A 56,614-nucleotide genomic window follows, 5' to 3' on the forward strand; every position below is an offset into this window, starting at 1 on the left:
TAAGGGGATCTGAGAGGCCGTCAACCCTTAATTTCAATAAACCGTAATATTGTTGAAATTAGGGTCAGAATCGCGGGGCGAGCCCGCTTCCACAGAGTGCAGCGGGGTGCGACAGAGAGAGGCAATGCAGTTAAAGCGCCAACAACAAAGCAGGGAGGCCTGCCGGCCTCCCTGCTTATATAGGTATAAAGCGAATCAGAGCACACCAGCCCCACGCAGCTGCTGCACAGCCTGGCCATCCAGCCCTAACACTTCTTCCAGTACAGCCTCGGTATGCTCCCCTAATAGAGGAGGCGCCTGCCGATACTCCACCGGCGTCTCAGACAGCCGAATAGGGCTAGCCACCTGCGGTACGCTACCCGCCAGCGGATGCGCAATGCTAACCGCCAATCCACGAGCCAATACCTGCGGGTCCTGGAACATCTGCGCCAAATCGTTGATTGGCCCGCATGGCACGCCGGCCTGTTCCAATTCACTAACCCACTGGGCTGTGGTCTTGAACACTGTGGCCTGGCGAATCAGCGGGATCAGCTCAGCCCGATTGGCGACCCGCAGCTTATTAGTCGCAAAGCGCGGATCGTCCGCCCATTGCGGCTGCCCAGCGACCTCGGCAAATTTACGGAACTGCCCATCATTCCCCACGGTAAGGATGAAATCACCATCGGCAGTGGGAAAGTCCTGATATGGCACGATATTGGGGTGGGCATTCCCCAACCGACGCGGAGCAGTGCCTGTAGTGAGGTAGTTCATTGCCTGGTTAGCCAGGCAGGCCACCTGCACGTCCAGCAACGCCATATCAATATGCTGCCCCACCCCTGACTGGTCACGGTGGGCGAGTGCAGCCAGGATCGCCACGGTGGAGTACAGCCCGGTAAGGATATCGGTCAGCGCAACGCCAACCTTCACCGGGCCGGCACCTTCTTCACCCTCTGGGCGACCGGTCAGGCTCATCAGCCCGCCCAGCCCTTGGATCATGAAGTCATAGCCGGCACGCTTGGCATACGGCCCAGTCTGACCAAAGCCGGTAATCGAGCAATAGATAAGCTTGGGGTTGACCGCCTTCAGGCTGGCATAGTCCAGCCCATAGGCCGCCAGGCCACCGACTTTGAAGTTCTCGATGACGATATCCGACTTCGCCGCCAGTTCGCGCACCAGACGCTGACCTTCTGGTTGGGTGAAGTCGATGGTCACCGAGCGCTTGTTGCGGTTGGCAGACAGATAGTAGGCCGCCTCGCTGGTGTTCTCCCCATAGGCATCCTTGAGGAAGGGTGGCCCCCAGGAGCGGGTATCGTCACCTGCCCCCGGACGCTCGACCTTGATCACGTCAGCCCCAAGGTCGGCGAGGATCTGCCCAGACCAGGGCCCGGCCAGCACACGCGAAAGGTCCAGCACCCGCAGATGTGATAACGCCCCCATGGCCCAGCTCCTCTATTAATAGAACGCCTGAATGCCGGTCTGCGCGCGACCGAGGATCAGCGCGTGGATGTCATGGGTACCTTCATACGTGTTGACCACTTCAAGGTTAACCAGGTGACGGGCTACGCCGAACTCATCGGAAATACCGTTGCCGCCGAGCATGTCGCGGGCCAGGCGGGCAATATCCAGCGCCTTGCCACAGGAGTTGCGCTTCATGATCGAGGTGATTTCCACCGCAGCGGTGCCCTCATCCTTCATCCGCCCCAGACGCAGGCAGCCCTGCAGCCCCAGCGTGATCTCGGTCTGCATGTCCGCCAGCTTCTTCTGGATCAGTTGATTGGCGGCCAGAGGACGGCCGAACTGCTTGCGATCCAGGGTGTATTGGCGCGCGGTGTGCCAGCAGGCCTCCGCCGCACCCAGGGCACCCCAGGAGATGCCATAGCGGGCCGAGTTCAAGCAGGTGAACGGGCCTTTCAGACCACGCACCTCAGGGAAGATGTTTTCTTCAGGAACGAACACGCCGTCCATGACGATCTCGCCGGTGATCGAAGCACGCAGGCCGACCTTGCCGTGAATCGCCGGGGCGCTCAGGCCTTTCCAGCCTTTCTCCAGAATGAAGCCGCGAATGTCCCCGGCATCGTCCTTGGCCCACACGACAAACACATCGGCAATCGGGCTGTTGGTGATCCACATCTTGCTGCCAGTCAGGCTGTAGCCGCCATCAACCTTGCGCGCCCGGGTGATCATCGCGCCTGGATCGGAGCCGTGGTTGGGCTCGGTCAGGCCGAAGCAACCAATCCACTCGCCGCTGGCAAGCTTGGGCAGGTACTTTTGCTTCTGCTGTTCACTGCCGAATTCGTTGATCGGCACCATCACCAGCGAAGATTGCACGCTCATCATCGAGCGGTAGCCGGAGTCGATGCGCTCCACTTCACGGGCGATCAGGCCGTAGCAGACGTAGTTCAGCCCACTGCCGCCGTACTGCTCTGGGATGGTAGCGCCGAGCAGGCCGACTTCGCCCATCTCACGGAAGATCTTCGGATCGGTCTGCTCATGGCGAAACGCCTCGATCACGCGCGGCGCCAGCTTGTCCTGGGCAAACTGATAAGCGCTGTCACGCACCATGCGCTCTTCTTCAGTCAATTGCTGATCGAGCAGCAGTGGGTCGATCCAGTTGAAGCTTGCTTTGCCGGCCATGAGCGAAATCCTCGGAATAGGGGAGCAGGGTGCGTGGGCACTGTTCTTGTGCATTGATCCTAGGCCTGTTCGGCCGTCGGGACAAACGAGGATTACGCACGGTTTAGTGATATTTTCTCACTTCGAAAATCTGCAACTCAGCATACTCAAAGCCAGACAAGTGAGGTTGACGTACATGCGGCGCAAGATTCCCAGTACTACTGCATTGGTCTGTTTTGAGGCCGCAGCGCGTCACGAGAGCTTCACCAAGGCTGCCCAGGAGCTGGCCTTGACCCAAGGCGCCGTCTGTCGACAAATTGGTGGGCTGGAGGAGTTCCTGAATGTCGAGCTGTTTCGCCGCTCGCGTCGCGGGGTAAAACTCACCGAAGCCGGCCTATCCTACAGCCGACAGGTGGCAGCACAGCTGGACGCGGTCGAGCGCGATACCTTGTCGGTAATGCGCCAGCAGGGCGCCAATGTGATCGAATTGGCGGTGGTGCCGACCTTCGGCACCCAGTGGCTGCTGCCGCGCCTGAAGGACTTCCAGCACTGCCACCCAGAGGTCACCGTCAACCTGACCAACCGCACGCGGCCATTCCTGTTCGCCGATACCGCGTTCGATGCAGCGATCTACTTCGGCGATGCCGACTGGTCGGGCACCCAGTCCCACCGCCTGATGGGTGAGAACCCCATGCCAGTGTGCAGCCCGGCCTTGTTGCTCAGCGGCCAGGGCGAACTCGATGCCAAGCGCATCGCCGAACTGCCGCTGCTGCAGCAGACCACCCGACCCTATGCCTGGCGACAGTGGTTCGACGGCTTGGGGATGAGCGTGGAGGGCGACATGACCGGCCCTCGCTATGAACTGTTCTCAATGCTCGCCCAAGCCGCCATGCACCAGATGGGCATCGCGCTGATTCCACCGTTCTTGATCCAGCGCGAGCTGGAGCAGGGTAGGTTGGTGGTCGCCAACAGGCATGCGCTATCGAGTAACAAGGCCTACTATCTAATGATTCCTGAGCGGAAGGTGGAGTCTGCGTCGCTGCGCGCCTTCCGCGACTGGCTGATAGCACAGGCACGCTTGTACGCCTCCACCCACCCAGCAGATGCGACAACTTGACTCGGTAGTCAATTATTTTAAACACCTACAGATGTATTGAATTGTCGCATTTCAATAAACTGTTGCGTATACCCTGAATTCTTGCTTAACCCTGCATACTGCGCGGGTTTCAGGCCTATTTGCGACATTCGCCCAGCTGTCAGCGAAATTTGTTAAAAATAATCTGATTTCTCCCCTAATCTCCCAATAGCCTATGTTTGACGGGCTGCAGCCATACCCTTGCGACATACGGTCACAGGGTGACTTGTAGTTTTAACTTCGTATCGCTCCAGAACCGGTTGAAGGCCTACGTATTCATCTGCAAAATGCTTCGCCCGCCCGGGATCCGGCGGGTTCGAGCCTTACGGCTACGCTGGCGAAGTGCCGCGAATTCAACCCCGCGCATGCCAGCTCAATAAAGATAAGAAGGTCACCGCAGGAGAAAAGTCGTGCACATTGGTGTTCCTCTCGAGACGCAGACGGGCGAGACGCGGGTCGCTGCGACCCCCGAAACCCTCAAGAAGCTGGTTGGCCAAGGCCATCAGGTCACCGTCCAACGGGGGGCAGGGCTCAACGCCAGCATTCCGGACAGTGCCTATGAAGCCGTTGGCGCCTCCCTCGGTACCGCCGCCGATGCCTTCGGCGCGCAACTGGTACTCAAGGTCGTTGCCCCCAGCGAACAAGAGCTTGCCCTGATCAACAGTGGCAGCCTGCTAATCGGCATGCTCAACCCGTTCAACAACGAACTGATCGCCAAGATGGCGGAACGCGGCGTCACCGCTTTCGCCCTCGAAGCGGCGCCACGCACCTCGCGCGCGCAGAGCCTCGACGTGCTGTCGTCGCAGGCCAACATCGCCGGTTACAAGGCGGTGTTGCTAGCCGCGCATCACTACCCGCGCTTCATGCCGATGCTGATGACTGCCGCCGGAACGGTGAAAGCCGCCCGCGTGCTGATTCTTGGCGCCGGCGTTGCCGGCCTGCAGGCCATCGCCACGGCCAAGCGCCTGGGCGCAGTGATCGAGGCCTCGGATGTGCGCCCGGCGGTGAAGGAGCAGATCGAGTCGCTTGGCGCCAAGTTCCTCGACGTCCCCTACGAGACCGATGAAGAACGCGAATGTGCGCAAGGTGTCGGCGGCTATGCTCGGCCCATGCCCGCCAGCTGGATGCAGCGCCAGGCACAAGCGGTGCACGAGCGCGCCAAGCAGGCCGACATCGTCATCACCACCGCACTGATCCCGGGCCGCAAGGCACCGACCCTGCTCAGCGCCGAGACCGTGGCGCAGATGAAGCCCGGCTCCGTGGTGATCGATCTGGCTGCAGCACAAGGCGGCAACTGCCCGCTGACCGTGGCTGACCAAGTAGTGGTAGAAAATGGCGTGACCATCGTCGGCCCCACCAATTTGCCAGCCCAGGTCGGGGCAGACGCTTCGGCGCTGTACGCCCGCAACCTGCTGGACTTCATGAAGCTGCTGTTCGACAAGGACGGTGCGCTGGTGATCAACCTCGAAGATGACATTGTCGCTGCGTGCCTGATGTGCCGCGACGGCCAAGTCATCCGTAAGAACGGTTAAGGAGCACGGCTATGGAAGACATGCTGATTTCCCACGGCATCTACAACCTGATCATCTTCGTGCTGGCCATCTACGTGGGCTACCACGTGGTATGGAACGTCACCCCGGCTCTGCACACCCCGCTGATGGCGGTGACCAACGCCATTTCGGCGATCGTCATCGTCGGCGCCATGCTTGCTGCTGCGCTGACCGTGACTCCGGCCGGCAAAGTCATGGGCACCCTGGCCGTGGCCTTGGCGGCAGTCAACGTGTTCGGTGGCTTCCTGGTTACCCGGCGCATGCTGGAAATGTTCAAGAAGAAAACCAAGAACGAGGCGCAGAAGTAAGCATGAGCATGAATCTGGTAACGCTTCTCTACCTGGTCGCTTCGGTCTGCTTCATCCAGGCGCTGAAGGGCCTGTCGCATCCGACCACCTCACGCCGCGGCAACCTGTTCGGCATGATCGGCATGGGCATTGCGATGCTCACCACCGTGGGCCTGATCTATAAGCTCGGCGCCGAGCTGGCCACCGCCGGTATCGGCTACGTCCTGCTCGGCCTGTTGATCGGCGGCACTGCCGGCTCGATCATGGCCAAGCGCGTCGAGATGACCAAGATGCCAGAACTGGTCGCCTTCATGCACAGCATGATCGGCCTGGCAGCAGTGTTCATCGCCATCGCCGCAGTGCTCGAGCCGCAATCGATGGGCATCGTCGCATTGATCAGCGATCCGATCCCGACCGGCAACCGGCTGGAGCTGTTCCTCGGTGCTGCGATTGGTGCCATTACCTTCTCCGGTTCGGTAATCGCCTTCGGCAAGCTGTCGGGCAAGTACAAGTTCCGCCTGTTCCAGGGCGCACCAGTACAGTTCGCGGGCCAGCACAAGCTGAACCTGATCCTCGGCCTAACCACCATCGCCCTGGGTTTGCTGTTCACCTTCACCGGCCACTACAGCGCCTTCACCTTGATGCTGGTTCTGGCCTTCATAATGGGCGTGCTGATCATCATCCCAATCGGCGGTGCCGACATGCCGGTGGTGGTGTCGATGCTCAACAGCTATTCGGGCTGGGCAGCGGCCGGCATCGGTTTCTCGCTGAACAACTCGATGCTGATCATCGCCGGCTCCCTGGTCGGTTCGAGCGGTGCGATTCTCTCGTACATCATGTGCAAGGCGATGAACCGCTCGTTCTTCAACGTCATCCTCGGCGGCTTCGGCGGCGAGGCGGACACCGGCGCGGCGGCCGGCTCCAAAGAGCAGCGCCCGGTCAAATCAGGTTCGGCGGACGACGCGACCTTCCTGCTGAGCAACGCTGACACTGTGATCATCGTCCCTGGCTACGGCCTGGCTGTGGCGCGCGCGCAGCATGCCCTCAAGGAGCTGACCGAAAAGCTGATCCACAACGGCGTGACCGTGAAGTACGCCATTCACCCGGTAGCCGGGCGTATGCCTGGGCACATGAACGTGCTCTTGGCTGAAGCCGAGGTGCCCTACGACCAGGTGTTCGAGATGGAGGACATCAACGCCGAGTTCGGCCAGGCTGACGTGGTGCTGGTGCTTGGGGCCAACGACGTGGTCAATCCGGCGGCTAAGAACGATCCGAAGTCGCCGATCGCTGGCATGCCGATCCTTGAGGCGTTCAAGGCCAAGACCATCATCGTCAACAAGCGCTCCATGGCCAGTGGCTATGCCGGGCTGGATAACGAGCTGTTCTACCTGGACAAGACCATGATGGTGTTCGGCGACGCCAAGAAGGTCATCGAAGACATGGTCAAGGCAGTGGAATAAAGTCCTTCTATATAGATAGGCATAAACCCCCGGTGATTTATTCCCGGGGGTTTTTACTTTGCTTGATCCAGATCAACGGCTCTATTGCAGGGCTTCTCATACGACCATGGTCGTGGGACGGCGACGGGCGAAATCTCTAGACTGCGCTGCAGTAGCCTCAGTAGCCCGAGATAACAATCCATGTACCGTGATCGTATCCGCTTGTCCTCCCTGCACAGCAAGGTAATGAGTGCGGCCGACGCCGCTGGCCTGATCCAGGACGGCATGACCGTCGGCATGAGCGGTTTTACCCGCGCCGGCGAAGCCAAAGCCGTACCCCATGCCCTTGCTGAACGCGCCAAAGTGTCGCCGCTGAAAATCAGCCTGATGACCGGCGCCAGCCTTGGCAACGACCTGGACAAGCAACTGACCGAGGCCGGCGTGCTCGCCCGCCGTATGCCGTTCCAAGTCGACAGCACCCTGCGCAAAGCCATCAACGATGGCCAGGTGATGTTCATCGACCAGCATCTGTCGGAAACCGTCGAGCAGCTGCGCAACAAGCAACTGACCCTGCCGGACATCGCCGTCATTGAAGCGGTGGCCATCACCGAGCAAGGCCACATCGTGCCGACCACTTCGGTGGGCAACTCGGCCAGCTTTGCGATCTTCGCCAAGCAAGTGATCGTCGAGATCAACCTGTCGCACAACGCCAACCTCGAAGGCCTGCACGACATCTATATCCCGACCTATCGCCCGACCCGCACGCCAATCCCGCTGATCAAGGTCGACGACCGCATTGGCAGCACCGCGATCCCGATCGACCCGGCCAAAATCGTCGGCATCGTCATCAGCGACCAGCCCGACTCGCCGTCCACGGTACTGCCGCCTGACCATGAGACCCAAGGTATTGCCAACCACCTGATCAACTTCCTCAAGAGTGAAGTCGACGCTGGCCGCATGACCAACAAGCTCGGCCCGCTGCAAGCTGGCATCGGCAGCATCGCCAACGCGGTCATGTGCGGCCTGATCGATTCGCCGTTCGAAGACCTGACCATGTACTCCGAAGTACTCCAGGACTCGACCTTCGACCTGATCGACGCCGGCAAGCTGAGCTTCGCCTCGGGCAGCTCGATAACACTATCGAGCCGGCGCAACGCCGACGTGTTCGGCAACCTGGAGCGTTACAAGGACAAGCTGGTACTGCGTCCGCAGGAAATCTCCAACCACCCAGAAGTGGTGCGTCGCCTGGGCATCATCGGCATCAACACCGCGCTGGAGTTCGACATCTACGGTAACGTCAACTCCACCCACGTCTGCGGAACCCGGATGATGAACGGTATTGGCGGCTCGGGAGACTTCGCCCGCAACGCGCACCTGGCGGTGTTCGTCACCAAGTCGATTGCCAAAGGCGGCGCGATTTCCAGCGTGGTGCCGATGGTCAGCCACGTTGACCACACCGAGCATGACGTGGACATCCTGGTCACCGAGCAAGGCCTGGCTGACCTGCGTGGCCTGGCGCCTCGCGAGCGCGCCCGGGCGATCATCGACAACTGTGTCCACCCGGACTATCGCGCGGCGCTGAACGACTACTTCGAACGCGCTTGCCAGCGGGGCGGCCATACCCCGCACATCCTGCGTGAAGCGCTGAGCTGGCACGAAAACCTGGAAGAAAGCGGGCGCATGCTCGCCAGCTGATCCAGCACAGCTACCCGGTCGATGGTGCGCAAAGGCCATCGACCGGAACAGCTAATTACAGTAAAAGAAAAAACTGTACAACTGTACCGGTAAAATCTCAGTCTTCCGCTGACAAATCGCCTCCCTATCCTCATAAACGCACCATATCTGTGCAGACCAGTACAGTTACGCCAATTTCGGGTGCAACAGTGCGCTTAATCAATTAACTGAACCCGCGCAATACAGATGAACTGTACCTACTGTTATGGACAAGAGAGGAGGATCATTGGCATCAGTTAAATCACTACCTAATGCCGCCACAAGCGGAAGGATGAAACATCATGGAACGCACCCTCAGTTCCGGTCTGGTTTTTGAAAACAACGCTCAGTCCAACGCTTCGCTGCCACTGCGCGCTTTCTCCACGCTTCTGCTGTGGCAACGCCGCATCGCCAGCCGCCGTCAGCTGGCCCGCCTGGATGGTCGCCTTCTGGCTGACGCCGGCATCAGCGAGTCGCAGCGTTACGAAGAGCTGAGCAAGCCTTTCTGGCGCTAAGCACCGGCTAGCCGGTTTCGGCCGGCACCGAGAATTCCAAAAACCCGTTGCAGGGAACTGCGACGGGTTTTTTGTTTCAAAGGTGCGAATTAGAGCGCCTTGCCCCGCGGATAGTACAGTTTCATAGAAACAGAAACATACCAGTACAATTGTATTGCTAACCACCCGCGTCACATCCAGAAACAGCAACGCGTGTTACGCTTACTTGAACGGCTCATTAAATAAAGTACCGTGATGAGCCTAGCGAGCGTCCGATAACCAGAACCATCTCGACCCTATGCAGGAGTCTCCGACCATGTCCCGTAACCACTTGTTTGGCGCCGCCCTGTTGTTGGCCTTGGCCGGCACTGCCAACGCCACTAGCTTCATCGTTACCACCGATGCGGTCGTAGGTGCAGTTGCCGCCTCTACTGATGCCACCTCTGATGTCTCCTCGTCGTTCCGTGACGACAAGATTGTCCAGGCCGCCCGCGACGACGCTGCCAGCTTTGTCGGCAGCCAAGGCGCCATCCGCGGTGCCAAGCTTGAAAGTGCGTTCATTCACATTCGCCAGCAGGCGCCCACCCTGCAAGCCAGCGACGCACAATTGGCGCAAGCCATCCTCGCGCTCTAACCCGCAAGTTTCACGCCCGGATACACTGGCTCCGTCCGGTGTATCCGCGGTAGCCTTCGCCATCCAAGCCTAAGCCTTTAGAAGTCCGATGCGTTATCTGTTGCCTTTGCTGTTTGCCCTCGCCGGTATGGGAAGCGCCCATGCCATGGACGTCTCTACCCAAACCCTGGTTGCCAGCGGCTACGTCACCAGCAAAGTGACCAGCGCGCCCTTCGACCGCAAACTGGTCGTGCAGGCCCGCGACGATGCCGCAGCGTTTGTCGCCACCGATGGCTCGATCCGTGGCGCTCGTCTGCAAGCAGCGCTGGATACACTGCGTCATGACAGCGGCTATCACTCTGTCGGCGACCTTGAACTGGCAGAAGCAATTCTCGTCCAATAACCATATTCGACTCCCTGTATTCCTTCGGAGATGCTCCATGCGCAAGACGCTGATCGCCGCCACCCTCGGCATGTTGGTAATGGCCGACCTGGCACAGGCACAGACCCTGGTGGCCACCAGCAACATCATCGTGCGGGCCTTTGGCCGTTCGATCGATTTCACCTCGGACACCACCACTTCGATTCGCGACTCGAAAATCGTCCAAGATGCCCATGACGACGCCGCCAGCTTCGTCGCCAGCAAAGGCGATATCCGCGGCGCGCAGCTCGAAGCCGCCTTCACCACCATTCGCCATCGCGTGCCTGAGGCGCGCGATGCCAGCGATCAGGTACTGGCCGAAGCCATCCTGGCCCTGTGAAGCACATGCGTGCCTGGCTGCTCGGCTGCGTCCTGACGCTGCTGGGGATGCCTGCGCTAGCCGACCTGCAGCTCGACCTGCAGGTATCTGGGCTTGATCAGCAACAACAGCAAGCCACCCAGGCCTTGCTCGACGAGGCACTGGCCAAACTTCCCCCCCGCTTCAAGCAACAGCTCGACCGCCGCATCCAAGTCAGTTGGAGCGAGCGCATGCCCGCTGATGCTTATGGCCAGGCTTCGCTGGTGTCCACCCTCGAGCTGAACCGCCGGCTATTGCCCAGCCTGGTCGATGGCAGCGCTGCCCGCGAGCGTACCAACCGTCCGCATGGCACTGTGCGGCAAGAACTACTGGCCACAGTCCTTCACGAACTGACCCACATCTACGACCGCGCCCGTCTCTGGCCGACCCAGGAGCGGTTGATGATCGCCCGCTGCAAGCGCCAGCAGGACACCCTCGGCAAGATCGGCCTGCCGCAAGACTGCCGTGGACAAGCCGAGCGCCGCTTCACCATGAGCGATGATCCACGCCTGCTCGACCTGGCTGGCTGGCAGCAGTACGTTGGCCGGCGCGGCGAGCGCGAACAGCACAACGCCCAGGTGGTGCGCAGCCCCGACAGTTATGAGCTGAGCAGCCCCAAGGAATACATTGCGGTCAACATGGAGTACTTCCTGCTTGACCCCAGCTATGGTTGCCGCCGCCCGGCACTGAACCAGTACCTGCAGCAGCACTTCGCCTGGACTCCACCGCAAACCCCGTGCGCCAAAGGCTTGCCATTCATCAATGCCGGCAACGACTTCGCCCGCCAACCTCTTGGCGAGATCGACCCGGAACGGGTTTATGAGGTCGACTACCTGCTCGCCGAGGCCAACCAGAACCTGGTCAGCCGTTGGGGCCACAGCATGCTGCGCCTGGTCATCTGTGCACCCGGTCGGCCGCGGGGTCCGGATTGCCGGCTGGACCTGGACCAGCACCTGGTGCTGTCCTACCGGGCCTTCGTCAATGACGTGCAGCTGTCCAGCTGGGACGGCCTGGTCGGCGCTTATCCGTCACGGCTGTTCGTGCTGCCGCTGGGTCAGGTGATCGACGAATACACCAAGACCGAGCTGCGCAGCCTGGCCTCGGTGCCGCTGCGGCTCAACCGCGACGAGGTCGAGAACCTGGTTCGCCAAGCGGCGGAGATGCACTGGAGCTACGACGGCAATTACTGGTTCCTGTCCAACAACTGCGCAGTGGAAGGCCTCAAGCTGCTGCGCAGCGGAACTGCCAACCCAGCCCTGAACGACCTCGACAGCATCATGCCCAACGGCCTGCTCGCGGTGCTCAAGGGACGCGGCCTGGCCGATACCAGCGTGCTCGATGATCCCCGTGAGGCCCTGCGCCTGGGATACCGCTTCGACTCCTACCGTGATCGCTACCAGGCCATGTTCGATGTGCTTAGAAAGCAGTTACCGGTCAAGCAAGAGAAGGTCGAGGACTGGCTCGCCCTGGAGGCCGACCAGCGCCGGCCATGGTTCGCGCGCGCCGACCTGCGCACCAGTGCCGCGTTGTTGTTGCTGGAGCAGGCTGCGCTGCGCCAGCAATTGCTGTTGGCTCAGGATGAAGTGAAGCAGCGGTACCTGAATGCCACTGCGCTCAAGGATGGCAGCATCGATAAAGCCAATCAGACCCTGCAGCAGATGCTGGCCAATAGCGGCTTCCTCAGCCGACCGGCAGAATTGCTGGGCACCGACGGCTATGGCTTGCCGCAGCCAGAGGAGCGTAAGCAATTGGAAAAAGTCAGCAGTGAGCGGCAGGCGCAGCTGCTACGCCTGAGCACCGACCTGGATAAAGAGGTGAGGGCGCTGCTCGATCCGGCCCGGGCCAAGGCGATTGCGGCGGTCGAGGCGAACGTGAAGCAGATTGGCCAGCACCTGCGGGAGCTGCACAAGGCTGCCGGTGGCTTGCAGTTGCCCTGACGGCCTGAGCTTTTTCAGGTCAGTTCAGGCCTCATCGCGGGGCAAGCCCGCTCCCACGATCGCCCCGCGTTAAGGCCACAGAGCCAAATTAGAGATGCTCCTCAGCCTCCCCAGGCAACTGCTCATCCAGATGCAGCCAAGGCAACCGGCTACTGGTCCAGATGTGCCGGGTGGCCCGTACGTTCTCTGGATGATCCAAGGTCGCCACGGTCACATCGATGGTCTGCGGACTGTGCACAGTGCTCAGCGCCAGATGCGCGCCACAGTCGCCGCAAAAAAACCGGCTGCAACTGGTCGGTGCCACATACATCCGCGGCCTGCCCTTGAGCCATCGAAAACCACTGCGCGGCAGGGTCAACCAGGTCACCACCAACCCGCCGCTGACCCGCCGACAGATCGAGCAGTGGCAATGAGCGATGTCGGTCAGATCCCCTTCCAAGCGATAGCGCAGGGCGCCGCAATGGCAGCCTCCCTCGTAAAATTCGGACATGATTACCTCTCGTCACCTTTGCCGTAGCGAAAGCTGGCTGAAAGCTTGCGCTCATAGGATAGCCCCACTACCGGCACAAGACCGGTCAGCCAGGGTCCCCGGATTGTTCCGCGCCCGGCCCAATCGACAACAACAATGGTGATTCTGATGTATTCCTGTGCCCGCCTTCTCGCAGTCCCCCTCCGGCTATTCCACGCACAGCGCCCCACGCGCTGATTCGCCCGAAGCGTCTTTTCTCTTTCGCCGCGCCACGCCTGGAGTATCGCCATGCTGACCTTCCTCGGCTTTGCCATGGTCATCACCTTCATGTACCTGATCATGACCAAGCGCCTGTCGGCCTTGATCGCCCTGATCCTGGTTCCGATCCTGTTCGCCCTGTTCGGTGGTTTCTCCTCCGATATCGGCCCGATGATGCTGCAAGGCATCAGCAAGCTTGCGCCTACCGGCGTGATGCTGATGTTCGCCATTCTCTACTTTGCCCTGATGATCGACTCCGGCCTGTTCGATCCAGCCGTGCGCCTGATCCTCAAGGCGGTCAAGGGCGACCCACTGAAAGTCTCGGTCGGCACCGCCGTGCTGGCGTTGGTGGTATCGCTCGACGGTGACGGCGCCACCACCTACATGATCTGCTGCGCAGCGATGTTGCCGCTGTACAGCCGCTTAGGCATGAGCCCACGGATCATGGCCGGCTTGATCATCCTGGCCGGCGGGGTGATGAACATGACCCCTTGGGGTGGCCCTACAGCGCGCGCCGCAAGCGCCCTGCATGTCGATCCGTCGGACATCTTCGTGCCGATGATCCCGGCCATGGCCTTCGGCGTCATCGCCATCCTGGCGATCGCCTACATGTACGGCAAACGTGAGCGGGCCCGCCTGGGTGAGCTGCACCTGCCGACCGATGACATCGACCACAGTGGCATCAGCGTTTCGCAGTTCCCAGAAGCACGCCGGCCAAAACTGATCTGGTTCAACGGCGCCCTGACCCTGGTCCTGATGATCGCCCTGATCGCAGGTCTGCTGCCGCTGCCAGTACTGTTCATGGTGGCCTTCAGCATCGCCATGATCGTCAACTACCCATGCCTGCAACAGCAGAAGGACCGCATCGCCGCCCACTCCGGTAGCGTCCTGGCCGTGACCGGGTTGATCTTCGCCGCAGGCATCTTCACCGGCATCCTGTCCGGCACCGGCATGGTCGACGCCATGTCCAAGAGCCTGCTGGCGGTGATTCCGGATGCGCTCGGCCCGTACCTGGCAGTAATCACGGCGATCGTCAGCATGCCGTTCACCTTCTTCATGTCCAACGATGCCTTCTACTACGGCGTACTGCCGGTGCTGGCCGAAGCCGCCAGCCACTACGGCATCACCCCGGTGGAAATGGCCCGTGCGTCGATCGTCGGACAACCGGTACACCTGCTCAGCCCGCTGGTACCCTCAACCTACCTGCTGGTCGCACTGGCCGGGATCGAGTTCGGTGATCATCAGCGCTTCACGCTCAAGTGGGCAGTGCTGGTGTGCATGTGCATAATGCTCGGCGCATTGCTCCTGGGGACTTTCCCACTGTTCAGCAGTCTGTAAATACATACGCCCTACAGCGATGCGCCCTACCGGGTGCATCGCCTTTTAACGTTCGAAGGAATACACATGGAATGGCTGACCAGCCCGGAAATCTGGGTTGCCTTTTTCACCCTGACGGCACTTGAAATCGTTCTCGGTATCGACAACATCATCATGATCTCGATCCTGGTCAGCCGCATGCCCAAGCACATGCAGCCACGCACCCGGATCTTCGGCCTGGCCCTGGCCATGGTCACCCGCATCCTGCTGCTGCTCTCGATTACCTGGGTCATGCGCCTGACTGCCGATTTGTTCGAAGTGTTCGGCCAAGGCATCTCCGGTCGCGACCTGATCCTGTTCTTCGGTGGCCTGTTCCTGCTGTGGAAAAGCTCCCAGGAGATCTACCACGGCCTGGAAGGTGAAGACGAAAACCCGGAAGAGCCAAAGGGCGCGGGTGGCAAGTTCATCTACACCATCATCCAGATCGCCATCATCGACATCGTGTTCTCGCTGGACTCGGTGATCACCGCCGTAGGCATGGTTTCGCACGTACCGGTGATGATCGCCGCGATCGTCGTGGCAGTGCTGGTGATGATGCTCTGCGCCGGTGCCATCAGTAATTTCATCGACAAGCACCCTTCGCTGAAGATGCTTGCACTGTCGTTCCTGATCGTCGTCGGTACGGTGCTGATCGCCGAATCCTTCGACGTGCATGTGCCAAAAGGCTACGTGTACTTCGCCATGGCCTTCTCGCTGGCGGTGGAAGCGATCAACATTCGCATGCGCACGGCGCGGGCACGCAAACGCGGCGAAGAGCACGATGCGGTGAAACTGCGCAAGGACATCCCTGGTCAATAAGCTCAGGCGCGCAATCAAGAAAGGCCCTCCGGGGCCTTTTTTCGTTCCTGCCCCTGGGCAAGCGCAGGGCGCTCGCGTGTTTCAAATATGTTTCAGCCATGCCAAGCTGGCGTCAGCTGGGTAAAACAACTAAAGCTTGAGTGAGCACTGGAAAAAACCGCCCACCCCCGGGCCAGGCTCACGGCTTCACCCATTGGCCCCGCGTTGGGGCAACAGCAACAGGGGGGCCTTCGTACATGCTGACCTTGCTCAATCTGCTTTCCGCCGTGGCATTGCTGGTGTGGGGCACGCATATCGTGCGTACCGGCATCCTGCGGGTCTACGGCTCCAACCTGCGCCGGGTGCTCAGCCAGAACATGAGCAAGCGCCCGCTGGCATTTCTCGCCGGCATCGTGGTGACCGCCATGGTGCAGAGCAGCAACGCCACCGCGATGCTGGTGACCTCCTTCGTCGGCCAGGGCCTGATGGCGATGACCCCGGCTTTGGCCATCATGCTCGGCGCCGACGTAGGTACCGCGCTGATGGCCCGGGTGTTGACCTTCGACCTGTCGTGGCTGTCGCCGCTGCTGCTGTTCGTCGGGGTTATTTTCTTTCTCTCGCGCAAACAGACCCGCCTCGGCCAGATGGGCCGCGTGGCGATCGGCCTCGGCCTGATCATCCTGGCCCTGCAACTGATAGTCCAGGCCGCGACGCCGATCACCCAGGCGCAAGGGGTGAAGGTCCTGTTTGCCTCGTTGACCGGCGATATTCTGCTCGATGCCCTGGTCGGCGCGCTGTTCGCGATGATTTCCTACTCAAGCCTGGCCGCCGTGCTGCTGACCGCCACCTTGGCCGGTGCCGAGCTGATCAGCCTGCCAGTGGCGATTGGCCTGGTGGTAGGGGCCAACATCGGCAGCGGTCTGCTGGCGTTTCTCACCACCAGCATGCAGAACGCCGCTGGGCGGCGAGTCGCGCTGGGCAGCCTGCTGTACAAGCTGATCGGCCTGCTGCTGATCATCCCCGTCCTGCATCCGCTGGTGGAGTGGATGGACAGCCTCAGCTTCAGCCCCCAGGAATTGGTGATCGGCTTTCACCTGCTCTACAACACGCTGCGCTGCCTGATCATGCTGCCGACCACCAAGCCCATGGGCCGCTTGTGCAATGCGCTACTGCCCGAGCGCGAGAATGGCAATGGCCAGATCCGCCCACGCCACCTGGATGCCTCGGCCCTGCAGACCCCCAGCCTGGCTCTGGCCAACGCCGCGCGCGAAACCCTGCGCCTGGGCGATATCGTCGACAGCCTGCTGGAAGCCATGCTCGGCGCCCTGCGCGGCACCCAGACCGCACTCCCGCAACAGGTCCGTGCGCTCGCCGAGGATGCCGAGGCGCTGTACAGCGCAATCAAACTGTACCTGGCGCAAATGTCGCGCGAAGACTTGAGCGAACAGGACAACCGGCGCTGGGCCGAGATCATCGAGCTGGCCATCAACCTCAAGCTGGCCAGCGACCTGATCGAGCGCATGCTGCGCAAGGTGCAGCAACAGAAGACCTCGCAGCGCCGCGAGTTTTCCCAGGTCGGCCTGGAAGAGCTGACCGGCCTGCAAGAACAGCTGCTGGCCAACCTGCGCCTGGGCCTGTCGGTGTTTCTCAGTGCCGACCCTCAGAGCGCCCAGCTGCTGCTGCGCGAAAAGCGCCGTTTTCGCGCCCAGGAACGGCGTTTGGCCCACGCCCATGTCAGCCGATTGCAACGCAAGGTAGTGCAAAGTATCGAGACCAGTTCGCTACACTTGGAGCTGATCGCCGATATGAAGCGTTTGAACTCTTTGTTCTGCAGCAGTGCCTATGTGGTACTAGGCGGCTCGGACACCGGCGGCTTGTTGCTCGACAGCGTACCGGACGAAGCCCGCCAGCCCTGAACCCGCACTACCGGAGACCCAAGCTCGCCTATGCGTAGCCTGATGTTCGTTTGCCTACTGATCTGCAGCCTGCCGTCGCTGGCCCTCGACCGCTCGAAGGTTGAGGGCTACCTGCTGCCCAATGGCCTGCAGGTGATCCTCAAATCCGGCTATGAGCGCGACCATGTAGCGATCCGCCTGGTGGTGGGGGTGGGCCTGGACGACTTCGAGTGTGACCAGCGCGAGCTGCCTCACCTGCTCGAGCACCTGCTGTTCAGCGGCATCGACGAAACCGGCGAGGGTGGCCTGGAAGAACGCATGCAGGCCCTTGGCGGTGAATGGAACGCCTACACCAGCAGCGCCGACACCACCTTCGTCATCGAAGCGCCGGCGCGCAACCAGCGCAAAGTGCTCGACTTGCTGCTGGCAGCGATCCGCGATACCCAGATCGACGCCAAAGCCCTGGCCACGGCAAAGAAGATCATCGAGCGAGAAGATGGCGGCCACTATGGCCACCTGCAACGCTGGCTCGACCGCCAGGACATCGGCCACCGCGCCAGCGACCAGCTGGCAGTGGAACTTGGGCTGAAATGCCCGGCACGCTCTGACCTCGACGACATGACCCTGGAGCAGGTCCAGGCCCTGCGCGAGCATTGGTATGCGGCCAACAACATGAGCCTGATTATCGTTGGCGGTCTTGACCGCCTGCTGCCGGCCTACTTGGAGCGCACCTATGGCGAGCTGCCAGCGATCGAGCCTGGCGAGCGGCGCAATCTGGACAGCATCAGCCAACAGGCCGAGCAACGCCGGGACCTCACCCGTGGCTGGCTGGGCGACAGCGTGAAACTGCACTGGCTGTTCATCGAGCCGACGCTGGATAACGACCACGACCAGACCCTCGACCTGCTTTCGCGCTACCTGGACTGGGCCTTGTACGACCAGCTACGCCTGCGCCATGGCTTGTCCTACGGCCCGTCGGTGCAGCGCGAGAGCTTTGGCGACAGCGGCATGCTCAGCCTCAACGCCGACCTCGAACGCCAGGATGTCGATAAGGCAGTGAAAGTGCTGCAGGAGTTGTTCGACCACCTGCGCAAGAACGGCCTCGACCCCGACACGTTCTCCCGAATCAAAGAACTCGCCATCGCCCGGGAAAGCTGGTCTAGCCAGGGCAACAGCGCGCTGGCCGACTATTACTGGGGCGCACTGAACAATTACACCGACGGGCGCTTTACCGATCCGATCCGGCAACTGCGCAAGGTCAGCCTCAAACAGGCTGACGCGGCGCTGCGTGAGCTGCTCAAGGATCCGGGCTACCTGCGCATCGAGAAGCCGCTGCTTGGCTATGACGAGCTCTATGGGCTGGTGGCGTTGTTGTTGGGGCTGATCCTTGCCGTCGGCTTGCTGCGCTGGCGCCGGCATCCGCCAACTCGGCCCAGCGGCGCTACACGGGATAGCTGATTCGGCGGTATCCTGTAGTGGCCGAAGAATATTGGGTCCGCTGCGCGGCCCTTCGCGGGCAAGCCCGCTCCCACAGGGACAGCGCCACTCAGAACCTGTGCGCTAATACCTGTGGGAGCGGGATTGCCCGCGAAGAGGCCGGTGCGGCCGCCAGTGATCTAGGCTCCATTCGCCCATTTCAGTAGCCACACATGCCCCCCATACCCCAATTCATCCAGCGCGTGATCGAACTGCTCAAGCGCTACCCCGGCATCATCGCGCTTGGCGGTTTCCTTTCGGGGATCGGCAGCTTCATTCTGGTCGACCGCCAGGCCGGCCTGGCCAGTTGGGTCGCTATCCTGATGCTGGTCAGCTGGCTCTGGCTGATGCTGGAGAACACCCTCACCGGGCTGTTCACCCGCGCTTTCAAGCGCGAAATCCCGCAGCCACTGCTGCGCTATGCGACGCAGATGATCCACCAGGAAAGCCTGTTCTTCGTTCTGCCGTTCTTCTTCATCACCACCACTTGGAACAGCGGCCAGCTGATTTTCACCGGCCTGCTCGGCGCCGCCGGGCTGATCTCGATCATCGATCCGCTGTACTACAAATGGCTGGCACCGCGGCGCTGGTTGTTCATGGCGCTGCACACCCTGACCCTGTTCGCCGCACTGCTGACGGCATTGCCGATCATCTTGCACCTGACCACCGCGCAGAGCTTCAAACTGGCCCTGATCGCGGCCATGGCGCTGTCGTTCCCAAGCCTTGCCAGCAGCTTCCCGATCAATAACTGGCGGCGCGCCGTGGCATTGGTGCTGGTTACTCTGTCGGTCGGTGCTGGCGGCTGGCTGTTGCGCTCGTGGGTGCCACCCGCGACCTTGTGGTTGACCGAGGTGGCGGTCAGCACCGAGGTGCTCAATCGTCAGCCAGGCGCGTCGCTGGAAGAGATCCCGGCCAGCCGCATCAAAGGCAGCGGGCTGTATGCCTACACCGCGATCAACGCACCGCGCGGGCTTAACGAGCGTATCTATCACGTGTGGCAGCTGGACGGTAAAGAGGTCGACCGGATCGCCCTGGATATCCATGGCGGACGCAAAGAAGGCTATCGCGCCTGGACCCACAAGCAGAACTTCCCGCCCAATCCGGTCGGCAAGTGGCAGGTGCGAGTGCTGACAGAGGATGGCCAGGTGATCGGCGTATTGCGCTTCAAGGTAGTGAACGACGCAGCGTCGGGCTGATTACAAACCGTATCGCAGCGGCGAGGGAGTGACCTTGCCTGCGCGATAGGGCCAGTGAGCACAGCACCAAGGTGCAATACACTCATGGGCGATGCGCTATGATCTGACCCGTCGCCCCCGCGCCCGTCAGAAGCATGGAGCCCATGACCACACCCAGCGCTACCCTGGACACCAGCAGCAGGCCGGCCTGCCTGCACATTACCGGTGACTGGACCCTGGCCCACTACGCCGAGCTCAAGCGTTCCAGCGAGCGACTGCGTAGCCAGTTCGCCGCCGACGCCATCGCCGACCTGAGCCAACTCGGCCGCCTGGACACCGCCGGCGCCTCGCTACTGGCCGAACTGCTTGGTTCAGAACGGCTGTCGCACTGCACCAACGATCTGCCCGAAGCCAACCGCGCGCTGCTCAAGACGGTTTACTGCTCGGTGCAAGACTACTGCATCCCGGTCAAGCAAGCCGAGCGGCCGATCCTGATTCTGCTGCTCGATCGGATCGGCCGCGCCGTCGACACCCTGTGGCAAGACACCCGACAGTTGCTCGGTTTCATCGGCCTGATCATCGAAACCTTGCTGCGTCGTGTGCTGCAACCGCACCGTTGGCGGGTCACCCCAGTGGTTGCCCATATCGAACAGACCGGCCTGGACGCTGCGCCCATCGTCGCCCTGTTGACCTTTCTGGTGGGCGCGGTGGTCGCCTTCCTCGGCGCCACGGTGTTGGCGGCCTTTGGCGCGACCATCTTTACCGTCGACCTGGTGGCGTTTTCATTCCTGCGCGAATTCGGCGTACTGCTCACCGCCATCCTCATGGCCGGGCGAACCGCCAGCGCCTTCACCGCACAGATCGGCTCGATGAAAGCCAACGAAGAGATCGACGCCATCCGCACGTTGGGCCTGAACCCGATCGAGCTGCTGGTGGTACCGCGGGTACTGGCGCTGTTGATCTCGCTGCCGCTGCTGACGTTCCTGGCGATGATCTGCGGCATCGTCGGCGGCGGGGTGGTCTGCGCGCTGTCGCTGGATATCCCGCCGGCCATGTTCCTCTCGTTGCTGCAAAGCGACATCGGCGTACAGCACTTCCTGGTCGGCTTGGCCAAGGCCCCCTTCTTCGCCTTCCTGATCGCCGCCATTGGCTGCCTGGAGGGCTTCAAGGTCAGTGGCAGCGCCGAGTCGGTGGGCGCCCACACGACCTCAAGCGTGGTCCAGTCGATTTTCGTGGTGATCGTCCTGGACGCCGTGGCCGCGCTGTTCTTCATGGAGATGGGCTGGTGACGGGCGTACGAGAAGCTGTGATCGAGGCGCGCGGCCTGTGCAACCGCTTTGGCCGCCAGAGCGTGCACGAGAACCTCGATATTGACCTGTTCAAGGGCGAGATCCTCGCAGTGGTCGGTGGCTCGGGCAGCGGCAAGTCGGTGCTGCTGCGCAGCATCATCGGCCTGCGCAGGCCCAACGAGGGGTTGGTCAAGGTGTTCGGCCAGAACCTGGCACAACTCAACGATGAGCAACGCTCGTTAGTGGAACGGCGCTTTGGCGTGTTGTTCCAGAAGGGCGCGCTGTTCTCCTCGCTGACCGTCACCGAAAACGTCGCCCTGCCGCTGATCGAGCACGCCGGCCTGTCGCGGGCCGATGCCGAGCACTTGGCCGGGGTCAAACTGGCCCTGGCGGGCCTGCCGATCTCGGCTGCGGACAAATACCCGTCGTCGCTGTCAGGCGGCATGATCAAGCGTGCAGCACTGGCCCGCGCCTTGGCGTTGGACCCGGATATCCTGTTCCTCGACGAACCCACCGCCGGCCTCGACCCGATTGGCGCAGCGGCGTTCGACCAATTGATCCTGACCCTGCGTGACGCGCTGGGCCTGAGCGTGTTCCTGATCACCCATGATCTTGACACGCTCTACACCATTACCGACCGAATCGCCGTGCTTTCGCAGAAGAAAGTCCTGGTCGCCGGCCCTTTGGCCGAGGTCGAGCAAACCAACGATCCCTGGATCCACGACTATTTTCACGGCCCGCGCGGGCGGGCGGCCGAACAGGCCGCCGCCAGTGCCCGGCAGGAGCGCTGAACCATGGAAACCCGAGCTCATCATGTCTTCATCGGCCTGGTCACCGTACTGGTGGTGGCCGGCGCGCTGCTGTTCGGCCTGTGGCTGACCAAATCCAGCGTCGACGACACCTTCAAGGACTACCAAGTGGTGTTCAACGAGGCCGTCTCGGGCCTGTCGCGCGGTAGCGCGGTGCAGTACAACGGGATCAAGGTCGGGGACGTCACCACCCTGCGCCTGGACCCGGAAGATCCGCGCCGGGTCCTGGCGCGCATTCGCCTGAGCGCCGACACCCCGGTCAAGCAGGATACCCAAGCCAAGCTGACCCTGGCCGGCGTCACCGGCAACTCGTTCATCCAGCTCACTGGCGGCACCCCGCAAAGCCCCGAGCTCAAGGGCAAGGACGGCAAACTGCCGGTGATCGTCGCCTCACCTTCGCCAATTTCGCGCCTGCTCAACGACAGCAGCGACCTGGTGACCAACATCAACCTGCTGCTGCACAACGCCAACCAGATGTTCTCCGAAGACAACATCGGCCGCCTGAGCAACACCCTGGCCAATCTGGAGCAAACCACCGGCGCCTTCGCCAGCCAGAAGGGCGGAATCACCCAGGCCATCGAGCAGTTGGGCGAAGTCGGCAAACAAGCCAGCGCCACCCTCGCCGAAACCCAGACGCTGATGCGCAACGCCAACGGTCTGCTGGGCACGCAAGGCAAGCAGGCCTTCGGCAGCGCCGAGCAGGCCATGCAAGCGCTGGCCGAGAGCACCGCGACCATCAACAGCCTGCTCAAGGACAACCGCGAAGCGATCGACGACGGCGCCCAAGGCCTGAACCAGCTGACCCCGGCCATCCGCGAGTTGCGCGAAACCCTCAACGCCCTCAAAGGCATCTCGCGCCAACTGGAGGCGGACCCAAGCGGCTACCTGCTGGGTCGCGACAACAACAAGGAGTTCCAGCCATGAACACTTCGCTGCGTCTTGTCACCCTCGCCGCAGCGCTGAGCCTGGCCACGGCCTGCTCGATCCTGCCCAAGAGCGAGCCGGTGGACATTTATCGCCTGCCAGTGAGCCAGGCCAGCCGCACAGCCACCCCGCTGGACTGGTCGCTGCGCCTGAACAAGCCGCTGGCCAGCGAGGCCCTGGCCGGCGCCCGCATTGCAGTAATCCCGCAAGGCGACATCATCAGCGGCTACAAGGGCGCCCGCTGGAGCGATCCGGTACCATTGCTGGTGCGTAACCGCCTGCTCGATGGCTTTCAACGCGATGGCCGCGTGCAGCGCCTGAGCGCTGACGACAGCAACCTGCAAGCGGACTATGAGCTGGCAGGCGAGCTGCAGGCGTTCCAGAGCGAATATCGGCCGGGGGGCGTGGAGGTGCTGATACGTTATGACGCGCGCCTGGTGCAAGGGCGCAGCCAGCGTATTCTTGCTAGCCGGCGCTTCGAGGTGCGTCAGCCGCTGACCTCCAGCCAAGTGTCAGCAGTGGTCGCCGGCTTCGGTGCGGCCAGCGACCAACTGATGGCGCAACTGCTGGACTGGACTGTGGCCCAGGCAACTCAGGCTCAGGCGAAGAACCAGTAGCAGACGAAGATCGCCGCGATCACCCCGGACAGTTCGGCCAGCAGGGCGCAACCCACCGCGTGACGGACCCGCTGAATACCCACCGCGCCGAAGTACACTGCCAACACGTAGAAGGTGGTTTCGGTACTGCCCTGGATGGTCGCCGCCACCAAGGCTGGGAAGCTATCGACGCCATGGGTCTGCATGGTCTCGATCAGCATCGCCCGCGCCGCGCTGCCAGAGAACGGCTTGACCAGCGCGGTTGGCAGGCCCTCGACGAAGCGAGTGTCCATGCCCATCCACTCCACGGCGTGGCGGATGCCGTCCAAAGCCAGCTCAAGGGCGCCCGAGGCCCGCAGCACACCCACTGCACAAAGCATCGCCACCAGGTAAGGCAGTAGGTTCTTGGCGACGTCGAAGCCTTCCTTGGCGCCTTCGACGAAGGCTTCATACACCTTGACCCGTCGCAGCGCGCCGATCACCAGGAACAGGATGATGATGCCGAACAGGGTCAGGTTGCCAAGGACCGACGACAGGCTGGCCAGCGCCGCCGCCGACAGCGTGCCGAGGAAGGCCATGAAGCAGCCCAGCAGCAGCGCACCGGGGATCAGGTAGGCGAGCACCACGGGGTCCCACAGGCGCAGGCGCTGCATGACCGCCACCGAGAGCAGGCCGACCAGGGTCGAGACGCTGGTAGCGAGCAGAATTGGCAGGAACACCATGGTCGGATCAGGTGCGCCTTGCTGCGCGCGGTACATGAAGATAGTGACCGGCAGCAGGGTCAGCGACGAGGCGTTGAGCACCAGAAACAGGATCTGCGCGTTGCTCGCCGTCGTGCTGCTGGGGTTGAGCTCCTGCAAGGCGCGCATGGCCTTCAGGCCGATCGGCGTAGCGGCGTTGTCCAGGCCCAGGCCATTGGCGGCGAAGTTCATGGTGATCAAGCCCAGGGCAGGGTGCCCAGGTGGCACTTCAGGCATCAGCCGGGCGAACAGCGGCCCGAGCATCTTGGCCAGCCACTCGACGATACCGGCCTGCTCGGCAATCTTCAGGAAACCCAGCCACAAGGTGAGGGTGCCGAACAGCAGCACCATGACTTCCACCGACAGCTTGGCCATGGCGAAGATGCTCTCGACCATCGCGGCGAAGATCCCGGCATTGCCGCCGACCAGCCATTGGGCCAGGGCGGAGATGGCCGCCACCAGGAAAAAGCTGAGCCAAAGGCCATTGAGCATCCGTGTGTTCCCCCGAAAAATGCCTCGAATGATAGCGTACTGATCGACCAGAACGCTGCTTCCACAGTTGCAAGCTAGCGCGGGAAAAGTCCTAAGCCTCAAGCACGCGAGCTGTAAGCGGCTGGCGTGGGAGCGGGCTCGCCCCGCGATTGCGTCTACTTGGCCAAATTGCTTAGCCGCGCTGACGCTATCGCGGGGCAAGCCCGCTCCCACGCTACCGACGCCTTTCTCCCACACGACACCGCCTGCCGATCTCAAGACAACAAAAAGCCCCGACAAGTCGGGGCTTTTTGTTCAACGCTGAAGGCTTACTGCTTGGCAGTCTCGCCCGCAACGGATGCGGCGGCTTTGGTACCGACCATGTGCGGCAGCGAGTTGTAGTACTGCTCGCCTTTGACCGCGTCGTACATGCCTTCCCAGCGTGCGATAACCAGCGCGGCCAGGGCGTTGCCGATCACGTTCAGGGCAGTCCGCGCCATGTCCATGATGCGGTCGACACCGGCGATGAACGCCAGGCCTTCCAGCGGGATACCAACACTGCCCAGGGTCGCCAGCAGCACCACGAAAGAAACGCCCGGCACACCCGCGATACCCTTGGAGGTGACCATCAGGGTCAGGACCAGCAGCAGCTGTTGGCTCCAGGACAAGTCGATGCCGTACAGCTGGGCAATGAAGATCGCCGCAATGCTCTGGTACAGGGTCGAACCGTCGAGGTTGAACGAGTAACCGGTCGGCACCACGAAGCTGCAGATCGACTTCGGCGCACCGTACTTCTCCATCTTCTCGATCACCCGTGGCAGCACGGTCTCGGAGCTGGAGGTGGAGTAGGCGAGGATCATCTCGTCTTTCATGATGCGCATGATCTTGATGATCGAGAAGCCGAACATCCGCGCCACCAGGCCCAGCACCATGAAGGCGAAGAAGGCGATAGCGAAGTACACCAGCACCACCAGCTTGGCCAGCGGCAGCAGGGACGAGAAGCCGAAGTTGGCGACAGTCACCGCGATCAGGGCGAATACACCGATCGGCGCGTAGTTCATGATCATGTGGGTGACCTTGAACATGGTTTCCGATACGCCCTGGAAGGTGCGTACCAGCGGCTCGCGCAGGTCTGCCTGCAGGCTCGACAAGCCCAGGCCGAACAGTACCGAGAAGAAGATAATCGGCAGCATCTCGCCACGCGCCACGGCTGCGAAGATGTTCGATGGAATCAGGTTGAGCAGGGTCTCGATGAACGCGTGCTCATGCTGCACCTCGGCCGCAGTGGCCTGGTACTTGGAGATGTCCACAGTGCCCAGGGTGCTCATGTCGATACCGACACCTGGGTGGAACAGGTTGGCCAGGCCCAGGCCGACGACGATGGCGATGGTGGTCACCACCTCGAAGTAGATGATGGTCTTCAGGCCAATGCTGCCCAGTTTCTTCGCGTCGCCAACCCCGGCGATGCCCACGATCAGCGACGAAATCACGATCGGGACGACGATCATCTTGATCAGGCGAATGAAGATGTCACCGGCTGGCTGCAGAACATTACTGATCCACCATGCCTTTTCTGCACTGAAATGGTTCAGCAGCGCGCCGATTGCAACGCCCAGGACGAGTCCGATGAGGATCTGCCAGGCGAGGCTTAGTTTTGCCTTCTTCATGTCGTTACCTTTTCTTCTAGTGGTCATGGTCGTCGAGCGGAAACGCGCGTTCCAGAGCCTTTAGAAGCATGCTGGGCAGCGAATTTAATCCGTACGACGGCTCCATCGAAGGTCAGCGCAAGCGAGCGTGTCGGCGCTCTGGCTAGCGAAAAAGGCCGCAACTATTGCGACGGAGAGGGAGGCAGTCTAATGCCGGAAACGACTACCCTATACCGATTCGGCATGAGATCAAGGGACAAAAAGTCGCACCCGAAGGGGCTGGATATCGGCCGTTCGGATTTCCGAACAAGACCAAAGCGCCATTTTTCGGCCGATTTGGCAGCACTAAAAGGAGGGATCGGATGCCTTGTTCGACAATCCGAATGGTCTGAATGGTACATCGGGCGGGTAGTGCCAGACCCTAAAATAATTCGATGTACGGTCGAGACAAAATGTGTCTTGAAGGCAAATTCCTACAAGCGACACAAAGCCTTCTATATATAGGTGCTTCGGAAGTCAGGTCCGCTTCGGTGCTTGGCAGCCCCGAGCAACCTGATACTTCCGATGCCACCTTGCCTGACCCGGCCCGTGCTCGGAGGTACTCCCTGTACCCCTAGGCCACTCCGATCCTGCAACAATCAGAACAGCCCGGCCCCTTGGTCATGTGCCGCCCCTCCTCGGGGCTGCGCATCATAGAAGCCAGAACCATAGAAAGGTTCAGCTTCTATAGCGTTACAGTGACGTGAACCTTATGCGTACGCTGACGCCTAGTACCACTTCGGATCACGCTTGAGCTGCTCTTGCAGCATCGCCTTCATGCCGTCGTCCGGCTTGCCCAGCCAACGGTACTGCGCATGGCGGGTGGGCGACTTGTCGGTCGGCAATCCTTCTGGCACCTCTACCAGCATCCCGTAGGCATCGTCCTTGTCCCAGCTGAACGCCACGATCAGACGTTTATAGGTGCAGTTGTCGTCCGATTCACACAGAGGCCCGACCAAGTACTTGTCCCCATCCTCAGTCACTGCCGACATCTGTTCTTGCGAACTGCCGCTGAGGTTGATGACCCACTCGGGTAAACGCTCCTCGTCTTTGAGGGTGTCCTGCCAGGTCTCTCGGTATTCGGGGTCCGTGCCAAGCAACTGGCTGACACGAACCTGGCCGTCATTGGCCGCCATCGCCGCCGCGCTACCGCCCAGAATCAGGGCGGTAGCCAGGGCTTTGCAAAGCATCCGGCTCATGATCTAGCCCCTGCCGCGTCCGAAGAAGAAGGAAGCCACGAACAGCACCAGGAAGACGATGAACAGGATCTTCGCAATCCCCGTGGCAGCACCGGCGATACCACCGAAGCCCAGCACGGCAGCGACAATGGCGATAATCAGGAAAGTGATAGCCCAACTAAGCATGGTGGTTCTCCTTTCTTTTTTGAAATCGATCCGGCAGGTCGCTTAGAACACCCAGCGATCCTGCGGTACTACGTTTTCCAGAGTGGCCGGTGAGCTCGCCTTGGCGGTCGGCAGCGGGTCAGCTGCCCTGACCAAGGTGTTGGCACGGGTCGCCTGAATCTGCGTCAACAATGCCGTGTGCGCCGCCACTTGCTCGGCGAGCCGGGCGGTCTGCCAGCTGTAATAGAACTGGCCGGCGGCCAGGGTTACCAGCAGCGCCAGACCGAGAAGGAGGAACTGGCGCAGCGGCAAAGCGGTGGACTGTAAGCGGTTGACGGATTGGCGGTTCATGCCGGCTCCTCCTGCTGTGTTCTTATTCAAACTCTGAACAAGTAATTGCAGCCTGCATGCCAGCCTTACAAATTAATAAATATCCTTACAAATCAACAACTTACAAATACGAAAGGGTGTCTACAAGGACGTATCCTGCACGATGACCCTTTTGCCGTCGTGCGATTTGCACGACTTCAGCCCTCCACCTTGGTCGCGATCTTCAACAGGTCAGCATCTACGCCACGTACACCGATGATCTGCCGCGCGATCTCCACGGCGATGGTCTTCTGCTCGCTGCTGACCACCTCGCCCGATAGCCGGACCATTCCTTGCTCGCTGGCAACCTTGATGTTCAGCCCATCCAGATTACGGCTGAAGCGGTAGCTGCTTTGGATCTTGTCGAGGATCCAGCTATCACTGGGCTGCGGCCCCGTTGGCGCCCCTACGGGCGTCTCACGAGCCTTTGCCATGGCGGCGGTATCCAGGCTCACCAGGTTGTTGACCAAGTGAATACCATCGGTGGTCCGCGCCAGGACACCGGCAAGCTCCTTGGCTTCGACACTGTCGACCCGTCCGCGTAAAGTCACTACACCCTCGCGACTTTCCACCTCGATAGGGGCTTTTTGCGTGACCCGGCTCCATGCCAGGCGCGAGCGCACGATGGCCGCAAGCGTGGCATCCTCAAGCCGCTGCGCGTAGGCACGCAGCTCCAAGGGGCGCTCGACCAGCTCGGCATTGACCTGCAATTGGTTATCGACCTGCTCGATACCGCGGGTGGCCAGCGCCAGGTGTTCAGCCAATTGGCGCTCCACCTCGCTCTCGACCTCGCCCGTCAAGCGAGCGCGCGCGCCTTCAACATCGACTTCAATACGAAAGGGATTGAGCAAGCGGTTCAGCGACAGGGCGGTTTGCAGCCCTCCTTGTAGACGCGCGTCCTGGATCGGATCGGCCAAGGCCGGCGTGATAACCGACACCAGACTGGCCGCGAAAACGGCCATACGAGGGGAAAAGCGCATGACTGCACCTCCTTTTGTGACAAAGCTAAAGATCTTCGCAACCCGCGTGCCAGCTGATTTTCCTCCTAAAAACCCAATGTTTTCAGTTAGTTAGATAAAGAACCGGCCAATAGCTAGCATGCAAAGGACAGAATCCTTCAGAATTGACCATGCAACTTGCCCGATCTTTCCGACACTAATTGAGATCAATCCTAAAGGAGCGTAGGAAAATGGAATCTGCCCAGGACAACCAAGGCCGCATCCTGCTGGTGGACGACGAGTCCGCCATCCTGCGAACCTTCCGTTATTGCCTTGAAGATGAAGGCTACAGCGTAGCCACGGCCAACAGCGCCGTGCAGGCTGAGGCGCTGTTGCAGCGGCAGGTGTTCGACCTGTGCTTCCTCGATTTGCGCTTGGGTGAGGACAACGGTCTCGACGTACTGGCCCAGATGCGTATCCAGGCGCCGTGGATGCGAGTGGTCATTGTCACCGCCCATTCGGCGGTGGACACCGCGGTCGATGCGATTCAGGCCGGCGCCGCCGATTACCTGGTCAAACCCTGCAGCCCGGACCAATTGCGCCTGGCCACCGCCAAGCAACTCGAAGTGCGCCATCTGTCTGCTCGCCTCGAAGCGCTCGAAGGCGAAGTGCGCAAACCTAAAGACGGGCTCGATTCGCACAGCCCGGCCATGATGGCGGTGCTGGAAACCGCGCGACAGGTAGCCACCACCGACGCCAACATTCTCATCCTCGGCGAATCCGGCACCGGCAAAGGCGAGCTGGCCCGTGCCATCCACGGCTGGAGCAAGCGTGCACGCAAGGCTTGCGTGACCATCAACTGCCCGTCGCTGAACGCCGAACTGATGGAGAGCGAGCTGTTCGGTCACACCCGCGGCGCCTTCACCGGCGCCAGCGAAAGCACCTTGGGCCGAGTCAGCCAAGCCGACGGCGGCACGCTTTTTCTCGACGAGATCGGCGATTTTCCACTGGCTTTGCAGCCAAAGCTGCTGCGCTTCATTCAAGATAAGGAATACGAGCGGGTCGGCGATCCGGTCACCCGCCGCGCAGATGTACGCATCCTCGCCGCGACCAACCTCAACCTCGATGACATGGTCCGCGACGGACGCTTCCGTGAAGACCTGCTGTACCGCCTCAACGTCATTACCTTGCACCTGCCGCCACTGCGCGAACGCAGCGATGACATCCTGACGCTGGCCGAGCGCTTCCTCGCCCGCTTCGTCAAGGAGTACTCGCGACCGGCCCGGGTGTTCAGTGACGAAGCGCGCGCGGCGCTGCTCAACTACCGCTGGCCAGGTAACATCCGGGAGCTACGCAACGTGGTCGAGCGGGCCAGTATCATCTGCCCACAGGAGCGGGTCGAGATCAGCCACCTGGGCATGGCCGAACCCACCACCAACAATGCCCCGCGTATCGGCGCCGCGTTGAGCCTGGATGAGCTGGAACGGGCGCACATCGGTGCAGTGCTGGCTTCCAGTGACACCCTCGATCAAGCAGCGAAGACACTCGGCATCGACGCCTCGACGCTGTACCGCAAGCGCAAGCAATTCAACCTATGAAGTGGCCGATGAAGCTGCGCACGCGGCTTTTCCTGAGCATCTCGGCATTGGTCACGGTGGCTTTGCTTGGGCTGTTGCTGGGGTTGGTCAGCGTATTGCAGATGGCCACGGTGCAGCAGCGCTTGGTGCGCGATACCACCCATACCCTCGAGGTCGGGCTCAAGCTTAGGCAAAACCTGGGTGAGCAGTTGACCCTGATCCTCGATCAGGACACCGCGCCCAATAGCCTGGTGACCTTGCAGGAGCAGTTCCAGAGCTTGCTCAACCAAGGGTTGGAGCAGGGTGGCGAGCGCACCGGTTTCAGTAAGGCCAGCAGTAACTACCAGACCTTCTTGCAGGCCTACCGCGATAGCCCCGCTCCCTCGCGCAGCATGGGTTCCGATCAGCCTTTGGGCGCGGCGTTCAACCAGGTGCGCGTCGACCTGATCGACTCCCACAAACAGGCGTTGGAGCACATCACTCGCAGCGAGGAGCATACCCGTGACCGCGCCCTCTTGGTCAGCGGCCTGCTGGGCCTGATGGGCCTGGCGGTGCTGGTCCTGGGGTTCGTCACCGCACACAACATCGCCCGCCGCTTCGGCCAGCCGATCGAAGCCTTGGCCAAGGCTGCCGATGAGGTCGGCCAAGGTAATTTTGATGTCACCCTGCCGGTTACCCAGGCCACTGAACTCAACCAGTTGACCCGCCGCTTCGGGATGATGGCCGATGCCTTGCGCAAGCACCAGGCCACCAATATCGATGAGGTGCTGGCTGGCCAGCAACGCTTGCAGGCGGTGCTCGACAGTATCGATGACGGCCTGCTGATCATCGATCGCCAAGGCCGCCTGGAGCACCTCAACCCAGTTGCCCAACGGCAGCTGGGCTGGGACAGCAGCCGGCTCGGCACGGGCCTGGCCGAGGCGTTGCAACGTCCAGAACTGGAGCAGCAACTGCGCCAGGTCCTGCGTGGCGGCAGCCTGGATCGCCCGCCGGATGACTTGAGCATCGATATCGAGGAAGAAACCCGCCTGCTGACTTACAGCCTGACCCCGGTCAGCCATCCCCAAGGGCCAATCCTCGGTGCTGTGATGGTGCTGCACGATGTCACCGAACAACGTGCCTTCGAGCGGGTGCGCAGTGAATTCGTCTTGCGTGCCTCGCACGAACTGCGCACCCCGGTCACCGGAATGCACATGGCCTTTGGCCTGCTGCGCGAGCGGGTCAAGTTCCCGCCTGAAGCCCGCGAGAACGACCTGCTCGACACCATCGGCGAAGAAATGCAGCGCCTGACCCAGTTGATCAACGACCTGCTGAATTTCTCTCGCTACCAGAGCGGGCTGCAAAAACTGGAGCTGGCTCACTGTGCCGTCGACGATCTGCTCGAACGCGCCCAAGGACGTATCGCACCACAGGCAGCCGACAAGCAGATCGACTTGCTGATCGAGCTTGAGCAGCCCCTGCCGCGTATCCAGGCCGACACCGCCCAGCTCGATCGAGTGCTGGACAACCTGTTGCACAACGCCGTGCGCCACACGCCCAGCGGGGGGCGCATCCGCCTGCATGCGCGACGTCATGGCGAGCGGGTGATCGTCAGTGTCGAGGATAATGGCGAAGGTATCGCCTATGGCCAACAAGGGCGGATTTTCGAGCCGTTCGTGCAGGTAGGACGCAAGAAAGGTGGCGCTGGGCTGGGCCTGGCGCTATGCAAAGAGATCGTCCAGCTGCATGGTGGCCGCATGGGGGTGTTTTCGCGGCCAGGGCAGGGGACGCAGTTCTATATGGCGTTGCCGGTCTGAGTCGTTGGTTGCTCAAACACTTCTGCTGGCTGTTCCGGCCTCTTCGCGGGCAAGCCCGCTCCCACAGGGATCTCCACTACCCCTGTCGGAGCGGGCTTGCCCGCGAAGAAGCCAGAACAGACACAACACAGGTAGATAATCCCCGCAGAACCTGTAGGAGCGGGCTTGCCCGCGAAGAGGCCGGTGCAGTCAGCGAATCGCTACAAGGCCACCCACAAATCAAGGCTCATCATCAATCCGCCGAGCACTTACCCGCCGCCCACGAGTTATCAACTCGGCAAACTGCCGGGCATTGAGCGGATGGGCAAACAACCACCCCTGCCCATAATTGACCCCCTCACTGTTGAGCAGTACCGCCTGGTCCTCACATTCGATACCTTCGGCAATCACCCGCAAATGCAGGTCATGGGCCATGCGGATAATATGCGGCGCCACGCCGCTGCTCGCCGCATCATGGCCCAGCGCATCGATAAAGGCCTTGTCGATCTTCAAACAATCCACCGGCAAGGTCTGCAGGTAGGCAAGGCTGCAGTAGCCCGTGCCGAAATCGTCAATCAGTACCTGATGGCCGACGGCGCGCAATGCCTGCAAATTGTCTCGTGCCACCACTACATCGATCAGGCCCCGCTCGGTCACCTCGAAAGCGATCTGACTGGCGGGCACCCGGTGGTGAGCCAGCAGCCGGGCTGCCACCCCACCAATGCGCGGCACCATCACATCGCAGGCTGCCAGGTTCACCGAGATATATAAGTTGCGGTTGGCCCGCAGCAGTTGACCCAGTTGCTCCAATACCCGCTGCAGGACGAAGTCGGTGATCTGACGGATCTGCCCGGTATTCTCCGCCAGCGGGATGAACAGATCCGGGCTGGTCAGGGTGCCATCGGGCCTGCGCCAGCGCACCAGAGCCTCGGCGCCGACACAGCGCCGACTGTCCAGCTCGAATATCGGCTGGTAGAGCACCTGCAGCTCGCCTTTGCGCAGCGCATTCTGCAGCTCGGAGCTCATCGAGCGGCGTTGCAGGATCAACTGCAGCACCAGCCAGCCAATGCAGCACGCCACCAGCACGCTGCCTGGGAACAATAGCCAGAGCACGCCGTTCATCTTCAGAGGCAAACTGGCGCGAGGGGCAATCAGCACTAACTGGTAATCAGGGGACTTGGTCGGCATGCGGTAGATCAGCCGGTCACTGAGCTCAGATAAAGCCTTGTCCGAGGGTGGCGGCCAATCGGCGACTGGCGGCCAGGGTTGCGCCGGCCCCAGCACCGGAATGGCGCGACGCCCGTGATCCAATACCACCAGCAGGCTCCCGCCGGGCGGTAGGTCAACCACATCGGTGAGGTGACCACGGGAAGTAGAAACCAAAAAATTACCGCGCCCGAGCATGAGCGCAGCGAGGTTCTCGTCGGGCTCGGCAGTGGTATTGAGCCAGTAGCTGTAAGTCGGACCGCGAATATCCGGGGGGCGAAAAGGCTCGATGTTACTTACCCCACCACGGCTAGAGCAGGCGACATTGCCCTGCACATAGGCCGCTTCGTAAATGAACCGCGAACTCAGGCCTACTTGCTGCAATGCCGCCAAGGTTGTCGAGTCGCACCCACGCAAAGGCAGGGAGTGCAATTGATCGACCCCTTGGCGTAACTGACCGAAGACTTGCTCCAGACGCTCCAGAAAGCGCTCGCCCTGGGCGTTCATCTGCGCGCTCTCGCTTTCCTTCATTTGTTGCAGCGCCACACCCACGCTGCCTGCCAGCAACAGCACGGCGCTAGCCAGGGCAGCTAGCGCTGCCAGCAGCCAGGGGCGGTGGAGAATTTGGCGCAACCCAACGAGGAAGGCTGACATCGGATATATCCAGTTGATTACCAAGAGGTATAGCAACGGAATGGTCAGTCGGCACGGCCGTTGGGCGCGCAGGGTTCAACGCTTTTGGTTGAGCACCTGCAACATCGCCGCGGTTTGCGCATCCGGCATGCCATCGAACCGCTGCGGGCGGAAGCGCATCTGGAAGGCCGCCAGCACATGCCGAGTCGCTACATCCAGCTCGCCGGTCTGTTCGATGGAGTAGCCAAAGCGCAGCAACTGTTGCTGATACCAGGTAATCGATGGCGGATTGACCTCGAAGTACGCCCGCTGCCGCGCGACTGCGTTGGCTTCAGGCCAAATGCCCAAGCCTGCATCTGCCAAGCGTTTCCATGGGAACAGCGGCCCCGGATCGAGCTTGCGCAAGGGCGCGATGTCGCTGTGCCCGATGATGTAGCGCGGCTGGATGTGGTTGCGCTTGACGATATCCTGGAGCAACGCGATGAGCGCCTGGATCTGCGCTTCGCTGTAGGGGTGCCAGACCCGACCATTGGGTGTGTCGGTGAACCCCGGGTTGACGATCTCGATGCCGATGGAGCTTGAATTGAGCCAGGTGCGACCGTCCCATTGGCTATCGCCGGCATGCCAGGCACGTTTGCTCTCGTCGACCAACTGATAAACCGTGGCCGGACCATCGCCGATCAGGTAGTGGCTGCTGACCTCGCCGTGAGTCAATAAGGCCAACGAGCGTTCGAGTGAGGCATTGGTGTAATGCAGGACGACGAATTGGATGCGCTCGTCCTGGTTCGCCGAGACATGGCTGCGGTCGATGCGCAGGCCGCTGCTGCAACCCGCCAGGGCCAAGAGAAGCAAAGCTGTGAAGAGTGTTTTCATTAAAGGGGAGCACGTCATAAGAGAGTCGACATCGTTGCTACAGTATAACGTGCTCCCCCCTAATCGCTTGTAGGAAAGACCATCAGCAAATTGTTACTTAAGCCTGCTCGACCCGATTGCGTCCCAGATCCTTGGCTCTATACAAGGCTTCGTCGGCGCGCTTGAGCACCTGATCGCTACGCTCACCGGTGCGGAAAGCGCTGACCCCGATGGAGGCGGTAATCACCACCCGCTCACCCTTGAAATGGAAGGGGCATGCTTCGATGGCAGCGCGCAGGGTTTCAGCCACCTGCGCGCCTGCAGCCGGTGAAGTTTGCGGCAATAGCAGGACAAACTCTTCACCGCCAAAGCGTGCGATGAAGTCGCGGCCACGCAGGCGCTTGCGTAACTGGTCGGCGACGATCTTCAACACCTTGTCGCCGGCCAGGTGGCCATAGCCGTCATTGATGCGCTTGAAGTGGTCAAGGTCGAGGATGGCCATCAGCAAGTGGCCGCCGTTTTCCTGCCAATCCTGCACTTCGCGCTCGACCTGTTCTGACCACGCGGCGCGGTTGGGCAGCCCGGTTAGGGGATCGATCAGGGCTTTCTGGCGTTGCTCCTCAAGGTGCTCGCGATACCCCAGGGCTTCCTGTTCCATGTTCGCCACCCGCTCGGCCAAGCCATGCAGGCGTCCAGCCAGTTCCTGCTCGCGGCGGTCACGCTGGTGCTGGTGATCGTCGATGGTCACCAGCAAGCCTTCGAGGCGATTGTCCAGAATGTGCTTGAGGCTATCGAGATCAGCGGCACCCTGGACGCTGCTTTGCAGACCATCGACCTGTTCGCGCAACTGGCTGTCCAGCTCACGCGCCGCAGTACTGTTGTCGGCATGCCCGGCACTGGCTTCGTGCAAGTGGCTCTGGAAGGTCTCGAGGCGCTCGTTGAGCTGTTGCAAGTAGGCCTCGAATTCATGCTGGCCGCTGTCGGTGATGGCCAGCATGAGTACCGCCAGATCATCCAGCACCGGAATCAGTTCGTACCAGTTCAGCCCACGCGCCACGCGCTCACGCATTTCCAGCGCCTGTGCCTTGTGCCGCTCCGGCAGGCTCAGGTCATCGAGCAGGCCAATCAAGGTTTGCTCGATATGCGCAGCGACTTGGCTGTAGGGTGGCTCGACAGCGTTAGGCAGGGCATAAGGGCCATCCTCACCGTCGAGCAGTTCGACTTGCTCCGGCGCCGCCTCTGGCTGTGGCTCTATCGCGCTGAGTTCGTCAGGCTCTGCTTGAGCCAGTACCGCTTGCTCTGGCTCATTTGGCTCCTGGCTGGCAATGACGGGAGCAGGCTCGGCATCAGGCCCCTCAACCAGCGCCGGCTGCGACGGCTCCAGCAGCAACGCCTGCACCACTTCTGCCGTGGGCGCCTCTGCGTGCTCCTCAGTGATCACTGGTTTGGCTGCAATCGGATCCACAGGCTCTGGCGCAGCGGCCATGATTGCAGGTACCGAGGGCTGAAGCACTTCGCCTTTGACGGGCTGCAGAGCAGACTCGCTCTCGACAGCAGGCTCTGCCAAGGCTGGCGTTGGAACCGGTGCAGGCTGGGGCGATTCTGCGTGTTCCGGCCGAGACTCTTGTTCAGCTTTACCGAAAAGCCGCTGCAAAAAGCCGGGGCGAGCCTCTTCTTCCGGGCTCTGCAGCAGGGTCAGGGCTCGGCCCTGCAAACCACTGAGCTCAGCAAGCAGGGGCGGCAACTCGCGCGATTGGCTGACACCACCATCGAGTTTCTTCGCCAGTTTTTTCAGTGGCCGAGCGACATCACCGGACAGCGGCAGGGCCTGGAGCTGAGTGACTAGCGCGGTCAGCGCATCGCTAACCTGGTTCATGCGGGTTTCGCGACGCTGCTCGGAGTCGAGCACCGCTTTTTCCAGACGCGGAATCAGGTTGGCAAGCCCCGCGTCCATGTTGTCGCTACGGATGACCTCGCGCATTTCCTTCATGCACTGGTCCACCGCCTTGTCGCTGCCCTCGGCGGCCAAGGTACTGCGCACCAGGCCACGACGCAGCAAGTCGAGACGGGCATCCCACCGGCGCTCGAGTTTTTCCTGCTGTTCGATGCTTTTTAAGTATTTTTCTTTCCAGCGCTCGGCGTCTTCGGTCATGCCTGGGTCCACTGCGGGGTGATGGCAATTAGCTCAAGACCGGCAGCGTATCCACAGTCAATGCGTCAGGCAATCGAATCTCGACGGCAACGGGAAGGTGATCGGAAATCGGCTGCGCCAGCACCTCGACCCGCTCCAAGGTCAGGCTTGGACTGAGCAGGATGTGGTCCAGGCAGCGCTGCGGGCGCCAACTTGGGAAGGTGGCCTCGACTTGCGGTGCAATCAGGCCTAGATCGCGCAGCGGCGAGTGTTCGAGCAAGTCGTTGGCATGGGTGTTCATGTCCCCCATCAGCACCTGATGACGGTAGCCGCCAATCAGCTCGCGGATGTAGCTCAATTGCAGGGCGCGGGTCTTGGCTCCGAGAGCCAGGTGCATCATCACCACGATCAGCGCGTCCTTGCCCTCGCCGAACTGCACCAGGATCGCACCTCGACCGGCAGGGCCGGGCAGGGGATGGTCTTCCAGGTGCTGGGGCTTGAGGCGGCTGAGTACGCCGTTGCTGTGCTGGGCGAAACGCCCGAGGTTGCGATTGAGCTGCTGATACCAGTAGGGGAACGCCCCCAACTGGGCCAGGTGCTCGACCTGGTTGACGTAGCCCGAGCGCAGGCTGCCGCCATCGGCTTCCTGAAGGGCGACCAGGTCGAAGTCACTGAGCAGCGCACCGATCTTCTGCAAGTTGCCAGCACGCCCGTTATGCGGCAGCAAATGCTGCCAGCTGCGGGTCAGGTAGTGCCGGTAGCGTTCGGTGCTAATGCCCACCTGGATATTGAAACTGAGCAGCCGCAGTCGACCATCCTCAGGCAGGCCAGGGGCCTGCAGGTGATGCTCGTTGACCTGCGGCTGGTGCAGGCCAACCCCCCGGGTGGAGCGCAAGCGAGCCATGAGTTCGCCGCTTACTTAGCGGCGCGCTCCTTGGCGATCAGTTGGTCGGCGACGTTCAGCACGCCTTCCGGACCGCCGGCAGTACCCAAATCGAAGCGGTATTTACCGTTGACCACCATGCTCGGTACGCCGGTGATTTCGTACTTCTTCGCCAGTTCCTTGGCCTGGTTCACTTGGCCCTTGATCGCGAAGGAGTTGAAGGTGGCGAGGAACTTGTCCTTGTCCACGCCCTGGGTGGCGAGGAACTCGGCCATGTCCTCAGGCTTGACCAGTTGCTTGCGCTGGTTCTGGATCGCGTCGAAGACAGCGGCGTGCACCTTGTGCTCGACGCCCATGGCTTCAAGGGTCAGGAACATCTGGCCGTGGGCGTCCCAAGGGCCGCCGAACATGGCTGGAACGCGCTTGAAGTTGACGTCCGCTGGCAGTTTTTCAGCCCACGGATTGACGGTCGGTTCGAAGTGATAGCAGTGCGGGCAGCCGTACCAGAACAGCTCGACGACTTCGATCTTGCCTGGCTGGGAAACCGGAACAGGGTTGCTCAGCTCGATATATTCCTTGCCCGCTGTTGCAGGCTCGGCGGCCTGGACGGCGGTCATACCGAATACGCTGGCGGCGACCAGCGCAGCGCTGAGAATCAGTTTACGCATGCTTTACTCCTGAGCAGTCATTGGTCGCCTCGACGCGACCGGTGCTGTGACAGGTCGGGAAGGGCTTGAGTTCTGTAGTGTAACGGCTACGGACAAAAAAAAGGGCGGTGTGGGCCGCCCTTTCATCTTTAGCCATCGACCATTAACTGAGTGTTAAACACTTAGGTTGCCGGGGCCGCGCTGCACGACGGTCTGCAAAGCAGCCCTAAGGACATTGCCTCAGTGCAACCCTTGGATATAGCTGGCCAGGGCGTCGATGTCCTTGTTGCTCAGCTTGCCGGCGATAGACCGCATGGTCATCGCGTCGCCATCGTTGGTGCGGTTGCCCTCACGGAAATCTGTGAGCTGCTTGGTCACGTACTGGGCATGCTGGCCGCTCAGGTGGGGGAAGCCGGCCAAGGCGATGCCGGCGCCGTTCGGCGAGTGGCAGCCAGTGCAGGCAGGCATGCCTTTTTCCAGATCGCCGCCATTGAACAGCGCACGACCGCGTTCGACCAGTTTCGGATCGGCAGCGCCGACACTGCCCTTCTGGCTGGCGAAATAAGCGGCGATGTCGGCAAGATCCTGCTCGTTGAAAGGCTCGAGCATGCCGGTCATCTCCAGCACCGTACGCTTGCCAGACTTGATGTCGTGCAGTTGCTTCTCAAGGTATCGCTGGCCTTGGCCGGCGAGTTTGGGGAAGTTCGGCGCCAGGCTGTTGCCGTCAGGGTTGTGGCAGGCACCACAGACGGCAGTTTTCGCCTGACCGGCGGCGGCATCGCCTTTGATAGGGTCCGCAGCATTGGCCGCACCTGCAACCCCCATGGTCAACAGCAGACTCACGAATAGTTTGTTCATCAGCTAATCCAACACGGCTAAGGGTGAAATGTTATGTATCGGGACTACCGGTCATCCAGAGGATGACCAAACGGTAGTCCTCGGCACTGCAGTCCATGCACAATCCACGCGGCGGCATAGCCTTGAAACCCCGAGTAACATTCGCTACCAGTACCTCCATACCCTGCGCCAGCCTTGGCTCCCAAGCTGCCGAGTCACCCTTCTTGGGTGCCTGAGGCAGTTGTCCGGCGTGACAGGCAGCGCAGCTGCGGTTGTACAACGCCTCGGGATCCTGTGTAGCCTGTGCGCTGAAAAACGGTAGGAACATACCGACAGCCAATAGCCATTTCGCCTTGCGCAACGACCTTTCAGGGTTGGGGGCCGCGCTGCGTTCTATTGCGCGAGCTAATGTTCGACACCCCATGTGCGCTCTCCTTCGCTGGGAGAATGCACACACAAAAACTGGGGCATTATATACTTCCGTCCTCCAAACGGAAACGACACTGCCTGGATTAGGCAACACCCACATCGGATATCCCATGCAAGTCAAGAACCCCATCCTCGGCCTCTGCCAGAAAGCCACATTCGCCCTTAGCGCTGCCAAGGTCGAACAATGCCCGGAAGACCAGGGTTACGAGGTGGCTTTCGCCGGCCGTTCCAACGCCGGTAAATCCAGCGCCCTCAACACCCTGACCCATGCCAGCCTGGCGCGTACCTCGAAAACCCCAGGGCGCACCCAGCTGTTGAATTTCTTCAGTCTGGACGATGAACGGCGATTGGTCGACTTGCCGGGCTACGGTTATGCAAAAGTCCCGATTCCGCTCAAGCAGCACTGGCAGCGTCACCTCGAAGCCTACCTGGGCGGACGTGAGTGTCTGAAAGGGATCATCCTGATGATGGACGTGCGCCATCCAATGACCGACTTCGACAAGATGATGCTCGACTGGGCCAAGGCCAGCGGCATGCCCATGCACATTCTGCTGACCAAGGCCGACAAGCTGACCTTTGGTGCGGCGAAGAACACGCTGCTCAAGGTGCAAGCCGAGATTCGCAAGGGCTGGGGCGACGCGGCGACCATCCAGTTGTTCTCGGCACCCAAGCGCCAGGGGCTGGAAGAGGCCTATGCTGTATTGGCAGGGTGGATGGAGCTGGAAGACAAGCCGGCGGAGTGATTTAGATTTTTGGGGCTGCGAAGCGGCCCCCACGCTGTGAAATCCTGAATCGCAGGCAAAAAAAACCCCGGACTTCATATGGGGAGGGGGAAGTCTGGGGTTCAAGTCTGGACCGCTAGGGCGGGGTCCAGGTATCTGCCAACACTTAACACAACATAGGAGCATCGAAAGGCTTCACCAGCCATTCAGTTACTCTGAGTTCCGCTTCACCGGTTTAGTTCCGAAGCTCTGGAAACTATTTGCGATAGTTTCATGAAACTCCCGTTCTAATGGCACCAGGCCAGCGTCGGATCCGCGACACTACAGCGCAGATCCTACACATCTTTCCTACGCCGTTTAGTGAGCTTCGTCCCAATTCGAGCCAACACCTACTTCGACCAGCAACGGCACGTCGAGCTGCGCGGCATTGCTCATGTAAGGGCGAATTTGCTCCTTCACCTGCTCGACCAGGTCTTCGCGCACTTCCAGCACCAATTCATCGTGCACCTGCAGGATCACTCGAGCATCCAGGCCGCTGCCACTCAACCAGCCATCCACCGCGACCATGGCGCGCTTGATGATGTCTGCCGCCGTGCCCTGCATCGGCGCATTGATCGCCGTGCGCTCGGCACCTTTGCGCAGCGCCGGGTTTTTCGCGTTGATGTCCGGCAGGTACAGGCGACGGCCGAACAGGGTTTCGACGAAGCCCTGTTCGGCGGCCTGGGCGCGAGTGCGCTCCATGTAGGCCAGCACCCCAGGGTAGCGGGCGAAGTAACGATCGATGTAGTCCTGCGACTGTTTGCGATCGACGCCAATCTGCTTGGCCAGGCCGAAGGCGCTCATGCCATAGATCAGGCCGAAGTTGATCGCCTTGGCGCTGCGACGCTGGTCGGTGGTAACAGCCGCCAGATCCACGCCAAACACTTCCGCAGCCGTCGCCCGGTGCACGTCGAGGTCATTGCGGAAGGCATGCAACAGGCCTTCGTCCTTGGCCAGGTGGGCCATGATGCGCAGCTCGATCTGCGAATAGTCGGCAGCCAACAGCTTGTAGCCGGGGCTGGCCACGAACGCCTGGCGAATACGCCGGCCTTCGGCAGTCCGAATCGGGATGTTCTGCAAGTTTGGGTCGTTCGACGACAAACGCCCCGTGGCCGCCACCGCCTGCTGATAGGAGGTGTGGATGCGCCCAGTGCGCGGGTTGATCTGGTGCGGCAGCTTATCGGTGTAAGTGTTCTTCAGCTTGCTCAGACTGCGGTACTGCATCAGTACCTTGGGCAGCGGGTAATCCTGCTCAGCCAGCTCGGCCAGCACGGCTTCGGCGGTCGAAGCCTGGCCCTTGGTGGTCTTGCTCAGCACCGGCATGCCCAGCTTGTCATACAGAATCACGCCAAGCTGCTTGGGTGAGCCCAGGTTGAACTCTTCACCGGCCAAGGCAAAGGCTTCGCGCTCCAGCTCATCCATCTTCACGCCCAGCTCGCCACTCTGGATCGCCAGCAAGTTGGCATCGACCAGCGCGCCTTGGCGCTCGATCTTGGCCAAGACCGGCACCAGCGGCATTTCGATGTCCATCAATACCGGCTGCACGCTAGGCGTCTTGGCCAGGCGTGCCTGCAACGCCTGGTGCAGGCGCAAGGTGATGTCGGCATCTTCGGCGGCGTACGGCCCGGCCTTGTCCAGATGAATCTGGTTGAAGGTCAGCTGCTTGGCACCTTTGCCGGCGATGTCTTCGAAGGCAATGGTGGTGTGGTCCAGATACTTCTGCGCCAGGCTATCCATGTCGTGCCGGGTAGCGGTGGAGTTGAGCACGTAGGATTCGAGCATGGTGTCGTAAGCCACCCCGCGCATGTCGATGCCATGCGCCTGGTCGCCACCAATCGCGCAGTTGGCCAGGATATTGATGTCGTACTTGGCGTTCTGGCCGATCTTGCCCTTGGTCGGGTCTTCCAGCAGCGGCTTGAGCGCCAGCAGTACAGCGTCGCGATCCAGTTGGACCGGGGCGCCTTCGTAGTCATGGGCCAGCGGCACATACGCGGCCACGTGCGGTTCCACCGCGAACGACAGGCCGACCAGCTTGGCCTGCTGAGCATCGAGGCTGGTGGTTTCCGTGTCGAAGGCAAACAGTGATGCCTGGCGCAGTTTCTCCATCCACAGGTCGAAACGCGCCTGATCGAGGATGGTTTCGTATTGCGGCTCGACCTTGGCCTGCGGTTCTTCAACTGGCGTAATCACTTCGCCAACCTTGACCGCATCGCGCTGGACTTCGGCGATCCAGCTTTTGAACTCCATCTCGGTGTACAGCGCCAGCAAGGCTTCGCGGTCCGGTTCGCCACACACCAGCGCATCGACTTCGATATCCAGCGGCACGTCGACCTTGATGGTCGCCAGTTCATACGACAGGAACGCCGCGTCGCGATGCTCCTCAAGCTTGGCCGGCAGGCCCTTGGCGCCGCGAATTGGCAAGGCAGGGACCTTGTCGAGGTTGTCGTAGACTTCGCGCAGGCCGCCGCCGATCCCGGTCAGCAGGCCCACGGCGGTCTTCTCGCCAACGCCTGGAACGCCAGGAATGTTGTCGACCTTGTCGCCCATCAGCGCCAGGAAGTCGATGATATGTTCCGGGCCAACGCCAAATTTCTCGTGCACGCCAGGAATATCCAGCACGCTACCGGTCATGGTGTTGACCAGGGTAATGTGCCCGTCCACCAATTGGGCCATGTCCTTGTCGCCGGTCGAAATGATCACCGGACGGCCAGCGGCCGCACTGCTGCGGGCCAGGGTGCCGATCACGTCATCGGCCTCGACGCCTTCTACGCACAGCAGCGGATAGCCCAGCGCCTTGACGCTGGCGTGCAGTGGCTCGACCTGCACGCGCAGGTCATCCGGCATGCTTGGGCGGTTGGCCTTGTACTCGGCGAACATGGCGTCGCGGAAGGTCCCGCCCTTGGCGTCGAAGACCACCGCGAACAAGCTGTCAGGGTATTGCTTGCGCAGGCTCTTGAGCATGTTCAGCACGCCCTTGACCGCGCCAGTCGGCAGACCTTTGGACGTGGTCAGCGGCGGCAGCGCGTGAAAGGCGCGGTAGAGGTATGAAGAACCGTCCACCAGGACGAGAGGCGCTTGGCTCATGAGGAGAATCAACCTTTTCGGCGGGTCCGGCGCTAGAATAGCCGGAGTCATTGACGACAAAGGGACAAGGTTATCATGCGGACACTCAATCGCCTGTTACTGCTCGGCCTTCTGGCAACCACGCCTATCGTCACCCAGGCGGCGGACGACGCCCCATCGGCAGATCCCGATGTGACCATTCGCACGGAAGGCGATCGAACCATTCAGGAGTACCGTCAAAACGGCTTCCTGTATGCGATCAAAATTACGCCGAAAAACGGCAAACCTTATTTCCTGGTACGCGCCGACGGCTCCGACGGCAATTTCATTCGATCCGACCAGCCGGACATGCTGATTCCGTCGTGGAAGATCTTCGAGTGGTAATCTGACGCGTACCGTTCACATCAACCTGGCACTTCCCGGCGGAAGTGCCCGCATGGGCAACTTTTCATCATGTCAGTTTTCACCCCTGTGTCCCGGCCCGAGCTGGAAACCTTTCTGGCGCCGTATGAGCTGGGCCGTCTGCTCGACTTCCAGGGCATTGCCGCCGGTACCGAGAACAGCAACTTCTTCGTCAGCCTCGAACAGGGTGAGTTCGTGCTGACGCTGATCGAACGCGGCCCTGCCGAAGACATGCCGTTCTTCATCGACCTGCTCGATGTGCTGCACCAGGCCGACATGCCAGTGCCTTACGCCGTGCGTGATCGCGAGGGCAATGGCCTGCGCGAGCTCAACGGCAAGCCGGCACTGTTGCAGCCACGACTGTCGGGCAAGCACATCAAAGTGCCGAACAATCAGCACTGTGCTCAAGTTGGCGAATTGTTAGCGCACATTCACCTGGCTACTCGCGACAACACCCTGGAGCGCAAGACCGACCGAGGTCTGGACTGGATGCTGGAGTCTGGCGCCGAGTTGATTTCGCACCTGAGCGAGGCGCAACAGCGCCTGTTGCAGCCTGCACTGGATGAGATCGCCGCGCACAAGGCGCAGATCCTCGCGCTACCACGGGCCAACCTGCACGCTGACCTGTTCCGCGACAACGTGATGTTCGAAGGCACTCACCTGACGGGGCTGATCGACTTCTACAACGCCTGCTCGGGGCCGATGCTGTATGACATCGCCATTACCGTGAATGACTGGTGCCTGGATGATGAGTCCGGCATCGACCTGCCACGGGCACAGGCGCTGCTGGGGGCCTACGCCGGGCTGCGGCCGTTCACTGCGGCGGAAGCCGAGTTGTGGCCGGTGATGCTGCGGGTGGCCTGCGTGCGCTTCTGGCTGTCGCGCCTGATCGCAGCCGAGTCGTTTGCCGGGATGGATGTGATGATCCACGACCCGAGCGAGTTCGAGGTGCGACTGGCGCAGCGTCAGCAGGTGGCGTTGAAATTGCCGTTCGCGCTGTAAAGCCAGTGGCCTAATCGCGGGGCAAGCCCGCTCCCCTGCATGGGAGCAGGCTTGCCCCGCGATAGCGTCAGCACTGGATCACAATTGCTCCAGGCACCCCGTCAGATCGCTGCCCAGCTTCTCCAGCAAGCGCTCATAGCCCTTGCCATCCACTGGGTCGGTGCCACCCAGAGCATCCAGCTCGGCCAGGCGCACCGGTAACCCGGCAGTCAGCGTCTCAGCCAACCGGGGGCGCAGCGGCGGCTCGCTGAACACACACGTCTTGCCCACTTCCTGCAGGCGCTTGCGCATCGCTGCAACGTGCTGCGCCCCTGGCTGCACTTCCGAGGCAACGCTAAACACCCCAGTGTGCTTGAGGCCATAGTTGGCCTCGAAGTAGTCGAAGGCCTCGTGGAACACGAAGTACGGCTTGTTGGCAACACCAGCCACGCGCGCCTTGATACGCTGGTCCAACGCGTCCAGCCGCTCGACGAAGGCTTTGAGGTTGCCCTGGTAACGCGCCGCATTGGCTGGATCGACCTTGGCCAGGTCTGCAGCCATCTTCGCGGCAATCACCCGCGCATTGACCGACGACAACCACAAATGGGCATCCAGGCTGCCTGGGCGGTGGTCATGGTCGTGATCGTCATGGTCGTCGTGCCCACCTTCATCGTGCGAATGGCTGTCCTCGCCAAAGTGGCGCAGTTGCATGCCGGCCAGCGACTGCACGGCAACGCTTGGCTTGCTGCGGGCGTTGAGGACGCGCGGCAGGAAGTTTTCCATGTCCGGGCCGATCCAGTACAACAGGTCCGCATCGCCCACGCGCCGTACGTCGGAAGGGCGCAAGGCATAGTGGTGCGGCGAGGCGCCAGGCGGCAGCAGCACGTCAGGGCTGCCGACGCCGTCCTGCACCGCCGCGGCAATCTGCTGCAGGGGCTTGATGCTGGTCAGCACGCGGACGTCAGCCTGGGCAGAACAGGCGATAAAAGCGACAAAAAGGACAAGGAAACGGGGCACGGTGAATACTCGACTTGTCAGAAACAGGTAACATAATAACGTCTCCATTCAGAACCGTCGCCGCTCATGTCCATCACGCCGCTGGCTCACCGTCCCCACGACCATTCCCATTGCGTGCACAGCGCCCTGGCCGAAGCTGATGCCATCTGCATCCGCCAAGGCCTGCGCCTGACCGCCTTGCGCCGCCGGGTGCTGGAGCTGGTTTGGCAGAGCCACAAGCCGCTGGGCGCCTACGACATCCTCGCCGTACTCAGTGAGCAGGACGGCCGCCGCGCGGCGCCACCAACCGTGTACCGGGCGCTGGATTTTCTCCTGGAAAACGGCCTGGTGCACCGCATCGCCTCGCTCAACGCCTTTATCGGCTGCAGCCATCCTGAGCACGCGCACCAGGGTCAGTTCTTGATCTGCCGCGCATGTCACGTGGCCATCGAGCTTGAGCAAGACAGCATCAGCGGCGCCATCGTCGCCAGCGCCAAGGCAGTCGGTTTCAGCGTCGAAACCCAGACCGTGGAAGTGGTGGGCCTGTGCGGCAACTGCCGAGGCGCGGCATGAGCGATGCACTGATCCGCCTCGAACAGGTCGGGGTCACGTTCGCAGGCGAAGCGGTTCTGGACAACATTGACCTGGCAGTGGCGCCTGGCCAGATCGTCACCCTGATCGGCCCCAATGGCGCCGGCAAGACCACCCTGGTGCGTGCCGTGCTGGGCCTGCTCAAGCCCCATCGGGGCAAGGTCTGGCGCAAGCCCAAGCTGCGCATCGGCTACATGCCGCAGAAGATCCAGGTCGACCCGACGCTGCCGCTGTCGGTACTGCGCTTCTTGCGCCTGGTGCCCGGTGTAGACCGCGCGGCAGCCGTTTCAGCGTTGCAGGAAGTGGGCGCCGAACAGGTCATCGACAACCCGATCCAGAACATCTCCGGTGGTGAGATGCAGCGTGTGCTGCTGGCCCGGGCGCTGCTGCGCGAGCCGCAACTGCTGGTGCTCGACGAGCCGGTGCAGGGCGTCGACGTGGTCGGCCAGACCGAGCTGTACAACCTGATCACCCGCCTGCGCGACCGCCACGGCTGCGGCGTGCTGATGGTCTCGCACGACCTGCACCTGGTGATGAGCACCACCGACCAGGTGGTCTGTCTGAACCGCCATGTGTGCTGCTCGGGCCATCCGGAGCAGGTCAGTGGCGACCCAGCCTTCGTCGAGCTGTTCGGCCAGAACGCACCTAGCCTGGCGATCTACCACCACCATCACGATCACAGCCACGACCTGCATGGCTCGGTGGTCGCCCCCGGCACCCATGTTCACGGAGAGCACTGCAAGCATGGCTGATTTTCTTCTCTACGCCCTGCTCGCGGGACTGTCCTTGGCTGTGGTGGCCGGCCCCCTGGGGTCTTTCGTGGTCTGGCGGCGGATGGCCTACTTCGGCGATACCCTGTCCCACGCCGCTTTACTCGGGGTAGCACTGGGTTTCGTGCTGGACGTGAGCCCAGCGTTGGCGGTGACGGTTGGCTGCCTGCTGCTGGCGATCCTGCTGGTGACTCTGCAACAACGTCAGCCGCTGGCCTCCGACACCTTGCTCGGCATTCTCGCACCCAGCACCTTGTCGCTGGGCCTGGTGGTGCTGAGCTTCATGCACGATGTGCGCATCGACCTGATGGCCTATCTGTTCGGCGACCTGCTGGCGATCAGCCCGACTGACCTGGGCTGGATCCTCGGCGGCAGTGCGCTGGTCCTGCTGCTGCTCGGCGCACTGTGGCGGCCACTCTTGGCGATCACCGTGCACGAGGAGTTGGCAATGGTCGAAGGCCTGCCGGTGGCGGCCCTGCGCATGGCGCTGATGCTATTGATCGCGGTCGTGATTGCCGTGGCGATGAAGATCGTAGGCGTGCTGCTGATCACCTCGTTGCTGATCATTCCAGCGGCTGCGGCGCAGCGTCACGCCCGCTCGCCCGAGCAGATGGCGCTGGGCGCCAGCCTGCTGGGGATCACGGCGGTATGCGGCGGCCTGGCGATGTCCTGGTTCAAGGACACCCCGGCCGGCCCATCGATCGTGGTCTGCGCGGCGGTGCTATTCTTGCTGAGCCTGGCGGTGCCGAAGCGCTGAAAATCTGGGTGCGCGCAGGCGCATCCTGCAACCTTTTCGCGGGTAAAGGGTCTGTAAGACTTGTTTTCGAGCGTGCGCACCTGGGTGTAGACTTGCTCGCTTTTTGCGCAAATAGAGAGTCGCAGGAATGAAGCCGTTCGCCTCCCGTTATCTGCTTGTTGCCGTGTTTTCGTTGTTCCTGGCCGCGTGCTCCAGCGCCCCGGTCGAACAATCGACCGCGCCTGCCCAGCCTGATGCCTGGGGGCAACTGGAGCAGAGCATTGCCAGCAACGAGCTGGCCACAGCCGAAGATCAGTTGACCGCCTTGCAGGCGCAGTCGCCTGACGATGCCCGTGTTGAGCAGTATCAGCGACAATTGGCCGAAGCCTATCTGCGTCGTAGCCAGATCGTGCTGCAAAAGGGCGATGTCAATGCTGCCGCCACCGCCCTGGCGCGGGCGCGGGCACTGATGCCGCGGGCACCTGCAATCACTGGCGGTGATGCCGTAGCCCAGGCGCGCAAGGCTGAACTCGAGCGCGCGGAAGCAGCGCTCAAGGCCGCTGAGGCCAAGCCCAAGGCACGAGTGATCGACCCCTCTGCGCCAAGCACCGTGGTGGCGCTGAAGACCACCGACAGCCGCGCCATGCGTCGCCAGCTCGATGATATTGCCGCGGATGTGGTGAATTATCAGTGCGACGTGGTCTTCCAGGTGCCGCGCACTGACGATGCGCCTTGGTTGAAAACCTTGCTGGAAAAGCGCGTGCGCAAGCTCGACAGTGGCTTTGAGCTGAAGCAGAAGCATGAAATTCAGCGCTCGCTGCCGGCGCAGGTAGTTCTAGTACCGCATCAGGGTTGAGGGTTTTGGGGCCGCTTTGCGGCCCCAAAATTCTCACGCCGGAACAGATTCAGCGGCCGCCTCGCGCTCCCAGACTCGATGCCCTTCCACTGCCTTGACGAAGGCATCGACTGCTTTCTGATCATCTCCCACCAGCAACCCCTTGTCTTCCTTGAGCCCCAGCTTGTCCAGCAATGCCTTGGCCTCCTTAGCCACGCCTATCGCCTTCAGGTGCTTATAGGCCTCAAGCAGGTAATGCTTGGCCAGGCCACTTTCACCCAGCGCTTGCAGCGAAGCCTTGCCCGCCGGTAGCAAAACCCCATCGACCAGCACCGACGGCATTCCCTCCATCGACGCATCCACCGCCAGCGCCTTGCCATCGGCAGTCTTCACTGGCGCCGAACTCGGCCCCAACAACAACGGCCGGGCACTTTGCGCTTCCAGCGCTTTGACCAACCTGTCGACATCCGCGCCATCGACCCCATCGGCCACCAGCAGGGCGATCTTGCGCCCCTTGATCCCCACGCTGCCCGGGTGATTCATCTGGCTCAACGCCGGCGATTTGGCCAATTTCGACCCCTTGACCTGCACCGTGCCCTTCTTCGGCGCCGGCAAACCCAGGTTGGCCGCCACTGCCGCAGCCAACTTCAGATCGATGTTGGCGAGAATCTCGTTCACCTCGCGCGCTCGAATATGCTCGCGCTCAACTTTGCCCAATTCAAAGCTGTAGGCCTTGATGATGTGCTGTTGCTCATGCGCGCTCATGCTCTGGAAGAACAACCGCGCCTGCGAGAAGTGATCGCTGAACGAGTCACTGCGTTGGCGGATCTTGTTGGCGTCGATACGCTCCTGATAGCTCTCGAAGCCGCCATCTTGCGGGGCAGGTGGGGTTTCCTTAGGCCAGCCGCCGTCGATGCTGTTGGGCTCGTAGGAGGCGCGCCCCTTGTCGATGGTCATGCGGTGCAAGGCATCGCGCTGACCGTTGTGATTGGGCGCAACCGGGCGGTTGATTGGGATTTCATGGAAGTTCGGCCCACCCAGGCGGCTGATCTGGGTATCGGTGTAGGAGAACAGCCGGCCCTGCAGCAACGGGTCGTTGGTAAAGTCGATACCCGGCACGATGTGTCCGGGGCAGAAGGCGATCTGCTCGACCTCGGCAAAGAAATTATCCGGGTTGCGGTTGAGCACCATCTTGCCCAGCGGGGTCACCGGCACCAGCTCTTCGGGGATGATCTTGGTCGGGTCGAGCAGGTCGAAGTCGAATTTGTGCTCATCCGCTTCCGGCACGATTTGTACGCCTAGCTCCCACTCTGGATAGTCACCCGTTTCGATCGCTTCCCACAGGTCACGGCGATGGTAGTCGGTGTCTTTGCCTGCCAGTTTTTGCGCTTCGTCCCACAATACCGAGTGCACACCCTGACGCGGCTTCCAGTGGAATTTGACGAAGCTGGCCACACCCTCGGTATTGATCAGGCGGAAGGTATGCACGCCAAAGCCTTCCATCATTCGCAGGCTGCGCGGGATGGCGCGGTCAGACATGGCCCAGATGACCATGTGCGCCGACTCCGGCACCAGCGAGACGAAGTCCCAGAAGGTGTCGTGGGCCGAGCCTCCAGTGGGGATTTCGTTGTGCGGTTCAGGCTTCACCGCATGGACAAAGTCGGGAAACTTGATCGCATCCTGGATAAAGAACACTGGCATGTTGTTGCCAACCAGGTCGAAATTGCCCTCATCGGTGTAGAACTTCACGGCAAATCCGCGCACGTCGCGCACCGTGTCGCCAGAGCCACGCGGCCCCTGCACCGTGGAAAAGCGCACGAATACAGGGGTGATTTTCTCTGGATCGCGCAGGAACCCAGCCTTGGTCAGCTCGGCATGGTCGCCATAGCTCTGAAAGTAACCATGCGCACCGGTGCCACGGGCGTGGACGATACGCTCGGGAATGCGCTCATGGTCGAAGTGGGTGATCTTCTCGCGCATGATGAAGTCTTCGAGCAGCGAAGGCCCGCGCGCGCCGGCTTTGAGAGAGTTCTGGTTGTCGGCTATCTTCACCCCCTGATTGGTGCGTAACGCCTCGCCGGTAGCATCGCCACGGAAGTTTTCCAGGCTCTGCAATTTGGCATTGGTGTTGGCGCGGTCGGGGGTCTGGGTGCCGGCGAGCTGGCTTTCACGGGGGGCGTCGGGGTTCTTGCTGGGCATCTTCGGCTCTCCTCATCAGTCTTCAGGCTGCCCTTACGGGCTTGTTCTAGTAGTGACTGGAGGGGGGCGACAGGCGTTCAATCAGGTTTACCGGCTGTCGCGTTATATCCGCGCGATTGGTCGGTTACGAAATAAATGCTAAGAACAGCTATGGGAAAAGGCTAAAATGCGCGCCCGGCTAACCGCTGACCCAACTTCCATGCGCCCCACAAGGTTCGCTACGTGATCGAGTTTCAACATGTGCACAAGACCTACCGCGTCGCCGGTAGGGACATCCCCGCCCTCAATCCGACCAGCCTGACCATTGAAAATGGCCAAGTGTTCGGCCTGATCGGCCACTCCGGCGCCGGCAAGAGCACCTTGCTGCGCCTGATCAACCGCCTTGAAGCACCAAGCGGCGGCAAGATCATCGTCGATGGCGAAGACGTCACCGCGTTCGACGCCAACCAGTTGCGCGGCTTCCGCCAGCAGGTCGGGATGATCTTCCAGCACTTCAACCTGCTGGCCTCCAAGACCGTTGCCGACAACGTCGCCTTGCCGCTGCTGCTCGCCGGCGAGCTGTCGCGTGCCGAGATCGACAAGCGCGTGACTGAATTGCTCGCCCGCGTAGGCCTGCAGGACCACGCCAAAAAGTACCCCGCCCAGCTGTCTGGCGGGCAGAAGCAGCGCGTCGGTATTGCCCGCGCCCTGTCGACCCGGCCGAAAATCCTGCTGTGCGACGAGGCCACCAGCGCCCTCGACCCGCAAACCACCGCTTCGGTGCTGCAGCTGCTGGCGGAGATCAACCGGGAACTGAAACTGACCATCGTCCTGATCACCCATGAAATGGACGTGATCCGCCGGGTCTGCGACCGCGTGGCGGTGATGGATGCCGGCCAGATCGTCGAGCAAGGGCCGGTGGCCGAGGTGTTCCTGCACCCGCAGCACCCAACCACCAAGCGCTTCGTCCAGGAAGACGAGCAAGTCGACGAAGGCGAGCAGCGCGACGACTTCGCCCACGTGCCAGGGCGCATCGTGCGCCTGACCTTCCAGGGTGAAGCCACCTACGCGCCGCTGCTGGGCACTGTGGCCCGCGAAACCGGTGTCGACTACAGCATCCTCGCCGGGCGTATCGACCGCATCAAGGATGTCCCCTATGGGCAGCTGACCCTGGCCGTGACTGGCGGCGACATGGAGGCGGCGTTCGACCGCTTCAAGGCAGCTGATGTACATATGGAGGTACTGCGTTGATGGACGCCCTGAATTTCTTCGCTAACGTCGACTGGGCCGAAATCTGGCTCGCCACCATCGACACCATGATCATGCTGTTCGGCTCGCTGTTCTTCACCGTGCTGCTGGGCCTGCCGCTGGGCGTGCTGCTGTTCCTGTGCGGACCGCGGCAGATGTTCGAGCAGAAGGGTGTGTACGCGCTGCTGTCGCTGGTGGTCAACATCCTGCGCTCGCTGCCGTTCATCATCCTGCTGATCGTGATGATCCCGATCACCGTGCTGATCACCGGCACCTCGCTGGGCGTCGCCGGGGCTATCCCGCCACTGGTAGTCGGGGCCACGCCGTTCTTCGCTCGCCTGGTGGAAACCGCCCTGCGTGAAGTGGACCGCGGCATCATCGAAGCGACCCAGTCGATGGGCGCCACTACCCGCCAGATCATCACCAACGCACTGCTGCCAGAGGCCCGTCCGGGTATCTTCGCCGCGATCACCGTGACGGCCATTACCCTGGTGTCGTACACCGCGATGGCCGGCGTGGTCGGTGCCGGCGGGCTGGGTGACCTGGCGATCCGCTTCGGCTACCAGCGGTTCCAGACTGACGTCATGATCGTGACCGTGGTGCTGCTGCTGATCCTGGTTCAAGTTCTGCAAAGCGTCGGCGACAAACTGGTCGTGCACTTTTCCCGTAAGTAACCCCAATGGGGTCGGCCCAGCCGACCCGTTCGGGGGCCGTCGCGGCCCTCACAAGGAGTGAATGATGAAAAAACTGCTTGCTGTCGTCGCCGCCGCTGCGGCCTTCTCGGCCAATGCCGACACCCTGACCGTTGCCGCCACCCCGGTGCCGCACGCCGAGATCCTCGAGTTCGTGAAGCCGCAACTGGCCAAAGAAGGCGTCGACCTGAAGGTCAAGGTATTCACCGACTACATCCAGCCAAACGTGCAGGTCGCTGAGAAGCGCCTGGACGCCAACTTCTTCCAGCACCAGCCGTACCTGGATGAGTTCAACAAGGCCAAGGGCACCAACCTGGTCAGCGTGGCCGGCGTGCACCTGGAGCCGCTGGGCGCTTACTCGAGCAAGCTGAAGAAGCTCGACGAGCTGCCCTCCGGCGCTACCGTGGTCATTCCTAACGACGCCACCAACGGCGGCCGCGCCCTGTTGCTGCTGGACAAGGCTGGGGTGATCAGCCTCAAGGACAAGACCAATATCCTGTCCACCGTGAAAGACATCACCGGCAACAGCAAGGACCTGAAATTCCGTGAACTGGAAGCTGCGACCATCCCGCGTGTGCTGACCCAGGTCGACCTGGCGCTGATCAACACCAACTATGCGCTGGAAGCCAAGCTCAATCCTGAGAAGGATGCCCTGGTGATCGAAGGCAGCGACTCGCCTTACGTGAACATCCTGGTGGCGCGTCCGGATAACAAGGAATCTGACGACATGAAGAAGCTGGCAGCAGCCCTGCATTCGCCTGAGGTGAAAGCCTTCATTACCGAGAAGTACAAAGGTGCGGTGATTCCGGCGTTCTAAGCCGCCTGGAACGCTAATCGCGGGGCAAGCCCGCTCCCACGCCAATGTCCTACTTAGAGCAATGGCGTGGGAGCGGGCTTGCCCCGCGATGTTTTTAGGACGATTCAGTCGCGCTTAACCAGCCCAGGCAACTGCGCCACCAGCTTCTGGTTATTGAACGGCGCCCGAATGAACCCGCGCTGACGCCCATCCGGCCCGACAATCGCCAGGTTGCCGCTGTGATCCACGGTATACCCAGGCTTGCTGGTATCGGCAGGAATGAACGGAATGCTCAAGGCATTGGCCAGTTTCTGGGTATCCTCGATCGACCCCGCCAAGCCTACGAAATCCTTGTCGAAGTAGCCCAGGTACTGCTTGAGTTGATTGGCCGTATCGCGGTTTGGATCGACGCTGACCAACACCACCTGAAAACGCTCCAGCGCTTGCTTGGGCAGCTCGCTCTTGACCTGGCGCAGCTGGGCCAGGGTAGTCGGGCAGATGTCCGGGCAGTAGGTGTAGCCAAAGAACAGCAACGACCACTTGCCCTTGAGCTCATCGAGCGCCACCGGCTGGCCGTTCTGATCATGCATGGTCACATCCGGCACAGTGCGGCTTTGCGGCAGCAGGATGATGCCGGCATCGATCAGTTCGGTGGGGTTGGCCTCGCCGCGACCATTGAGCACCTTGTTGACGGTCAGGCCGAGGATCAACGCGACCACGGCGACGAGGATGAAGACGGTTTTCTGGGTTCGGGTCATAGATTCAGCAACAAGTAGTGATCAACGAGCAGCGCGATGAACAGGGCGAACAGGTACCCGATAGAGTACTTGAAGGTCTTGATCGCCGCGTGCGGCCGGGTGCCACGGTACAACACCCAGGCCCACTGGACAAAGCGCAGGCCCAGCAGCAGCGCACAGCCCAGGTAGAGCGGCCCGCTCATGTGAATGGCGTAAGGCAGCAGACTGACCGCCAGCAGCACCCAGGTATACAGCAGGATATGTAGCTTGGTGTAACGCTCGCCGTGGGTCACCGGCAGCATGGGGATTTCGGCCTTGGCGTACTCCTCGCGGCGGTGAATGGCCAGGGCCCAGAAATGCGGAGGGGTCCAGGCGAAGATGATCAGTACCAGCAACAAGGGTTCAGCACTGATATGCCCAGTCACCGCGACCCAGCCGAGTAACGGCGGGGCAGCTCCGGCCAACCCACCGATGACGATGTTCTGCGGCGTGGCGCGCTTGAGAAAGCCGGTGTAGACCACGGCGTAGCCAAGCAGCGAGGCCAGCGTTAGCCAGGCAGTCAGGGGATTGGTAAAGGTCAGTAGCAGGGCCATGCCCAGCAGCGCCAAGACCAGGGCAAAGCTCAGCGCCAGCACCGGCGCGATTCGCCCCTCAGCCAACGGCCGCTTATGTGTACGCGCCATCAAGGCATCGATACGCCGGTCGACCACATGATTGACCACTGCCGCAGCGCCCGCACACAAGCCGATCCCCAGGTTGCCGAACACCAGCACGGCCCACGGCACGCCCGCGCGGGTGGCGAGGAACATCCCCGCCAGCGAGGTGATCAGCATCAGCACCACCACCTTGGGCTTGGTCAGCTCCAGGTAATCGCGCCAGCCGGCCTGCTGCCGGCGTTCACTCAGAACCGTCGCCACGTGTCATTCCTCATCGGTACATGCGCACCCGCCACGCGGGTGAAGCGCCAGCCATGGCCCAGGCGAACCTTGTCGACGACCCGAATGCGGTAGTTCACCAGCATCATCGTCAACAGCAACGCGGCGCCGCCAGCGTTGTGTGCCACGGCCACCGCCAGCGGCAGGTGCAGCAGCACATTGCTGATACCCAGGCCGATCTGTACCGCCAAGGCCAGCAACACCAAGCGCGCCAGGCCGGCCAGGCCGTTGCGATAGAGCTTCCAGCTGAGCAGCAGCAATACCGCCGTCACCAGTAGGGCGCCAAGCCGGTGGCTGATATGAATGGCGGTGCGGGCGTCACTGTCCAGCTGCCCGCCAAGGTAGTTTGGGCCGACGTGCTGGGTCAGATGGAAGCCGTTGCTGAAGTCCGCCGCCGGCCACCATTGGCCATGGCAGGTCGGCAGATCGATGCAGGCGACCGCGGCGTAGTTGGCGCTGACCCAGCCGCCCAACGCGATCTGGCCGATCACCACCAACAGCGCCAACGCCGCTACCCGGCGCACGCTCAGCGGCAGTTTTGGCAAGGGCGCAAATGCCCGAGATAGACGCAGGGATAACAGGAACAGCAGGCTCAAGGTGGTAAAGCCGCCAAGCAAGTGCGCGGTGACCACCTGCGGCCAGAGTTTCAGGGTTACCGTCCACATTCCGAACGCCGCTTGCGCCAGCACCACCCCTAGCAACAACAGCGGCAAGCGATAGGGCTGACCGTCACGCGCATGGCGGCGCACGGCTTGGAAAGCGAGCAGGGCAATCACCAGTGCCAGGGCCCCGG

53 protein-coding genes (1 of these 53 cut by a window edge) are annotated in these 56,614 nt (G+C 61.6%); 31 read left to right on the top strand and 22 right to left on the bottom strand.

Annotated elements, in window-relative coordinates:
- Window positions 1-195: 195 nt before the first annotated feature.
- The gene (locus ACI2JX_RS20450; protein WP_368972868.1) at window positions 196-1,416 is read right to left on the bottom strand and encodes a CaiB/BaiF CoA transferase family protein; all 1,221 of its coding nucleotides are present in this window, start codon (window positions 1,414-1,416) and stop codon (window positions 196-198) included.
- A gap of 15 nt (window positions 1,417-1,431) precedes the next feature.
- Window positions 1,432-2,613 (bottom strand): acyl-CoA dehydrogenase, encoded by a 1,182-nt coding sequence (locus ACI2JX_RS20455; RefSeq protein ID WP_264234322.1) that lies wholly within the window; start codon window positions 2,611-2,613, stop codon window positions 1,432-1,434.
- A gap of 175 nt (window positions 2,614-2,788) precedes the next feature.
- Between ACI2JX_RS20455 and ACI2JX_RS20460 the strand changes: the two genes are divergently transcribed.
- From ACI2JX_RS20460 to ACI2JX_RS20505, 10 genes are all read left to right on the top strand, one after another.
- Window positions 2,789-3,709: a LysR family transcriptional regulator gene (locus tag ACI2JX_RS20460; RefSeq protein ID WP_404690882.1), complete on the top strand. Its 921-nt coding sequence runs from the start codon at window positions 2,789-2,791 to the stop codon at window positions 3,707-3,709.
- A gap of 428 nt (window positions 3,710-4,137) precedes the next feature.
- On the top strand, window positions 4,138-5,259 hold the full coding sequence (locus ACI2JX_RS20465; RefSeq protein WP_264234319.1) for a Re/Si-specific NAD(P)(+) transhydrogenase subunit alpha: 1,122 nt from the start codon (window positions 4,138-4,140) through the stop codon (window positions 5,257-5,259).
- 11 nt (window positions 5,260-5,270) lie between these two features.
- Window positions 5,271-5,585 (top strand): NAD(P) transhydrogenase subunit alpha, encoded by a 315-nt coding sequence (locus ACI2JX_RS20470; protein ID WP_008097413.1) that lies wholly within the window; start codon window positions 5,271-5,273, stop codon window positions 5,583-5,585.
- Window positions 5,586-5,587: 2 nt separating this feature from the next.
- A complete protein-coding gene (locus ACI2JX_RS20475; protein WP_186557711.1) occupies window positions 5,588-7,024 on the top strand; it encodes an NAD(P)(+) transhydrogenase (Re/Si-specific) subunit beta in 1,437 nt (478 codons plus the stop codon).
- A 180-nt stretch (window positions 7,025-7,204) separates the two neighbouring features.
- Window positions 7,205-8,698 carry an acetyl-CoA hydrolase/transferase family protein gene (locus tag ACI2JX_RS20480; RefSeq protein WP_264234314.1) on the top strand — a complete coding sequence of 498 codons (1,494 nt, stop codon included), beginning with the start codon at window positions 7,205-7,207 and terminating at the stop codon, window positions 8,696-8,698.
- 320 nt (window positions 8,699-9,018) lie between these two features.
- Entirely contained in the window at window positions 9,019-9,231 is a 213-nt protein-coding gene (locus ACI2JX_RS20485; RefSeq protein WP_186557709.1) for a DUF1127 domain-containing protein, read from the top strand.
- A gap of 295 nt (window positions 9,232-9,526) precedes the next feature.
- Window positions 9,527-9,844, top strand: coding sequence for a DUF2388 domain-containing protein (locus ACI2JX_RS20490; protein ID WP_264234312.1), 318 nt, complete (start codon window positions 9,527-9,529; stop codon window positions 9,842-9,844).
- 88 nt (window positions 9,845-9,932) lie between these two features.
- The gene (locus ACI2JX_RS20495; protein ID WP_264234310.1) at window positions 9,933-10,226 is read left to right on the top strand and encodes a DUF2388 domain-containing protein; all 294 of its coding nucleotides are present in this window, start codon (window positions 9,933-9,935) and stop codon (window positions 10,224-10,226) included.
- 37 nt (window positions 10,227-10,263) lie between these two features.
- Window positions 10,264-10,584: a DUF2388 domain-containing protein gene (locus ACI2JX_RS20500; RefSeq protein WP_186557706.1), complete on the top strand. Its 321-nt coding sequence runs from the start codon at window positions 10,264-10,266 to the stop codon at window positions 10,582-10,584.
- Window positions 10,581-12,539 carry a DUF4105 domain-containing protein gene (locus ACI2JX_RS20505; RefSeq protein ID WP_368972871.1) on the top strand — a complete coding sequence of 653 codons (1,959 nt, stop codon included), beginning with the start codon at window positions 10,581-10,583 and terminating at the stop codon, window positions 12,537-12,539. The genes ACI2JX_RS20500 and ACI2JX_RS20505 overlap by 4 nt, the downstream gene beginning before the upstream one ends.
- Window positions 12,540-12,627: 88 nt before the next feature.
- Here the strand turns inward: ACI2JX_RS20505 and ACI2JX_RS20510 are convergent, their stop codons facing one another.
- Complete coding sequence (locus ACI2JX_RS20510; RefSeq protein WP_264234305.1) at window positions 12,628-13,029, bottom strand: GFA family protein; 402 nt, start codon at window positions 13,027-13,029, stop codon at window positions 12,628-12,630.
- Between the two features lie 267 nt (window positions 13,030-13,296).
- Here ACI2JX_RS20510 and ACI2JX_RS20515 point away from each other — a divergent pair, with 267 nt between their 5' ends.
- The 9 genes from ACI2JX_RS20515 (at window position 13,297) to ACI2JX_RS20555 (ending at window position 23,605) form a co-directional block, all read left to right on the top strand.
- Entirely contained in the window at window positions 13,297-14,604 is a 1,308-nt protein-coding gene (locus ACI2JX_RS20515) for a CitMHS family transporter (RefSeq protein ID WP_186557703.1), read from the top strand.
- 66 nt (window positions 14,605-14,670) lie between these two features.
- Window positions 14,671-15,441 carry a TerC family protein gene (locus ACI2JX_RS20520; protein ID WP_186557702.1) on the top strand — a complete coding sequence of 257 codons (771 nt, stop codon included), beginning with the start codon at window positions 14,671-14,673 and terminating at the stop codon, window positions 15,439-15,441.
- A 236-nt stretch (window positions 15,442-15,677) separates the two neighbouring features.
- On the top strand, window positions 15,678-17,336 hold the full coding sequence (locus ACI2JX_RS20525; RefSeq protein WP_264234302.1) for a Na/Pi cotransporter family protein: 1,659 nt from the start codon (window positions 15,678-15,680) through the stop codon (window positions 17,334-17,336).
- Window positions 17,337-17,366: 30 nt separating this feature from the next.
- Complete coding sequence (locus ACI2JX_RS20530) at window positions 17,367-18,773, top strand: M16 family metallopeptidase (RefSeq protein ID WP_368972872.1); 1,407 nt, start codon at window positions 17,367-17,369, stop codon at window positions 18,771-18,773.
- 191 nt (window positions 18,774-18,964) lie between these two features.
- Complete coding sequence (locus ACI2JX_RS20535) at window positions 18,965-19,987, top strand: DUF2914 domain-containing protein (protein ID WP_264234296.1); 1,023 nt, start codon at window positions 18,965-18,967, stop codon at window positions 19,985-19,987.
- A 134-nt stretch (window positions 19,988-20,121) separates the two neighbouring features.
- Complete coding sequence (locus tag ACI2JX_RS20540; RefSeq protein WP_404690883.1) at window positions 20,122-21,255, top strand: MlaE family lipid ABC transporter permease subunit; 1,134 nt, start codon at window positions 20,122-20,124, stop codon at window positions 21,253-21,255.
- The gene (locus ACI2JX_RS20545; protein ID WP_404690920.1) at window positions 21,249-22,046 is read left to right on the top strand and encodes an ABC transporter ATP-binding protein; all 798 of its coding nucleotides are present in this window, start codon (window positions 21,249-21,251) and stop codon (window positions 22,044-22,046) included. Before ACI2JX_RS20540 ends, ACI2JX_RS20545 begins: the two co-directional genes overlap by 7 nt.
- A gap of 3 nt (window positions 22,047-22,049) precedes the next feature.
- The gene (locus ACI2JX_RS20550) at window positions 22,050-22,988 is read left to right on the top strand and encodes an MlaD family protein (protein ID WP_186557696.1); all 939 of its coding nucleotides are present in this window, start codon (window positions 22,050-22,052) and stop codon (window positions 22,986-22,988) included.
- On the top strand, window positions 22,985-23,605 hold the full coding sequence (locus tag ACI2JX_RS20555) for an ABC-type transport auxiliary lipoprotein family protein (protein WP_264234290.1): 621 nt from the start codon (window positions 22,985-22,987) through the stop codon (window positions 23,603-23,605). The genes ACI2JX_RS20550 and ACI2JX_RS20555 overlap by 4 nt, the downstream gene beginning before the upstream one ends.
- Here ACI2JX_RS20555 and ACI2JX_RS20560 read toward each other — a convergent pair.
- From ACI2JX_RS20560 to ACI2JX_RS20585, 6 genes are all read right to left on the bottom strand, one after another.
- Complete coding sequence (locus ACI2JX_RS20560; protein WP_368972874.1) at window positions 23,587-24,816, bottom strand: nucleoside recognition domain-containing protein; 1,230 nt, start codon at window positions 24,814-24,816, stop codon at window positions 23,587-23,589. The two genes, ACI2JX_RS20555 and ACI2JX_RS20560, sit on opposite strands and share 19 nt — an antisense overlap.
- 308 nt (window positions 24,817-25,124) lie before the next feature.
- Window positions 25,125-26,462, bottom strand: coding sequence for a glutamate/aspartate:proton symporter GltP (gene gltP / locus ACI2JX_RS20565; protein WP_264234286.1), 1,338 nt, complete (start codon window positions 26,460-26,462; stop codon window positions 25,125-25,127).
- Window positions 26,463-27,208: 746 nt separating this feature from the next.
- Window positions 27,209-27,679, bottom strand: a complete 471-nt coding sequence (locus tag ACI2JX_RS20570) for an inhibitor of vertebrate lysozyme family protein (RefSeq protein ID WP_264234284.1) — start codon at window positions 27,677-27,679, stop codon at window positions 27,209-27,211.
- A 3-nt stretch (window positions 27,680-27,682) separates the two neighbouring features.
- The gene (locus tag ACI2JX_RS20575) at window positions 27,683-27,844 is read right to left on the bottom strand and encodes a DUF1328 domain-containing protein (RefSeq protein WP_003252966.1); all 162 of its coding nucleotides are present in this window, start codon (window positions 27,842-27,844) and stop codon (window positions 27,683-27,685) included.
- A 42-nt stretch (window positions 27,845-27,886) separates the two neighbouring features.
- The gene (locus tag ACI2JX_RS20580) at window positions 27,887-28,174 is read right to left on the bottom strand and encodes a hypothetical protein (protein ID WP_264234282.1); all 288 of its coding nucleotides are present in this window, start codon (window positions 28,172-28,174) and stop codon (window positions 27,887-27,889) included.
- A 176-nt stretch (window positions 28,175-28,350) separates the two neighbouring features.
- Entirely contained in the window at window positions 28,351-29,172 is an 822-nt protein-coding gene (locus tag ACI2JX_RS20585) for a BON domain-containing protein (RefSeq protein WP_264234280.1), read from the bottom strand.
- 209 nt (window positions 29,173-29,381) lie between these two features.
- Between ACI2JX_RS20585 and algB the strand changes: the two genes are divergently transcribed.
- Window positions 29,382-30,728 (top strand): sigma-54-dependent response regulator transcription factor AlgB, encoded by a 1,347-nt coding sequence (gene algB / locus ACI2JX_RS20590; RefSeq protein WP_264234278.1) that lies wholly within the window; start codon window positions 29,382-29,384, stop codon window positions 30,726-30,728.
- Window positions 30,725-32,503: a KinB sensor domain-containing domain gene (locus ACI2JX_RS20595; RefSeq protein WP_404690884.1), complete on the top strand. Its 1,779-nt coding sequence runs from the start codon at window positions 30,725-30,727 to the stop codon at window positions 32,501-32,503. The genes algB and ACI2JX_RS20595 overlap by 4 nt, the downstream gene beginning before the upstream one ends.
- 219 nt (window positions 32,504-32,722) lie before the next feature.
- On the opposite strand, the gene ACI2JX_RS20600 is transcribed toward ACI2JX_RS20595, so the two are convergent.
- The 7 genes from ACI2JX_RS20600 to ACI2JX_RS20630 all read right to left on the bottom strand — a co-directional run bounded on the left by ACI2JX_RS20600 (window position 32,723) and on the right by ACI2JX_RS20630 (window position 39,999).
- Window positions 32,723-34,342 (bottom strand): EAL domain-containing protein, encoded by a 1,620-nt coding sequence (locus ACI2JX_RS20600; RefSeq protein WP_264234274.1) that lies wholly within the window; start codon window positions 34,340-34,342, stop codon window positions 32,723-32,725.
- 75 nt (window positions 34,343-34,417) lie between these two features.
- A complete protein-coding gene (locus ACI2JX_RS20605; protein WP_368973362.1) occupies window positions 34,418-35,194 on the bottom strand; it encodes an N-acetylmuramoyl-L-alanine amidase in 777 nt (258 codons plus the stop codon).
- Window positions 35,195-35,291: 97 nt separating this feature from the next.
- Window positions 35,292-37,325, bottom strand: coding sequence for a diguanylate cyclase (locus tag ACI2JX_RS20610; RefSeq protein WP_404690885.1), 2,034 nt, complete (start codon window positions 37,323-37,325; stop codon window positions 35,292-35,294).
- 28 nt (window positions 37,326-37,353) lie between these two features.
- A complete protein-coding gene (locus ACI2JX_RS20615) occupies window positions 37,354-38,208 on the bottom strand; it encodes an endonuclease/exonuclease/phosphatase family protein (protein WP_186553205.1) in 855 nt (284 codons plus the stop codon).
- A gap of 11 nt (window positions 38,209-38,219) precedes the next feature.
- Window positions 38,220-38,855 carry a thiol:disulfide interchange protein DsbA gene (dsbA, locus tag ACI2JX_RS20620; protein ID WP_264234266.1) on the bottom strand — a complete coding sequence of 212 codons (636 nt, stop codon included), beginning with the start codon at window positions 38,853-38,855 and terminating at the stop codon, window positions 38,220-38,222.
- A 219-nt stretch (window positions 38,856-39,074) separates the two neighbouring features.
- Window positions 39,075-39,692, bottom strand: coding sequence for a cytochrome c (locus ACI2JX_RS20625; RefSeq protein ID WP_186553203.1), 618 nt, complete (start codon window positions 39,690-39,692; stop codon window positions 39,075-39,077).
- A gap of 31 nt (window positions 39,693-39,723) precedes the next feature.
- Window positions 39,724-39,999, bottom strand: a complete 276-nt coding sequence (locus ACI2JX_RS20630) for a cytochrome c5 family protein (protein ID WP_225915747.1) — start codon at window positions 39,997-39,999, stop codon at window positions 39,724-39,726.
- Window positions 40,000-40,210: 211 nt separating this feature from the next.
- Here ACI2JX_RS20630 and yihA point away from each other — a divergent pair, with 211 nt between their 5' ends.
- Window positions 40,211-40,843, top strand: coding sequence for a ribosome biogenesis GTP-binding protein YihA/YsxC (yihA, locus tag ACI2JX_RS20635; protein WP_186553201.1), 633 nt, complete (start codon window positions 40,211-40,213; stop codon window positions 40,841-40,843).
- Window positions 40,844-41,179: 336 nt separating this feature from the next.
- On the opposite strand, the gene polA is transcribed toward yihA, so the two are convergent.
- The gene (gene polA, locus ACI2JX_RS20640; RefSeq protein WP_404690886.1) at window positions 41,180-43,945 is read right to left on the bottom strand and encodes a DNA polymerase I; all 2,766 of its coding nucleotides are present in this window, start codon (window positions 43,943-43,945) and stop codon (window positions 41,180-41,182) included.
- A gap of 75 nt (window positions 43,946-44,020) precedes the next feature.
- On the opposite strand from polA, the gene ACI2JX_RS20645 reads away from it, so the two are divergent.
- Together ACI2JX_RS20645 and ACI2JX_RS20650 are read left to right on the top strand one after the other, a co-directional pair.
- A complete protein-coding gene (locus tag ACI2JX_RS20645; protein WP_186553199.1) occupies window positions 44,021-44,308 on the top strand; it encodes a DUF2782 domain-containing protein in 288 nt (95 codons plus the stop codon).
- A 69-nt stretch (window positions 44,309-44,377) separates the two neighbouring features.
- A complete protein-coding gene (locus ACI2JX_RS20650; protein WP_404690887.1) occupies window positions 44,378-45,328 on the top strand; it encodes a homoserine kinase in 951 nt (316 codons plus the stop codon).
- 78 nt (window positions 45,329-45,406) lie between these two features.
- On the opposite strand, the gene ACI2JX_RS20655 is transcribed toward ACI2JX_RS20650, so the two are convergent.
- Window positions 45,407-46,372: a zinc ABC transporter substrate-binding protein gene (locus tag ACI2JX_RS20655; RefSeq protein ID WP_404690888.1), complete on the bottom strand. Its 966-nt coding sequence runs from the start codon at window positions 46,370-46,372 to the stop codon at window positions 45,407-45,409.
- Between the two features lie 18 nt (window positions 46,373-46,390).
- Between ACI2JX_RS20655 and zur the strand changes: the two genes are divergently transcribed.
- The 4 genes from zur to ACI2JX_RS20675 all read left to right on the top strand — a co-directional run bounded on the left by zur (window position 46,391) and on the right by ACI2JX_RS20675 (window position 49,256).
- On the top strand, window positions 46,391-46,876 hold the full coding sequence (gene zur, locus ACI2JX_RS20660) for a zinc uptake transcriptional repressor Zur (protein ID WP_186553196.1): 486 nt from the start codon (window positions 46,391-46,393) through the stop codon (window positions 46,874-46,876).
- On the top strand, window positions 46,873-47,646 hold the full coding sequence (gene znuC, locus ACI2JX_RS20665) for a zinc ABC transporter ATP-binding protein ZnuC (protein ID WP_186553195.1): 774 nt from the start codon (window positions 46,873-46,875) through the stop codon (window positions 47,644-47,646). The genes zur and znuC overlap by 4 nt, the downstream gene beginning before the upstream one ends.
- Window positions 47,639-48,421, top strand: coding sequence for a zinc ABC transporter permease subunit ZnuB (gene znuB, locus ACI2JX_RS20670; RefSeq protein ID WP_186553194.1), 783 nt, complete (start codon window positions 47,639-47,641; stop codon window positions 48,419-48,421). The genes znuC and znuB overlap by 8 nt, the downstream gene beginning before the upstream one ends.
- Window positions 48,422-48,548: 127 nt before the next feature.
- Entirely contained in the window at window positions 48,549-49,256 is a 708-nt protein-coding gene (locus ACI2JX_RS20675; protein WP_186553193.1) for a PA5502 family lipoprotein, read from the top strand.
- Window positions 49,257-49,289: 33 nt separating this feature from the next.
- Here the strand turns inward: ACI2JX_RS20675 and katE are convergent, their stop codons facing one another.
- Window positions 49,290-51,434, bottom strand: a complete 2,145-nt coding sequence (katE, locus tag ACI2JX_RS20680) for a catalase HPII (protein WP_404690889.1) — start codon at window positions 51,432-51,434, stop codon at window positions 49,290-49,292.
- 222 nt (window positions 51,435-51,656) lie between these two features.
- Here katE and ACI2JX_RS20685 point away from each other — a divergent pair, with 222 nt between their 5' ends.
- From ACI2JX_RS20685 to ACI2JX_RS20695, 3 genes are all read left to right on the top strand, one after another.
- Entirely contained in the window at window positions 51,657-52,664 is a 1,008-nt protein-coding gene (locus ACI2JX_RS20685) for a methionine ABC transporter ATP-binding protein (RefSeq protein ID WP_186553191.1), read from the top strand.
- Window positions 52,664-53,335 carry a methionine ABC transporter permease gene (locus ACI2JX_RS20690; protein WP_186553190.1) on the top strand — a complete coding sequence of 224 codons (672 nt, stop codon included), beginning with the start codon at window positions 52,664-52,666 and terminating at the stop codon, window positions 53,333-53,335. Before ACI2JX_RS20685 ends, ACI2JX_RS20690 begins: the two co-directional genes overlap by 1 nt.
- Before the next feature lie 64 nt (window positions 53,336-53,399).
- Complete coding sequence (locus tag ACI2JX_RS20695) at window positions 53,400-54,170, top strand: MetQ/NlpA family ABC transporter substrate-binding protein (protein WP_404690890.1); 771 nt, start codon at window positions 53,400-53,402, stop codon at window positions 54,168-54,170.
- Window positions 54,171-54,274: 104 nt separating this feature from the next.
- On the opposite strand, the gene ACI2JX_RS20700 is transcribed toward ACI2JX_RS20695, so the two are convergent.
- The 3 genes in view from ACI2JX_RS20700 to ACI2JX_RS20710 are tightly spaced (each overlapping or abutting the next) and all read right to left on the bottom strand, a layout consistent with a single transcriptional unit that may run on beyond the window.
- Window positions 54,275-54,907: an SCO family protein gene (locus tag ACI2JX_RS20700; RefSeq protein ID WP_186553188.1), complete on the bottom strand. Its 633-nt coding sequence runs from the start codon at window positions 54,905-54,907 to the stop codon at window positions 54,275-54,277.
- A complete protein-coding gene (gene cyoE, locus ACI2JX_RS20705) occupies window positions 54,904-55,803 on the bottom strand; it encodes a heme o synthase (protein ID WP_404690891.1) in 900 nt (299 codons plus the stop codon). Before cyoE ends, ACI2JX_RS20700 begins: the two co-directional genes overlap by 4 nt.
- A protein-coding gene (locus ACI2JX_RS20710) for a heme A synthase (RefSeq protein ID WP_264234243.1) crosses the window boundary here: on the bottom strand, window positions 55,788-56,614 show its 3' portion. It continues 241 nt past the right edge of the window; 827 of the gene's 1,068 nt are visible here — the last part of the coding sequence; its start codon lies beyond the right edge, outside the window — the gene reads right to left on this strand; its stop codon occupies window positions 55,788-55,790. The genes cyoE and ACI2JX_RS20710 overlap by 16 nt, the downstream gene beginning before the upstream one ends.

This window comes from Pseudomonas sp. NPDC088890 (assembly GCF_044900155.1).
Taxonomy (GTDB): Bacteria; Pseudomonadota; Gammaproteobacteria; order Pseudomonadales; family Pseudomonadaceae; genus Aquipseudomonas; species Aquipseudomonas urmiensis.

Coding starts and splice junctions, on each gene's coding strand:
- ACI2JX_RS20450 (WP_368972868.1), bottom strand. CDS start 1,416: ATGGGGGCGTTATCACATCTGCGGGTGCTGGACCTTTCGCGTGTGCTG.
- ACI2JX_RS20455 (WP_264234322.1), bottom strand. CDS start 2,613: ATGGCCGGCAAAGCAAGCTTCAACTGGATCGACCCACTGCTGCTCGAT.
- ACI2JX_RS20460 (WP_404690882.1), top strand. CDS start 2,789: ATGCGGCGCAAGATTCCCAGTACTACTGCATTGGTCTGTTTTGAGGCC.
- ACI2JX_RS20470 (WP_008097413.1), top strand. CDS start 5,271: ATGGAAGACATGCTGATTTCCCACGGCATCTACAACCTGATCATCTTC.
- ACI2JX_RS20475 (WP_186557711.1), top strand. CDS start 5,588: ATGAGCATGAATCTGGTAACGCTTCTCTACCTGGTCGCTTCGGTCTGC.
- ACI2JX_RS20480 (WP_264234314.1), top strand. CDS start 7,205: ATGTACCGTGATCGTATCCGCTTGTCCTCCCTGCACAGCAAGGTAATG.
- ACI2JX_RS20485 (WP_186557709.1), top strand. CDS start 9,019: ATGGAACGCACCCTCAGTTCCGGTCTGGTTTTTGAAAACAACGCTCAG.
- ACI2JX_RS20490 (WP_264234312.1), top strand. CDS start 9,527: ATGTCCCGTAACCACTTGTTTGGCGCCGCCCTGTTGTTGGCCTTGGCC.
- ACI2JX_RS20495 (WP_264234310.1), top strand. CDS start 9,933: ATGCGTTATCTGTTGCCTTTGCTGTTTGCCCTCGCCGGTATGGGAAGC.
- ACI2JX_RS20500 (WP_186557706.1), top strand. CDS start 10,264: ATGCGCAAGACGCTGATCGCCGCCACCCTCGGCATGTTGGTAATGGCC.
- ACI2JX_RS20510 (WP_264234305.1), bottom strand. CDS start 13,029: ATGTCCGAATTTTACGAGGGAGGCTGCCATTGCGGCGCCCTGCGCTAT.
- ACI2JX_RS20515 (WP_186557703.1), top strand. CDS start 13,297: ATGCTGACCTTCCTCGGCTTTGCCATGGTCATCACCTTCATGTACCTG.
- ACI2JX_RS20520 (WP_186557702.1), top strand. CDS start 14,671: ATGGAATGGCTGACCAGCCCGGAAATCTGGGTTGCCTTTTTCACCCTG.
- ACI2JX_RS20525 (WP_264234302.1), top strand. CDS start 15,678: ATGCTGACCTTGCTCAATCTGCTTTCCGCCGTGGCATTGCTGGTGTGG.
- ACI2JX_RS20530 (WP_368972872.1), top strand. CDS start 17,367: ATGCGTAGCCTGATGTTCGTTTGCCTACTGATCTGCAGCCTGCCGTCG.
- ACI2JX_RS20535 (WP_264234296.1), top strand. CDS start 18,965: ATGCCCCCCATACCCCAATTCATCCAGCGCGTGATCGAACTGCTCAAG.
- ACI2JX_RS20540 (WP_404690883.1), top strand. CDS start 20,122: ATGGAGCCCATGACCACACCCAGCGCTACCCTGGACACCAGCAGCAGG.
- ACI2JX_RS20550 (WP_186557696.1), top strand. CDS start 22,050: ATGGAAACCCGAGCTCATCATGTCTTCATCGGCCTGGTCACCGTACTG.
- ACI2JX_RS20555 (WP_264234290.1), top strand. CDS start 22,985: ATGAACACTTCGCTGCGTCTTGTCACCCTCGCCGCAGCGCTGAGCCTG.
- ACI2JX_RS20560 (WP_368972874.1), bottom strand. CDS start 24,816: ATGCTCAATGGCCTTTGGCTCAGCTTTTTCCTGGTGGCGGCCATCTCC.
- gltP (WP_264234286.1), bottom strand. CDS start 26,462: ATGAAGAAGGCAAAACTAAGCCTCGCCTGGCAGATCCTCATCGGACTC.
- ACI2JX_RS20570 (WP_264234284.1), bottom strand. CDS start 27,679: ATGAGCCGGATGCTTTGCAAAGCCCTGGCTACCGCCCTGATTCTGGGC.
- ACI2JX_RS20575 (WP_003252966.1), bottom strand. CDS start 27,844: ATGCTTAGTTGGGCTATCACTTTCCTGATTATCGCCATTGTCGCTGCC.
- ACI2JX_RS20580 (WP_264234282.1), bottom strand. CDS start 28,174: ATGAACCGCCAATCCGTCAACCGCTTACAGTCCACCGCTTTGCCGCTG.
- ACI2JX_RS20585 (WP_264234280.1), bottom strand. CDS start 29,172: ATGCGCTTTTCCCCTCGTATGGCCGTTTTCGCGGCCAGTCTGGTGTCG.
- algB (WP_264234278.1), top strand. CDS start 29,382: ATGGAATCTGCCCAGGACAACCAAGGCCGCATCCTGCTGGTGGACGAC.
- ACI2JX_RS20595 (WP_404690884.1), top strand. CDS start 30,725: ATGAAGTGGCCGATGAAGCTGCGCACGCGGCTTTTCCTGAGCATCTCG.
- ACI2JX_RS20600 (WP_264234274.1), bottom strand. CDS start 34,342: ATGTCAGCCTTCCTCGTTGGGTTGCGCCAAATTCTCCACCGCCCCTGG.
- ACI2JX_RS20605 (WP_368973362.1), bottom strand. CDS start 35,194: ATGAAAACACTCTTCACAGCTTTGCTTCTCTTGGCCCTGGCGGGTTGC.
- ACI2JX_RS20610 (WP_404690885.1), bottom strand. CDS start 37,325: ATGACCGAAGACGCCGAGCGCTGGAAAGAAAAATACTTAAAAAGCATC.
- ACI2JX_RS20615 (WP_186553205.1), bottom strand. CDS start 38,208: ATGGCTCGCTTGCGCTCCACCCGGGGGGTTGGCCTGCACCAGCCGCAG.
- dsbA (WP_264234266.1), bottom strand. CDS start 38,855: ATGCGTAAACTGATTCTCAGCGCTGCGCTGGTCGCCGCCAGCGTATTC.
- ACI2JX_RS20625 (WP_186553203.1), bottom strand. CDS start 39,692: ATGAACAAACTATTCGTGAGTCTGCTGTTGACCATGGGGGTTGCAGGT.
- ACI2JX_RS20630 (WP_225915747.1), bottom strand. CDS start 39,999: ATGTTCCTACCGTTTTTCAGCGCACAGGCTACACAGGATCCCGAGGCG.
- yihA (WP_186553201.1), top strand. CDS start 40,211: ATGCAAGTCAAGAACCCCATCCTCGGCCTCTGCCAGAAAGCCACATTC.
- polA (WP_404690886.1), bottom strand. CDS start 43,945: ATGAGCCAAGCGCCTCTCGTCCTGGTGGACGGTTCTTCATACCTCTAC.
- ACI2JX_RS20645 (WP_186553199.1), top strand. CDS start 44,021: ATGCGGACACTCAATCGCCTGTTACTGCTCGGCCTTCTGGCAACCACG.
- ACI2JX_RS20650 (WP_404690887.1), top strand. CDS start 44,378: ATGTCAGTTTTCACCCCTGTGTCCCGGCCCGAGCTGGAAACCTTTCTG.
- ACI2JX_RS20655 (WP_404690888.1), bottom strand. CDS start 46,372: ATGGAGACGTTATTATGTTACCTGTTTCTGACAAGTCGAGTATTCACC.
- zur (WP_186553196.1), top strand. CDS start 46,391: ATGTCCATCACGCCGCTGGCTCACCGTCCCCACGACCATTCCCATTGC.
- znuC (WP_186553195.1), top strand. CDS start 46,873: ATGAGCGATGCACTGATCCGCCTCGAACAGGTCGGGGTCACGTTCGCA.
- znuB (WP_186553194.1), top strand. CDS start 47,639: ATGGCTGATTTTCTTCTCTACGCCCTGCTCGCGGGACTGTCCTTGGCT.
- ACI2JX_RS20675 (WP_186553193.1), top strand. CDS start 48,549: ATGAAGCCGTTCGCCTCCCGTTATCTGCTTGTTGCCGTGTTTTCGTTG.
- katE (WP_404690889.1), bottom strand. CDS start 51,434: ATGCCCAGCAAGAACCCCGACGCCCCCCGTGAAAGCCAGCTCGCCGGC.
- ACI2JX_RS20690 (WP_186553190.1), top strand. CDS start 52,664: ATGGACGCCCTGAATTTCTTCGCTAACGTCGACTGGGCCGAAATCTGG.
- ACI2JX_RS20695 (WP_404690890.1), top strand. CDS start 53,400: ATGAAAAAACTGCTTGCTGTCGTCGCCGCCGCTGCGGCCTTCTCGGCC.
- ACI2JX_RS20700 (WP_186553188.1), bottom strand. CDS start 54,907: ATGACCCGAACCCAGAAAACCGTCTTCATCCTCGTCGCCGTGGTCGCG.